Source organism: Actinoplanes sp. NPDC051537 (genome assembly GCF_055586105.1).
The window spans coordinates 185,103-238,939 of sequence record NZ_JBVJIU010000013.1 but is presented as its reverse complement, the minus strand read 5'-3'; the positions used below and the strand labels follow the sequence as shown (position 1 = coordinate 238,939).

The window sequence follows — 53,837 nt, the reverse complement described above, 5'->3', positions numbered from 1 at the left end:
CGGTAAAGCCCGCCCCACCGCGACCAGCCCGCCTGCGCAAGGCCGTCCCCGCGCCCGCTGTATCGGGGCCGCCCGAAACGTTGCCGCCGCTGGACGACCTGGTCGCCGGCATCAACACGGTCGGGTTCGCGCCGGGCGCGGCCGACGCCGGTCAGGCCGACCGGGCTGGGCGACAGGCCGTCGCCTATGCGGATGCCCTGCGCGCGCGGCGCTCGTGGTGGCGGCGGGTGTGGTGGAGTGTGCGTCCGGGTCCGCTGCGCTGGAACCGAGAGGGCTGAGCCGGCGGCGTCCAGGTGGGGCGGGAGGTCGGCGGCGGGGAGGTCAGCGGGGTCGGCGCGCTGTCGGCGGCGCGGATGCGAGCGGGCGGGCGAGCGGGCGAGCGGGCCGCTACTGGTCGGCGAGGGCTCGGGGGAGCTCCCGCCGGGAGACGATTCCGAGCTTGGCGAAGATCTTGCGGAGGTGCCATTCGACGGTTCGGGCGCTGAGGAACAGGTCCTCGCCTATCTCGGCGTTGGTCTGGCCGGTGGCGGCGCGCTGGGCGATGGCCTGCTCCTGTGAGGTCAGCGCGCTGGGGGAGCGGGTGACGGGAATCTGGGTCGGCTCGCCGGCGGCGGCCAGCTCCTGGGCGGCTCGCTCGGCGAAACCCTCGGCGCCGGTGGTGCGGAACGCCTCGTGCGCTACCCGCAGCTCCTGCCGCGCCTCGGCCCGGCGGTTGGCCCGGCGTAACCACTCGCCGAAGAGCAGCCGCGCCCGATAGCCGTCGATCGCCGTCTCCGTCGTCGCCAGCTGGGAAAGAGCTTCCCGGAAGCGGTCCTCCGCCTGCGCGGGCGGGCCGGCCAGCGCATCCGCCAGCGCCTGCGTCCCGAGCGCCCACGGTGTGGCCGCCGCCGATGTGTGCACGGCCAGGCGGGTGCGCGCCGACGCGGCGACCGCGGCCTCCCCGGCGTGCGTTGCGGCGATGACCAGCTCGGCCAGGGACCAGCCGTGCAGCGACAAATCGGCGTGACGACCGGCCTCCAGGGCCGCCTCCATCGCCAGGCGGTGGTTGCCCAAGCCGTTGTGCAGCAGCGCCTTCGTGTGGTGGGCCAAGGTGTACAGGCGGCCGTTCTCGTGGGCCGTCGCCTCGCGCAAGCGGGCCTCGATCAGGTCCAGGGCCGGCTGTTCGTGGCCTCGGTAGGCGGCCAGCGTCAACTGCGTTGCCTGCTGTACCGAGCCGCCGGTGGCCAGGATCAGGGCGTCCACCTCGTCCTGCAGCAGCGCGGCGTCGGCCAGGCGGCCGGCGTAGAGGAGGCTGCCGGCTCGGATGGCCAGCGCCGTCGGGAGCAGGGACAGGGTGCCGGTCTCGCGGGCGTAGCGGGTGGCCTCCTCGCTGGTGCGGCTGAGGAAGTCCATCCGATATTGCTCGTGGGCCACGAAGGCGGCCAGCCACAACAGCTTCGCGTCGGCCGGCGTCCACGCGTCCAGCGCGCGGCTCAGATGCGGCGCGGCCACCGCCGGGCCGTCCAGGGCCCACGCGACCAGGCCGGTCAGCAGCAGGTCGGGGAATGTGGCGCCGACCGGCAGCTCGCGGGCCGCCGTGGCCGCCCGGCGCAGGTCGTCGGGGCCGAAGCGGCCGGCGTAGATGGCGGCGCCGACCGCCGACAGGTACGTGTCGCGGGCCGCGGCCGGGTCCAGGGAACGCAACCGGGTCGCGGCCGCCAGCAGCGGCGGTCCCGCCTCCCGGCCGTACGTCGTCGCGAACGTCACCTGCGCCCGCAACCGCTCGACCCGGGCCCGGTCGAGCATGCTCATCGAGCCGACCTCGGCCGTCGCCAGCAGGTCGGGGACCAGCGCGAACGAGCCGGCGTCGAAGCGGGCCCGGGCCGCCGACACCATCAGGGCGCTGCGCCGGGCGGGATCGCGGGACAGTGTCGCCGCCCGTTCCAGGAACGCCGCCGCCGCCGATCGGCCGCCGCGCGCCAGGGCCCGGTCGGCCGAGCGTTCCAGCTCGTCGGCGACCTCGTCGTCGGGGCCGACGGCGGCGTGCGCCCGGTGCCAGGCGCGGCGGTCGGGGTCGCGGGCCGGATCGGTGGCGGCGGCGAGCGCCGCGTGGACGGCCCGCAGCTCGGCCGCCGAACCGGAGCGCCACGCCGCCGAGCGGACGAGCGGATGGGGAAAGCGCACGACGGCGCCGATCTCGACGAGGCCGTCGATCTCCGCCCGTACGGCCGCATCGGGATCGACGCCCAGATGGCCGAGCGCCCGGCGCAGCAGGAGCGCGTCGCCGACCGGTTCGACGGCGGCGGTCAGCAGCACCGTCCGCGTATCGGCCGGGAGCGCCCCGATCCGCCTTCGGAAGCCCTCCTCGACCCGCCCGGCAACGGGCCGGGAGCCGGTCCCGCCGAAGCCGAACGCCAGCTCGGCGGGAGACAGCCCCCGGGTCAGCTCCAACAACGCCAGGGGATTGCCGCCGGTCTCGGCCACGATCCGGTCCCGTACCCGCGGATCGACCGGGCCGGTCAGCACCGCGTCGAGCAACGCCCGCGCCTCGGCCTCGGGCAGGCCCTCCACCGGCAGCGACGGGAGCCCGGCGAAGCGCTGCGGGTCGCGCGAGCCGAACACCAGCGCCACCGACTCGGCGTCCAGCCGTCGGGCCACGAAGGTCAGGATCAGCGCCGAGAGCCGGTCGAGCCACTGCACGTCGTCGATCACGCAGATCAGCGGCTCGGTCGCGGCCGCCTCGGCCAGCAGCCGCAGCGTGGCCATGCCCATCATCATCAGGTCGGGGGTGTCGCCGGCGGCCAGGCCGAAGACGACCCGCAGCGCCTCCCGCTGCGGCGGCGGCAGCCGGTCGATCTCGCCCAGCAGCGGCGCGCACAGCTGCTGGAGGGCGGAGCAGGCGATCTCCGACTCGGTCTCGACGCCGGCCGCCCGCAGCACCCGGCCGAAGGTCGCGCGGTCGGTGAGGTGGTTCAGCAGCGCGGTCTTCCCGGCGCCGGCCTCGCCGTGCAGCACCAGGACCCGGCTGCGCCCGCCCTTGACGTCGCGCAGCAGCTGATCGAGCACGTCCTGCTCGCGTCGTCGTCCGCGCAGCTCTTCCACGGGTGAAAGTTTCCCTCAGGGCAAGCACCGGGCACCACCCGCATTACCACCCGTGGTTGGTACCGGCCGGAAGCGGTCGAGCCGATCCTTTGGTCATGACTTCGAGCAACGCCACCGAGCTTCTCATCGGCCTCCTCGTCATCGCGTACATCTGCTCCAAGCAGCTCCGCTGGCGCCCGGTCGATCCCGCCCGGATGTGGAAGCTGCCGCTGATCCTCGGCGCCGCAGGCGTTCTCTCGCTGGCCCGGCAGACCGTGGCCATCCACCCGGTCGACGTCGTGATCCTCGGCCTCTCCGCCGTGTTCGCGCTGATCTCCGGCACGCTGATGGGCCGCATCGCCCGGTTCCGGCCCTCGCCCACCGATCCGCGCTTCATGGAGAGCCGCACCGGCTGGCTCGGCATCGCCATCTGGGGCGGCCTCATCGCGGTCCGCATCGCGCTCGACGTGGCCGGCCACCGGATGGGTTCCGATCTCGCCGTCTCGACCGGCTCGATCCTGCTGGTGCTCGCGCTCAACCGGGCCGCCAGCGCGGTGGTCGTCTCGGCGCGCCAGCCCCGCCGAACGCTCGCGATGGCCGGAAGATAGATCCGTGTTCCTCACTCCGACACGTCGCGCCTGGACCGTGGTGCTCAACCTGATCGGCCTCGTCTTCGTGGCGATCGACCTGACGCAGCGGTCCCTGGGCGACGTGCCGGCGCCGATGATGGTGGCGGCCTGGGCGGCCTGGTCACTCTGGGTGGTGGAGATCCTCCTTCCCGAGACGTGGGTACGCCCGAGAGCAGCCCTGGCCCTCGGCATGATCGCCGGGGGCTCGCTCGCCGGGGCGGCGACCCACGCGGTCGCGTTCGTCCCCGCCGTCATCGGCATCCTGATCGTCACCGGCACGCCCGCCATCCCGGTCCGCGTCGTCGTCGCCGCCTGCGCCGGATCGCTGGCCCTGATCGGCCTCGGCCTGCTGATCGACCCCGCCGACCGCGGCGCCGCGCTCAGCGTCGTGTCGCTGCTGCTCATCTGCGCGCTGGGTGGGCTCAGCCGCCGGCAGTACCGGGTCTCCGAGGCCCAGTCGCTGGCCCTGCTCGAGGAACGCGTCGCCGTCGAGCAGGAGCGCGCCCAGGTCGCCGCCCTCACCGAACGGTCCCGCATCGCCCGCGACCTGCACGACGTGCTCGCCCACTCGCTCGGCGGCCTGGTGATCCAGCTCGAGGCGGTCGACGCGCTGCTCGAGTCCGGCCGCGCCGGCGAGGCCCGCGACCGGGTGCAGTCGGCCCGCAAGCTCGCCGTCTCCGGCCTCAACGAGGCCAAGCAGGCGGTCAGCGCCCTGCACGAGCCGGACGAGCCGCTCTCGCGGGTGGTGGCCGCGCTGGCCGAGACGCACCGGTCGATCGGCGGTCAGGTGGCCGTGCGCGGCGACGCCGACCGGGGCACGCTGGCCGCCGCGGGCCGCACCGCCGTCCGCCGGGCCGTGCAGGAACTGCTGACCAACGCCCGCCGGCACGCGCCGGGCGCGCCGACCACGCTCGATCTGGACTGGGACGACGACATGCTGACGATCACCGCCGCCACTCCCGCCGGTTCCCGCCCGGCCGGCGTCTCGCCCGGCGGCGGCCACGGCCTGGCCGGGATGCGCGAGCGGGTGGCCGAGGCGGGCGGCACGATGACGGTGCGGGAGGGACCACCCTTCGAGGTGGTGCTGCGGCTTCCGGGGGAGCTCGCGGCATGATCCGGGTCCTTGTCGCGGACGATCAGGCGACCGTACGCGATGGTCTCGTCACCCTGCTGGAGCTGGCGGACGGGGTCGAGGTCGTCGGGGCGGCGGCCGACGGCGAGGAGGCGGTACGGCTGACGCTCGAGCTGCGTCCGGACGTCGTTCTCATGGACCTGCGCATGCCCCGGCTCGACGGCGCCGGCGCCACCGCCAAGATCGCCGCCTCGGCGCCCGGGACGGCGGTGCTGGTGCTGACCACCTACGCCGACGACGAGTCCCTGGCCGGGGCCCTGCGCGCCGGCGCCCGCGGCTACCTGACCAAGGACGCCGGCCGGGCCGAGCTCGCCGCCGCCGTCCGCTCGGTCGCCTCCGGGCAGGCCACGTTCGCCAAGGAGATCGCCGAGCGGCTCGTGCAAGGCTTCACCGACGCGGCGCCCCGCCCCGGCCTGCGCGAACGGTTCCCGGCGCTGACCGCACGCGAGGCCGACGTGCTCGAGGCCATCACGCTCGGCCACAACAACGCCCGGATCGCCGCCGACCTGTTCCTGAGCGTCGCCACCGTGAAGAGCTACGTCAACTCCATCTTCGCCAAGCTCGGCGCCCGCGACCGGGCCCACGCGGCGGCGATAGCGTCGGGTCGCTCCGCGTGAGGCCGGTCGCCAGCATGCCGGAGAGGCCGCGCATCGCCTCGTACAACCGCTTCCTGGCCTCGGCTTTCTCCATGCCCAGCAGCTCCGCCGCCTCGCCGACCGTCCGGCCGCCGAAGTACGTCGCGACGATGATCTCCCGATGGCGGGCCGGGAGGTTGCGCAGCATCTCCAGGGGCGGGGCGGCGTGTGTGGTCGGCATCCTTGGCACTCTGGTCATCGGCCGGCCCCCACTCCAGTGCGCACCTGCGGGGTAGTCGCGTCATCATCTTGCGTGACGCAGATCAACACACCCGGGCGGCGCCGCCGCAGTACGTTGACGACGTGCCGTTGAAGACTGAGTTGACCAGTGCCGACCTCGCCGAGATCCGGCGCTCCGCCCTGGGCGCGGCCGACCCGCTCGGCGTCGCCGCCGACCTGGCCGACGCCGCCGACGCCGGGCGGCTCGCCGACCCGGATGACGCCGGTTACGCGCTCGCCCTCGCCGCCGAGATCGCCGAGAGCCGGGCCAAGCTCGATGCCGCGCTCCGCTACGCCGACCGGGCCGTCGCCGCCTACGCCGAGCGCGACGACAGCCAGGCCGGGGCCGCCCACGCGCTGCGGGCCCGCATCCTGTTCCGGGCCGGCCGCGGGGACGAGGCGATGGCCGAGCTCGAGCCGCTGCGCCCGGCCCTGACCCGCTACCCGGACGCGGCGGCGTACGTCAGCGCCGCCCTGGCGGCCGGTGGGCGTAACCGGGTCGCCGAGGAGTGGCTGACCGAGGCCGTACGGGAAACGGTCGCCGAACGCGGCGGAACCGATCCGGCCTCCGCCGAGGACGCCGGGTTGCTGTTCTTCCTGCTCCAGCAGCGGCACCGCCTTCGTCACGCGCTCGGCCTGCAGCACGACACCCACGACAACCTGGCCGAGCGCCTCGAGACCCGGCTGGCCGCCCCCGCCGCCGCGCCCGCCGGCGACCTGCTGTTCTGGCCGCGGCCCGAGTTCGATCGCCTGCTCGCCCAGTGGCCCTCGCTGAGCAGCGAGTACGGCGAGAACTGGGACGAGCACCGCGCCCGCCTGGAGACCGAGCTGGTCCGCTCCAGCCGGGCCATGTACCGCGGCTCGGTCGACGGGCTGACCGGCTTCGCCGGCGCCGACGGCGACCCCACCGATCCGAAGACCCGCTCCGGTTACGTGCAGCGCGTGGCCACCGGCGCCGACCGGATCCCGTGGCCGCCGGAGCGCAACGGCTCCTGCTGGTGCGGCTCCGGCCTCAAGTACAAGAAGTGCTGCCTGCCGCGGTCGCGCTGATCTGCGCCTGACCTCAGCCCAGTGTGACGCTGGCGGCCCGCAGCTCGTCCAGGGCCGCCAGCGCACAGGGCGCGAGATCGCCCTCGGTCCACGCCGCGTAACCCCGCTTGAACGCGAGCAGCCCCAGCTCGGCCGCCAGCGCCGCGGTCGCGTCCGGCACGCCCCGCCCGGCCAGCGCGCTCGTCATCGCCGCCGCCATGCCGACGCTCTTGAGCGCGTCCCGCTCCCGCAGCTCGGCGCTGGCCGCCACCGCCGCCTTGAGCCGGGGCCCGAGCTCGCGGTTCACCGGACCCATCGCGCTCGACGCCCGCTCGAGACCGGCCGCCACCGCCTCGAGCGGGGTCGCGCCCGGCGGCGCCTCGGCGATCCCCTCGGCCAGCAGCCGGCTCAGCGTCTCCTGCCCCGCGACCAGCAGCTCGCGCTTGTCGGGGAAGTGCCGGAAGAACGTGCTCTTGGTGACCCCGGCCCGCTCGGCGATCTGCGCGACGGTCGTGGCGTCGTACCCCTGCTCGGTGAACAGCTTGACGGCGGCCACGACCAGCCGTTCGCGCGCGCCGGGTTCCCAGCGGCACCGGCCTGATCGGCTCCGCGGTCGTCGCCGAGCTGCTCAGCCACGGCCACACCGTGCGGGCGCTGGCCCGCTCCGACGCCTCCGCGGCGGCCGCGACGGCGGCCGGCGCCACCCCCGTCCGCGGCGGCCTCGCCGACCTCGACGTCCTGCGCGCCGCCGCGGCCAACGCCGACGGCGTGATCCACCTGGCCTTCGGCAACGACTTCAGCAGCCCCGAGGCCCTCGCCCGGTCGGTCGCCGAGGAGAGCGCCGCCATCGCCGCCCTCGGCGAGACCCTGATCGGCACCGGCCGCCCGTTCGTCACTGTCGCCGGCACGCCGTGGGTGCCCGGCCGCCCCTCGACCGAGGACGACCCCGCCCCCACCGACGGGCCGGTCGGCGGCCGCGGCCGGGCCGTCAACGGCGCCCTGGCGCTCGCCTCCCGCGGCGTCCGCAGCTCGGCCGTCCGCATGCCCCGCACGGTCCACCACCACGGCGACGGCGGCTTCGCCGGCCTGCTGACCCGGATCGCCCGCCGCAGCGGCGTCTCCGGTTACCCCGGCGACGGCACCCAGCGCTGGCCCGCCGTCCACGCCCGGGACGCCGCCGTCCTCTTCCGGCTGGCCCTGGAGCAGGCGCCGGCCGGCACGTCCTGGCACGCGGTGGCCGACGAGGGCGACGCCGTGCGCGACATCGCCGCCGTCATCGGCCGCCGCCTGGGCCTGCCGGTCGAGCCGGTGCCGGCCGAGACGTACGGCCCGCTCGGCCCGATCTTCGCCGCCGACCAGCCCGCGTCGAGCGCCCACACGCGCGACGTCCTCGGCTGGAAGCCGGTGCATCCGAGCCTGCTCGAAGACCTGGAGAACATCCGGCCCTGACCCGTTCCCGGCATTCCGGGGACAGAGGCGCCGCCCGTGAGGAGACTGGCTTTCCTCAGAGTCGCGGCGAGGTCATCGGCGTTGTCGTCATCCGTATCGGTCGATCCGTGCTGGATCGGGCGCACCGAGACCACGAGCGGGCGCGTCGCCGGCTTCCGATCGGATGACGAGACGTTCCCCTGGTTCCGCGCCCGCGCCGCGGCCGAGCCGGCCGAGCGGTTCTCTTGCGCCGCCGGGTTGACGCCGCTGCCCGGCGATTCCGATCTCGCCACCATCGAGCTTGTCTCGGCGAACTGCGAACTGCGAACTGCGAACTGCGAACTGCGACCTCGGCCCGCGCCGCTTCGGCCGGCTCGGCGACTCCGCCGGCGTACCGCGATGCTCGCACGCTCCGGGCTGCCGACCCGAGCCTCGCGAGTGCGCCGCAGCAGTAGGTCAGCCGGCCCGGCCGGGCTCGGTCGCCGGGTAGCGGTCGAGCATCGCGCGCACCTCGGCAGCGTCGGTGTTGGCGCCGAACAGCTCGGTGCCGGGCTGCATGCGCACGCCCTCGGCCAGCGGGCCGGCAACCACCGGGTCGAAGCCCAGCGCGTCGACGAAGGCGGCGACCGCGGCCACGTCGGAGGGGTCGTCGCCGGCGATGGCGATGGCCCGCCGCCCGGCCGCGCCGGCCGGGCGGGCGCCCTCCTCCAGGTCGTGGTAGCCCATGTGGTTGAAGGCCTTCACGACCCGGGAGCCGGGCAGGAACTCCTGCACGATCTCGCTGGAGGTCGTGCGCGGGTCGGTGAGGTCGTCGCGGACGCCGTCGACCTCCCACCAGTAGTTCATGGCGTCGGCCACGAGCTTGCCGCGCAGCGCCTCGACCGGGATGCTGCGGTACTTGCCCAGCGGCAGCGCCAGCACCACGATGTCGGCCTCACCGGCCGCCTCGGCCGCGGTCACGGCGGTGGCGCCGGGCGCGAGGATCTCCACGATCAGGGAGATCTTCGAGGGCGCGCCCGGGCCGGCGACGAGCACGCGGTAGCCCGCCGCCACGGCGAGCCGGGCCAGCACGGTACCGACCTTGCCGGCGCCGAGAATGCCGATCGTGGTGGTCAACTCAACCCTCCAGGATGTCGCGGACCATCGGCGCCACCTTGGCGCCGAACAGCTCGACCGCCCGGGTGCGGGCGCTCACCGGCTGGGCGCCGGCGGTGTAGATGAGGTCGAAGCGGCCGACGCCGAGCGTCTGGACGGCCCCGGCGATCTTACGGGCCACCGTCTCGGGCGAGCCGATGTAGAGGGAGCCGTGCGCCACCTCGGCGTCGAACTCCGCGCGGCGCAGCGGCGGCCAGCCGCGCAGCGCGCCGATCCGGTCCCGGATCACCTTGTACGCCGGGTAGAACAGCTCCCGGGCCTCCTCGTCGGTGTCGGCGACGAAGCCGGGCGAGTGCATGCCGACCGGGTGCGCGACGGTGCCGAGCTGGTCGGCGGCGCGCCGGTACAGGTCGAGGTAGGGGGCGAACCGGTCGGGCGAGCCGCCGATGATCGCGAGCATGAGCGGCAGGCCGTACCGGGCGGTGCGGACCACCGACTGCGGGGAGCCGCCGACGCCGACCCACGTGCTCAGGCCGTTCTCGGTCTTCGGGAACACGTCGGCGTTCTCGAGCGCGGGCCGCATCGTGCCGGTCCAGGTGACCGGCTTCTCGTCGAGCAGCTTCACGAACAGGTCGAGCTTCTCCTCGAACAGCGTGTCGTAGTCGGCCAGGTCGTAGCCGAACAGCGGGAACGACTCGGTGAACGATCCGCGGCCGAGGATGGTCTCGGCGCGGCCGTTCGACAGGGCGTCGACGGTGGCGAAGCGCTGGAAGACGCGTACCGGATCGTCGGAGCTCAGCACCGTCACGCCGGACGCGAGCCGGATGCGCTTGGTGCGGGTGGCGATGCCGGCCAGCACCGTCTCCGGGGTGGAGATCGAGTACTCGGGGCGGTGGTGCTCGCCGAGGGCGATCACGTCGACGCCGAGCTCGTCGGCGAGCACGGCCTCGTCCACGACCTGCCGGATCGCGGCGGCCTGGGAGATCGGGGCCCCGGAGTCGCCGACCGGCACGTCGCCGAAGGTGTCGAGACCGAGCACGAGATCAATCATGACTGTCCTCCTGTAATTGACACGTCAATCATACGATTGCCACGTCAAACAAGGAAGGCCCGGCGTTTATGCCAGGAAGGGCACGCCGGCATACCCGAGGGCCTCGAGGTACGTGTCGTCGCCGCCGGTCTGGTTGTTGAGCTCGAGCGACACCATGCCGTGCGCCACGGCCCACAGGTGCAGGGCGACCCGCTCCTCGTCACCGGAGGCGAAGACGCCGGCGGCCTGACAGCGGGCGACGCCCTCGACCAGGGGCCGGTAGGTCAGGTCGGCGGCGGCCCGGTCCGCGTCGGCCGGCGTGAAGCCGGGGGCGATCCGGCCGAACATCAGCCCGTAAAGGTGGGGGCTGGCCAGCGCGGCCGCCCGGTAGGCCAGGCCGAGCGCGATCACGTCGGCCAGCGGGTCGTCGGTGGCGGGCACGGCGGCCAGGGCGTCGCCGAGGCGGCGGAAGCCGTCGTGGTGCCGCAGCGCAAGATCCCGCAGTGGACCCTGCGCCAGCCGGCCGGGCTGGCGCTGGGTCTCACCGTCTGTCTCCTGGTCGCGGCGGCCGTCGTGGTGGCGGCCTCCGCGAAGGCGCCGGTCAGGAGCTGAGCGCCGCGCCCTCCACGTCCACCGCCGGCACGACCCGGTCCAGGCGGCGCGGCAGCCACCACGCGGCCCGGCCGAAGAGCGAGATCGCCGCCGGCACCAGCACCAGCCGCACCACGAACGCGTCCACCAGCACCCCCGCCGCCAGCGCGAACGCGATCGGCCGGGTCACCGGGTCGCCGCCCGCCACGCCGCCGCCGAAGACGCCGATCATGATGAGCGCGGCCGCGGTGACCACCTTGGCGCCGCGGCCGAAACCGGACACGACCGGATCGAGGGCCCCGCGCCGATGCTCCTCGTGCATGCCCGAGACCAGGAACATCTCGTAGTCCATCGACAGCCCGAAGAGGACACCGATCACGATCGTCGGCAGGAAGCTCAGCAGCGGCCCCGGCGGATCGGCCACGCCCAGCCATCCCCACTGGAACACCGCGACCGTGCAGCCCAGCGCCGCACCCAGGCTGAGCAGGAAGCTGAGCACGGCCTTGAGCGGGATCAGGACCGACCGGAAGACGATCAGCAGCAGCAGGAACGCGAAGCCGGCCACCAGCGCGAGGTAGAGCGGCAGCGCCCCGGCCAGGTGGTCGGAGATGTCGATGGCCACCGCGGTCTGCCCGGTCACCTTCACGCCCGGCTGTTCCCGCAGCCGCGTGACGAGCGTGGCGGTGGCCGCATCCGAGGGCCCGCTCGCCGGGATGACGGTGAACAGCGCGTCGGCGCCGTGGATCTGCGGCGGCAGGACCCGGGCCACGCCGGGCACCGGGTCGAGCGCGGTTCCGGCCGGCGCCAGCACCAGGAGCGGACCGTTCGCTCCCGGACCAAAACCTTGGGCGATCAGGTCGTACGCCCGGCGGTCCGTCGCCGTGGACGGATCGGTCCCGTCGTCGGGCAGTCCCAGCCGCATGCTCAGCACCGGAATCGACAGCGCCCCGAGCAGCAGCACCGACAGCACGACCGCCACCGCCCGGTGCCGCACGATCGCAGCGGCCCAGCGCCTCGAGAACGAGAAGCGCGACAAGAACGCGCGACCGGTCACCCGCCGGCCGGCCAGGCTCAGCAGCGCCGGGGTGAGCGTGAGCGCCATCAGCATCGCGACCAGCACCGCGCCCGCCGCCGCCAGCCCCATCTGGGTGAGGAAGCCGACCCGGGCGACCGCCAGCCCGGCCAGCGCGATGATCACGGTGAGGGCCGCGAAGAACACCGCCGACCCGGCCGTTCCGGTCGCGAGGGCGAGGGACGCGCGTACGTCCAGATCGCTCTCTCGAAGTTGCCGCCGATGCCGGTCGATGAGGAACAACGCGTAGTCGATCCCGACCGCCAGCCCCAGCAGGATGGCCAGGGTGGGCGCGACCGAGTTGACCGGCACCAGCGCCGTCACCGCGTGCAGCGCCTCGAGCGAGACCGCCAGCCCCAGCACCGCGGTCAGCAGCGGCAGCCCCGCCGCGGTCAGCGACCCGAACGTCACCAGCAGCACGACCAGCGCGATGAGCAGGCCGATCCCCGGCGAGCTGCCCCCACCCGGCGGCGGCGCCAGCTCCGACGACTCCTCGACCGTCAGCCCCGCCGCCCGCGCCCGGTCGATCGCCTGCTCCGGCGCCGTGGCGACGCTGACGTAGCCGATCCGGCCGTCCGGCGACAGCGTCGGGTGCTCGCCGAGCGCCGCCACCTGCGCCCGATAGCCGGCGAGCGTCCGCCCGGCCGGCGCGGCGAAGACCACCTTGCCGCCGTCCGCGCCCCCGCCGAACTCCCGGTCCACCTGATCGAGCGTCTCGGTCGACTGCAGCCCCGAGACGGTCAGGTGCGTGTCGAGCGGCTCGGCGAACCGCATCGCCAGCCCGGCGGCGGCCACCAGCACGACCACCCAGGCCCCCACCACGACCCACCGCCGATGGGCGCAGAAGGCCCCGACCCGAGCGAGTATCGCCGCCACGGCGCACTTCCCTTCCCCCGGTCGCGGCCGTTCCGCGACGCCGCCGCCGATACTCGGCGCGTTCCGCCCGGGGCAGTACCAACCATGGGTGGAAGCGAGGGTGGAAACGGCTACGCCGAGACGAGGCCCAGGGAACTGGTCGGCACGCCGGGGAAGACCGACGACGTGCTGGTCAGGCCGCAGCGCACGCGCAGGACCTCGGCGATCACGGCTCGGTAGTCGGTCGTGACGGCGAGGTCGCCGTCGAGCAGCTGCGTGGGGGCGAGGCCGGGCCATCGGCCGTACACCTTGCCGCCCCTGACGTTTCCGCCCAGCAGCAGCATCGCGTTGCCGTAGCCGTGGTCGAGGCCGCCGGAGCCGTTCTGCCCGGCCCGCCGGCCGAACTCGCTGATCGTGACGAGGGTGACCCGGCGCATGCCGTCGGGGCCGAGGTCGGCGGCGAACGCGGCCAGCGCCGTGGCGAGGGCGCTCAGGTTGTCGTAGTAGCGCTTGCCCGTGACCGCCGGGCCGAGGTCCTCGTGCATGTCCCAGTCGCCGCAGTCGAGCGTCGCCGTGCGCAGCCCGACGTTGGCCTTGACCAGCCGGGCCACGTCCTTGAGGGCGTTGCCGAGGTCGGTGGCCGGGTAGGTGGCGGCCGGCGTGTAGCCGGTGGCCTGCAGCTTCTTGGCCGCGCCGAGCGCGCCGAGCATCTGGGTCGTGGTGGTGGCCAGCGCGTCGGGGGCGCCCTGGTACATGGCGGCCATCGTGGCCGCGAGCGGCCGGCCGTCCACGTCGCCGTCGAGCTTGAAGCCGTCGATCGAGCTGACGCCGAGGTGCGGGGCGGCGCCGGCGAGCACCCGGGCGGGCAGCGGGCTGCCGATCGAGACGCCGCCGAAGCCGCCGGGCGAGCCGAAGCCGCCGAGCACGCGGTCGAGCCAGCCGGTGCGGATCGTGGTGCCGGGCGCGGCCCGTTCCAGCTCCTCCATCGCGGCGAAGTGCGACCGGTTGGGGGTGGGCTGGCCGGCGGCGTGCACGGCGGCGAAGGTGCCGGCCTGCCAGTGCGGCAGCAGCGGCGCGAGCGCGGGGTGCAGGCCGAAGAACCCGTCGCCGCCGAACAGCTGCGACTGCGGCACGCCGATGGTGGGGCGCAACGCGTAGTAGTTCGGGTCGGCGGCGGGCACGATCGCCGACAGCCCGTCGAAGCCGCCGCGCAGTGAGAGCAGCACGAAGACGTCGCGGCTGCCGGTCGGGTCGGCGGCGAAGGCGAAGCGGGTGTCGAGCATCGTGGCGGTCAGGCCGGCGGCGGCGCCGGCGAGCAGGGTCCGGCGCTTGCACAGGATGTCGGTCACGGATCGTCCTTATCGGAGAGCGAACGTCGGGGAGTTGAGCAGCATCGTCATCAGGTACGGGAACATCCAGTCGATCGCCGGGTCCTTGGCCTTGACCGGGCTGGCCGGCGTCTTGCCGAAGAACCCGGCGAGCGCTTCCCGCTGCGGTCCCGGCAGGGTGGTCTGAAGCAGCCGGGTGGAGACGGCATCGATCAGGGCGCCGTACGTCGCCGGCGTCGTGCTCCCGGAGAAGGCGGTGACCAGGGAGGCCGGCCGCACCAGCGTGGTCGGCCAGTAGCCGGCGCCGACGTTGAGGTGGGCGTTCCAGCGCACCAGCTGCCCCGACGGCGAGGCCCAGGCCGAGGCGACGTCGGGGTAGCCGTTGGGCGGGGCCCAGGCCAGCGGGGCCTGACCGGCGTTCGAGCAGGTCCAGTAGAGCGACTCGATCGCCTTGGTGCCGGACGGCTCGGGGCCGTAGTCGAGCGTGCGCAGCGTGGCGACGATGTCCTCGTACGGGGTGCGGGTCTTGGCCCCGATCGAGGCGGCGAACTCGGCCGACGTGAACAGGGCGCGCAGCACGGGCGCGATCGCCGACCGGTTGTCCAGGTAGACCTTGACGAGGCTGGTGATCAGGCCGGCCGGCGGGTCGTCGGCGACGAACCGGACGCAGAGCTTGGTGACGATCCGGCGGGCGGTGGCGGGGTGCACGGCGAGGTAGTCGAGCAGGGCGAGCGCGGCCTGTTCGCCGCCGGTCGTGGTCGCGTTGGCGTGGGTGAAGCCGAGGACGGTGACCGGGCCGACGGCGTGCGCGGCCGGGTCGTACCGGTAGGCGCCGGTGGCGTGGTCGACGGTCAGGCCGGTGAGCAGCCGGGCGGCATTCTTCACATCCGGTTCGGCGTACGTGAGGCCGACCGTGTGCAGTTCGAGCAGCTCCCGCCCGTAGTTCTCGTTGGGCGCGGCCTTGGTCGACGACCGGTTGTCGAGGTAGGTCAGCATCGCCGGGTGCCGGGCCGAGGCCTTGAGCAGGTCGGCAAAGCTGCCGAGCGCGTACTTGCGGATCACCGCCGCGTCGTAGTCGGTGCGGCTGTCCCAGAAGTCGCCGGATGGGCAGGTCACGTTGAGGTGGTTCGACCAGAACTCGGTCATCACCTCGAGCAGTTGCCGGCGGCTCCAGATCGCCCGGGCCGGGGTGGCGAAGCTGAGCTGCCACATCGGCGTCCAGTCGTACTGCTTCAGCGTCTTGGCCGCGACCGCGGCCCGGATCGCCGGGATGCTCGCCGCGCACCACGGGAACCGCGCCACCACCCCGTCGGCGACGGTGTCGTCGAGCGACGCGGGGTCGAGCTGCGCGTCCAGCCACGCCGGCACGCCGAGCCGGCGGATCTCGGCGATGGCGGCCGACGTCGGGCCGTAGGTGGCCCGCCGCAGCAGATGCAGCAGGGGGTCCGGGGGCAGGAGGTCGGCGGCTGTCACGCCCCGACCATCGGCGGCGGCGCCCGATCATGCGGGTTTCGCCGCCGCCCGCAACAAACCTGCTCCCGACGCGCGTTCTATTTCTTCGGGAGCCAGACCACCCGCGCCTGGCGCCCGCCGATCGTGATCACGAAGCCGTTCGGGTTGGCGGCCTGGAAGCGGGCCGGCGCGCTGGCCGGCGGGGTGCCCTTCGGGGTGTTCAGCGGCACGTCCTTGTAGCTGCTCGGTTCCCCGTAGCGGATCAGCAGCGCCGTCACCACGCCCTCGTCGGCGCTGTGGTACACCGGCATCGTCGCGCCCGGCTCGCGCTGGGCGAACAGCACGTCGCCGATCGCGATGCGGTCCATGCCGCCGACGCCCTCGCCCACCTCGTAGGCGGGCTGGGTGGCGATGGTCGGCTTGGCCCCCTTCGGGTTCGTGATCCGGTTCGTGCCCGGCTGCTCCATCTCCCGCAGCGCCGCCTCGTAGGCGGGGTCGGCCCGGTTCACTTCCATGCCGGTGCCGCGGGAATGGCCGGGCACCGAGCGGGTCTCGGCGATCGTCACCGCCGACACGCGGTTGCCGGTCGCGGTCATCAGCTGTTCGAGCTCCACCGGGGTGGGCGCGCCGTGCGGGCCGGTGAACGAGACGCCGAACCGGGCGCCGAGCGCGGTCAGCCGGGTCCGGTCGGCCTGTGACAGGCCCGGGGTGCCGGCGGGCGGCACCCAGGGGGCGCCGGCCCGCAGGTCCTGGATCGGGATGAGCAGGTTGGAGTCGAGCACGGTCGCGCCGGAGGCCAGCGGCGCCGTGGTCGCCAGCTCGGGCGCGTTCGTCGCGTCCAGGCGGGAGGCCATGCGCTGCAGGTTGTCCATCCGGTCCTCGGTGCGGATCACCTGGTGGAAGCCCTCGGCCCCGAAGTTGTCGCGCAGCCGTCCCACCTCGGGCGCGGTGAGCGCGCCGGCCACCTTGTCGAGCCGGCCGGCCGGGGCGGCCCGGGTGCCGTTCGACAGCTCCCACACCAGTTGCGGGGAGAGCTTGGCGTCCGCGTGCGCCAGCACGTCCAGCGTCGACGGCTTGAGCGCGAGCAGCTCGCGGCCCTCGGCCGGGATCCCGTGGGCCGAGGCCCAGCGGATGTGGTCCTTCGGCTGGGTGGCGAACGGCCCGGACGCGGCCGGGCTCATGCCGCGGGTGATCCGCTCCAGGCCGGCCACGCCGACGTGCGCGGTCAGCTCGGCCAGCCGGTCCGCGCCGAGCCGGTTCGCCAGGGCCGCCACCCGGGCCTCGCTGTTCGTCGCCGCGAGCAGCGCCTCGAGGTCGGCGCCGCTGCGGGTGAACGCGGCCTCCAGATCGGCGCGCGCGGCCTTGCCCGCCACCGCGTCGAGCCGGCTGCGCCAGGTGCCGCCGAGCGCCGTACGGCCGCCGGCCGCTCCTCCGCCCTCGCCGCTGTAGAGCTTGTCGATGTCCTCCCGCAGCTCGCGATACTGCTGGCTGTTCGGGTCGACCATGACGTCGCGGGAGCTCACCTCGGCCTCGTAGGCGTGCACGTCCGCGTACGTCGAGGTCTTCTTCTCGCCGTTGGGCCGGGTGTACTCGATGACGATGTGGCCGTCGGGGTGCGCCGTGTACGACGTCACCGTGCGCCCGCCGCCGGGCAGGGCGGCCTCGACGAACTCGGTGACCGGCCGCCCCGAGCCGCGGGCCGCCTTGAGCGCGCCCTCGACGTCGGCGGCCGCCGGGTTACGCATGGCCAGGGCGTTGGTCGGCGTGCTGTGGTAGTGCACGACCGCCTGCCACGGGCCGCCGCCGTCGGGCGGATCCACCCGGGTGGCCTTGCCGATCATGACGACGTACTCGCCCTGCGGGTTGCGGAACACGCCGACCTCGGCCTCGCCCGGGCGGCTCAGCGTCTTCTCGTACGCGTGATAGGCCGCCTGCGGGCTGTCGTAGACGCCGACCAGCCCCGGCTCCAGCGGCGGCCCGGACCGCGGACCGGCCGCCCCGCGCATGCCCGCCTGCTTCATCTCGGCGACCCAGGCGTCGTGGGCGGAGTCCAGTTCCGCCCGCGCGGTCGCGCCCGGTTCGCGTACGCCCGCTCCCTGGAAGTCACCCAGCCGCAGCACCCGCCCCCGCGCGATCGTCTCGAGGTCGCTCTTGCCGCTCATCACCAGCATGGTCCCGGACATCAGCAGGTGCGTCACGAGCCGCCGCAGGGCCAGGTCGCTGTTGGTCGAGTCGGCCTCGGCCTTGGCCTTGTCGTACTGGTCGAGGATGTCCTTGGTGGTCACCACGAACGACGCCGCCTGCCCGAACAGGCCCACGCCGACCAGCTGCCGGTAGACGTACCCGTCGAGCTTCTGGGCCAGCGCCGAGGCGGTGCGGGCCTTGGCCGCGGCCGCGACGATGTGGCCGCTGACCGCCGAGCCGGCCTGCGCCAGCCCGGTGATGATGTCGATGACGCCGACCGTCACGTCGACCGAGGTGAGCACCCCGGCGTCGGCCTTGTCGGCCAGATCCATGCCGGTGCCGACGATGTTCGCGGCGGTCGAGGCGACGATCAGCAGGGTGCCCGGGACGCTGGCGCCGCCGCTGGCCACCGCCATCGCGAGGAAGCCGAGCGTCATGCCGGCCGCCTTGACCCAGGCCGACCACGGGATCGGCGCCGTGGTGGTCATCAGCCGGATCGTGCCGTCCGGCATCTCCCAGTAGAGGCGCCGTGCGGGAAGCGCAGGGCGGTGTTGAGCTTCTCGAACAGCAGCCACGGCGGGTTCTTCGCGTCGCCGCCGCCGGCCTCGGTGACCTTGGCCTGCTTCGGGGTGGTCAGGTCGGTCAGGTGCCACGTGCCGTCGGTGTCGCGGTGGACGTAGAACAGCAGGTCGACCCCGACCGCGTCGGCCGGCGCGAGCCCGGCGTCCTGCGCGGTCAGGGTGTCGCGGGGGAAGAATGTGGCCCGGATCTTCTTGCCCTCCGGGTGGTCGACGGCGAGGTTGTCCAGCTCGCGGGCGGCGGCCCCGGCGTACTGGAGCTGGCGGGCCTGCTCGGCGCCGGCCGGCCCGCCGAACGCCCGCAGCCGCATCGCCACGTACTCGTCCATCGCCGCCGCGACGCCGTGGTAGTCGGTGAGCATCGCCCGCCAGTCGGCGATCGAGGTCGCCGCCGTCAGCCGCTTCACGATCTGGTCGTGCCGCTCGGCCGTCATGTACGCGTTCGTGACGTACGTGTAGCCGCCGCCGGTGAAGCGCGGGTTGCCGGTGACCGTCTTCGTCTCGTCGAGGCCCTGCACCTGCGCCCGGGCCCGGGCGAGGAAGGCCCGCACCGGCGGGGCGGCCGCCGCCGCGTCGATCTGCCCCTTCGCCGACAGCCGGTCGCTCACCTCGATCATCGCCCGGTCGGCCGCCTGCCAGGCCTGCAGGAAGTCCGGCGGGAGCAGCGCGCCGGTGGCGGTCGCCCGGATCTTGGTGGCGGCGCCCTCCATCGCGATCAGGTCTTCGCGCCAGTCCTGGTTCTGCCCGCGCACGCTGCCCTGGAACTGCCGGCGGCTGGCCGCGTCCCACATCTGGTGCTCGAAGACCGGCCGGGTGCCCGGGTAGTACCAGAAGTAGTGGCCGGCCTCGTCCTCGAACGGGTGGTGCGAGCCGGCGTCGAGCAGCGCGAAGTCGACCAGGTAGCCGGTGAAGCCGCCGGCGGGGGATCGGACGACCACGCCCGCGCCCAGCCCCGACGAGCTGGCCTTGCCGGTGATCTGGTGCTGCACGAGCCGGGCGCAGCCCTCCTCGGTCGAGTCGTCGGCGATCGCCTGCAGCACCCGGACCGGGGTGGTGCCGCCGTCGCTGCCGTAGAAGCGGCCGATCAGATCGCCGGTGCGGAACTCGGGCCGCTGATCGGTGACGGTGTAGCCGACCGTGCCCTTGAACTCGGCCGACCGCAGCTCGATCGCCTTCTGGATCTGCTCCTTCGCCCCGCCGGCCTCGTCCAGCAGCCACTCCAGCGCGGTCTTCTCGGTCTCGGTCTGGCCGAGCGTGTACCAGTGCGGCTGGCTCAGCGTGCGGTGCTTCAGCGCCCGCAGGTACGCGTCGAAGTAGCTGCCGCCGCCCGCGGTGGTCACGTCGGAGCGCTGCGACCAGCGCAGGGTGAGCTCGGCCAGCGGTCCGCCGGACACCGAGCGCTCGCTGAGCAGGGCGATCGTGCGCTCGACGTCGGTCTTGAGGGCGGTGTCGAGGGCCCAGCGCAGGGACTCCAGCGCGGCGGGGACCAGGCCCGCGGGCGTACGCGGCCGGGCGCCCTGGGCGACGATCCCATCCACGCTCGAGCCCTCCCGGGTCGGCACGAACGTGACGTCCCCGGCCCGGTCGGGCGTGCCGTAGAGCGTGGTCGACAGCTGCTCGCGGGTGGCGGTGCCCGGGAACAGGAACACCTCCGGCTCGGCCGCCTCGATCCGGAAGCTGACCGCCACCGCCTCGCCCGACCGGTACGCCACCGACGGGTCCTGCCGGGTGTGGGCGACCTCGTGGGCGAGCAGCCGCGCGCCGTCCGGGGTGTCGGGCCGGTAGGCGCCAGGCGCGAAGTAGATGTCGCTGCCCCGGGTGACCGCGTCGGCGCCGAGGTGGCTCAGGTCGGCGCCGGTGTGCACCCGGACGCCTCCGAGCAGCGGGGCGAGCGACGCGCCGCTCGCGGCGAACCGGGCGGCCGCCCGCTCGGCCGCGTCGTCCGGACCGCTCACGCCCGTGAGCAGCCTCGAGACCGCGCGGTTGCCGCCCGCCAGCAGCGCCGGCCCCGGCGGACCGTGGGCCGCGCGCGTCGAAGGCGGTGCGCCCTCCGGCGCCACGGCCTCGCGCTCGGGGCCCTCCCGCTCGCCCAGCATCAGCCCAGTGTGGATGCCCCGCGCACCCCCGGGCCGAGCCTGTCCCATGCCCGACTGCTCGGCCGAGTTCCGGCCGGTCGCGACCGGTCTACGCTGAAAGCGTGAGCGCCATTGACCTTGGCGACGTCACGGCCGGCCCAGCGCAGGCGCCCGAGCCGCCGGTCAATACCCGCCGCCTGGCGCGCGTGTCGCTGGCGGTGCTCACGGCCCTCGGCCTCGCGGCCGTCGCCGCCTCGGCCCGGCCCGATCCCGTGCACCTGGTGCGTCCCCTGTGGGGCATCGCCGCCACCGACCTCAGCCAGTTCACGATCAACGGCGACACCGTGCTGGTGCTCAGCAACGGCTGGGACCTGTCCGCGTACGCGCTGGCCGACGGGCGGATGCGCTGGTCGAAGCGGCTCGGCGAGCCCCAGGCCATCACCACCAACGAAGACCTGACGGCGCTGCTGCTGCCGTCCGGCCTCACCCGGATCTACCGGGAGGACGCCGAGGGCCTCGGCAAGCTCGACACCGTCACCGCGTCGACCTATGCGCTGGACCCGGTCACCGGCGCCGAGCGCTGGCGGCTCCCGGGCGGCGTCGGCCACCGGGACGCGGGCACCGCGCTGCTGGTCGAGGCCGATCCGCGGGGCGGTCGGCCGAAGACGTTCCGGCAGGTCCGGATCGCCGACGGCACCCCGCTGTGGACCCACGACGCGGGCCACCCGGCCTACTGGCTCGCGGGCGCCGGGCATCTCGTCACCGTGGGCGCGGACGGCCGCGCCGAGGTTATCGGGCTGGCCGACGGTGCGCGGGCCGCCGCGGGGCGGCTGCCGGTGGATGGCGAGGAGCTCGCGGTGAGCACAGCGATCTCGGTCGAGCTCGACGAGACGGCGCTCTATCTGAAACGGGCCTCCGACCGGCTCACCGTGGCGGCGTTCGACCTGGCAACGCTGCGACCCCGGTGGACCGTCGACGGCGGTGCCGACGGCCGCGAGGCGCACCGGTGCGGCGCCGTGCTCTGCCTCGGCGAGGGCGCCGCCACCAGCGGCTACGACCTGGCGACGGGACGGCGGCGGTGGCGGGCCGCGGGCTGGATCCACGCCGCCGCGGTCACCGGCGGCCGGCTGCTGGTCGAGAACGCCGGCAGCGGCGCCGAGGGCCTGCTCGACGCCGCCGACGGCGCCCTGATCGCGGATCTCGGCGGCGGCTACCCGGTCTGGGACCCGACCGCCGGCACGCCGTCCTTCCTGTTGCGCGACACCGTGCGGCCGCCGGGCCGGACCGCGGTCTTCCCAGGTCGACCCGCGGAACGGCGGCCGCCGCCTCCAAGGCTCGATCGACGGGCTCACCGGCAAGACCTGCACGGCCACCGGCGACCGGCTGATGTGCCAGGCGACCAACGGGCGGCTGTCGGTCGTCGCGGTGGGGTGACGTCTGCTGACAGCAGACGGGACATCTGCTGACAGCAGATCGGCTTGGCGCGCCCGCCCCGAGCGGCCAAAGGTGGAGGTCAAGCCAAGCTTTGGAGGCGTCATGCAACTGACGAACGGGGCGTCCCCGTGGACCGCCGGGTCCATCGACGATCAGGTGGCCGCCCGGCTGCTGCACCAGCGGATCATCGTCCTCGGCACCGAGGTCGACGACGTCATCGCCAACCGGCTCTGCGGCCAGCTCCTGCTGCTGTCGGCCGAGGACCCGCGCGGCTCGATCAGCCTCTACATCAACTCGCCGGGGGGCTCGGTCAGCGCCGGGCTCGCCATCTACGACACGATGCGGCTGATCCCCAACGACGTGAGCACGCTGGCGCTCGGGCTGGCCGGCAGCATGGGCCAGTTCCTGCTCACCGCGGGCACGCCGGGCAAGCGGTTCAGCCTGCCGCACGCGCAGATCCTCATGCACCAGGGCTCGGCCGGCTTCGGCGGGACGGCGGCCGACGTGGAGATCTACGCCGACCAGCTCGAACGGGTGGGGCAGACGCTGCTGCAACTGACCGCCGAGCACACCGGCCAGAACATCGAGACGGTCGAGCGGGACAGCCGGCGGGACCGCTGGTTCACGGCGGCCGAAGCTCTCGCGTACGGGCTGATCGATCATGTCCTGGACAGCGTGAACGACGTGCGCCCCGAGATGACCCGCCAGCCGATGGGGTTGAGCGCATGAGCCAGTACACGATTCCCACCGTGGTCGAGAAGACGCCGAACGGCGAGCGCGCTTTCGACATCTACAGCCGCCTGCTGTCGGACCGGATCATCTTCCTCGGCACCGAGATCGACGACGGCGTCGCCAACGTGGTCATCGCCCAGCTCATCCACCTGGAGTCCTCGGGCGAGCAGGAGATCGGCCTCTACATCAACTCGCCCGGCGGCTCGTTCAGCGCCCTCACGGCGATCTACGACACCATGCATTTCGTACGCTGCGACATAGCCACGATCTGCGTAGGCCAGGCGTCCTCGGCGGCCGCGGCGTTGCTGGCCGCGGGCACCCCCGGCCGGCGCTCGGTGCTGCGGCACGCCAAGGTCACCCTGCACCAGCCGTCCAGCCAGGCCCGGGGCACGCTGCCCGACCTGGCCGTGGAGGCCAAGGAGGTGGCCAAGGTGCGAGCCGAGATGGACCAGATCCTCGCCGACCACACGGGCCACTCCACCGCGAAGATCCGCGCCGACACCGACCGCAGCATGACCCTGACGGCGGCCGAGGCCGTGGCATACGGCCTTGCCGACCAGGTGATCACCCACCGGGAGCAGCGCGCCTACCGCTTGGACGCCGCCGCGTGACTGCCGCACCTCGCCGCGCGGGCGGCATTCCCACGCCTCACCGGGCGGGCGTGCCCCACCGGGCGGGCGTGCGCCGCGCTGGCGTGGCCCGCCGCGCGGGCGTGCTCGTCGCCACGTCGCCGCGCGAGCGTTGTTCCCGCAGCCCGCCGCGCGCGAGCTCGCCGCTGGTGCCTGCGTGTGGTGCCCGCAAGGTCGCGCACACGCGTGTGCGCCGGCGCGGTGGGCGCCTGGGCGTGAGTGTCCGCGCGGTGGGCGCCTGGGCGTGAGTGTCCGCGCGGTGGGCGCCTGGGCGTGAGTGCCCGCGCGGTGGGCGCCTGGGCGTGAGTGCCCGCGCGCTCATCGCCCGCGCTCTCGCAGCCCGCCGCCCGCAGCCCGTCGCCGGCGACCCGCCGTGTTGGTGGCCGCGGCCGCCCGCCGCCCGCCGCGTTATTTCCGCAGCTTGCGGGGTAGGTCAACGCCATGGCTGACACCCACACGGAGTTCGCGGACGCGGTGAACATGACGGCCTCCGACCTGGAGAAGTGGCTGGCGACCGCCGAATCGAAGGAGGTCGGCCGGAAGCCGTCCGGCGGCGGCGAGTCGGTCGGCCACGACTCCGGGCGCCGGATCATCGAGATCCTGCGCAGCAAGAAGGCCGACCTCACCGAAGCCGACGAGGCGCACATGCGAAAGGTGATCGGCTACGTCCACCGGCACCTCGCGCAGCGTCCGAAGGGGGACGTCGAGGAGACCAGCTGGCGGTACTCACTGATGAACTGGGGTCACGACCCACTCCGGAAGTAGCTCGCCGTTGGCCGGCAGACCGCCCGGCAGCGCGAACGGCAGCCCCGCCGCGAACGTGGGCCGCGCATGGTCCATGAGCTGGAAGTGCAGGTGCGGCTCGCTGGAGTTGCCCGAGTTGCCGCACTGGGCGATCGGCTGCCCCGCGGTGACGGTGTCGCCGGCGCGCACCAGCGCCGAGTGGCGTTTCAGGTGCGCATAAAGCGCAAACCGCCCGTCGCCGTGGTCGATCACGATGTGGTTGCCGATCACCCGGCCCGCGCCGAGCAGTTCGCGCAGCATGCCCTCGGCGATCAGGTAGGCCAGCGCCGGCCCCGACGTGCGGCTGCGATGGTCGCGCTGGCCCTGCCGCACGCGCACGACCCGCCCACTCGCCGCGGCGTGCACGGTCTGGCCGAAGCCCGGGAAGTCTCCGGCCGGTCTCATCCCGTGGATGTCGGCATGATCAAAAACCAGATCAACGGCATAGGTCTGCCCGTACGCATGAATGCCGTGACTGGGCACGTGGCTGGCTGGGCTGTTCATCGCCCGCCACGCGCCGCGCACGGGCGCCTCGACGAGCACCGGCGCGGCGCACACCTGCCCGACCCACCCGTAGAGCGCCAGCGCCCCGATGATCAGCGAGGCGGACGCCCACCAGGCGACGTCATAATCGAAGACCCGTTGCCCCAGGACCGCCAGGATCACGACGAAGAGCAGAGGCACCCGAACACGCGCGATCAGCCGAGCCATCATCCGGGCCATGGAGACGTCCTTTCCGCTAGAATTCCGGAATTACGGAGTTCCAACATAGCGGAGGCGGGCTCGTGGACGACACCTTGGTCGAGCGATTGGCACAGATCGAGCGCCGCCTCGACGCCCTCGAGACCGGCGGCGCCGACTTCCCGCCGCCGAGCCCCGAGGACTTCTGGGCGCTGGCCGGCCTGCGCGACCGAGCCACCTCACCCGGCGCCGTGCTCTTCACCGGCCTGATCGACCTGCCGAGCGGCGAGCACTACGAGTGGCAGCAGGGCGTCCCGGTCGAGGGCGTGCTCGACTCCGACTGGACGGCACAGGCGCCGGTCCTGGCCGCGCTGGCCCATCCGGCCCGCCTCCAGATCCTGCGCGAGGTCCTGCGCGGCGCCGCCTCGGCCGCCGAGCTCCAGGCCGTGGAGGGCATCGAGAGCACCGGCCAGCTCTACCACCACGTCCGCCAGCTCGTCGCCGCCGGCTGGCTCCACACCACCGGCCGGGCCCACTACGCGGTGCCGGGCGAGCGCGTCATCCCGCTGCTGGTCGTGATGGCCTGCGCCCGGCGCTGACGTCGGCGCTCAAAGACCCCGGGGGCCCAGCAGCAGCTGGGTCGCCTCCACGGCGGCGTCGATGATGGTCGACACGTCGTGGCCGTCCTCGACGGCGGTGGCGATCAGCTCGCGCAAGCCGCCGAGCAGGATGATCGCGGTCTGCTCCGACGGCGGCCGCACGCCGGCGGCGAGCAGGTGCGGGGTGTCGGTGAGCCGCTGGATCAGCTCGACGAACTCGCGCATCGTCGCCCGCTGAAAAGAGCGGCCCGCGCCCAGCGCCGGCACGTCGCGGATCCAGCTCAGGGTGATCGGCGGGTCGGCCTGGACGGCGGCGATCCACGCCTCGATCGCCTGCCGCGCCTGCGCCTCCCAGCCGGCCGCCGGGTCGACGGCGGCCGAGATGCGGGCGATCGTGCGCTGGTTGCTCTCGTGCATCAGGGCGACCAGGCATTCCTGCCGGTCGGTGAAGTGCGCGTAGAAGGTGCGCCGGGAGGTGCGGGCGGCCCGGACGATGTCGGCCACCGTCGTGTCCGCGTAGCCGTTCGCGCGGATGCACGCCGCCATGCCCTCGGTCAGGCGTTGGCGATAACTGGGCGCGAGCGTCGACGTCACGGGGCAAATCTAGTACTTGTGCGGCCCTGGTACGCGAACGTACCGTGAGGTGGTACGCGGACGTACCACCGGAGGGTTGCGATGACAGCGACATCCCTGGCCGACGCGGTTCTGCCCGCCGGCCCCCGGACGCCCCGCCTCGTGCAGGCCGTCAGCTTCGCCTTCGCCCGCCACGGCACGATGCGCAAGCTGCGGAAACGCTACGGCTCGGCGTTCAGCGTCTCGTCGCTCAGCCTCGGCCGGATGGTGATGCTGGCCGATCCCGCCGAGGTGCGCGAGCTGTTCCAGACCAGCCCCGAGCTGGCCGACACCGCCGATCAGAACCTCGGCTCGGTGCTCGGCAAGGGCTCGTTCTTCGCCATCACCGGCGACGAGCACCGGCGGCAGCGCAAACTCCTCACGCCTCCGTTTCACGGGCGCCGGCTCCGGGCGTACGAGCAGATCATCGAAAGTGAGACGGCGCGCGAGTTGGCGTCGTGGCCGGAAGGCCGGCCGTTTCCGGTCATGCCGTCGACCATGCGGATCACGCTGAACATCATCCTCCGGGCGGTCTTCGGCGCCGAGGGGGCCGAGCTCGACGAGCTGCGCGAGCTCCTGCCCAAGGCGGTCAAGCTCGGCTCGGTGCTGGCGGTCCTGCCGGTGGTGCGGCGCGAGCTGGGCGGATTCGGTCCCGGTGCGCGATTCGACCGATACCGGCGACGGTACGACGAGATCGTCGGCCGGCTGATCGACCAGGCGGCCGACGATCCGCGGCTCGGCGAACGCGACGACATCCTCGCCATGCTCGTGCAGTCCCGGTACGACGACGGCTCGCCGATGGGCCGCGGCGAGATCGCCGACCAGCTGCTCACCCTGCTCGCCGCCGGGCACGAGACGACGGCGACGACGCTGGCCTGGGCGGTCGAGCGGCTGCGGCGGGAACCGGAACTGCTGGCGCGGCTTCACGAAGCGGACGACGCGACGCTGGATGCCACGATCATGGAGGTGCAGCGGGTCCGGCCGGTCGTCGAGATCACCGCCCGGCAGGTACGCGCGGACACGCTCCGGATCGGGCGCTGGACCCTGCCCCGGGGCACCGTCGTCACGGTCTGCATCGCGCTTCTGCACGAGGACCCGGCGCTGTTCCCCGATCCGGCGCGCTTCGATCCGGGGCGGTTCCAGGGCGACACGTACGGCTGGATCCCGTTCGGTGGCGGCGTGCGGCGCTGCATCGGCGCCGCCTTCGCCTCGCTGGAGATGCGGGTGGTCCTGCGCACGATGCTCCGGGAGTTCGTTTTCGAGCCCACCACCGAGCCGCCGGAGCGCGCCCACAACCGGGGAATCGCCGTCGCTCCGGCCCGCGGCGGGATGGCCGTGGTCCGTCGCCGGGTGGCAGGCGCGCCGCATTCGTAGCATCGTCTCCAGTCATGAGACGTTCTCAGTGGTTGCTCGCGGTCCCGGTCGCGGTCTGCGCGCTGCTGGCCGGTTGCGGCGGATCCTCCTCGAAGTCCGGCTCCGGCGACGGGAAAACCGCGCCGTCGGGCGCGGCCTCCGCGGCCCCCTCGGCATCGGCCCCGCCGGCCACTCCCGCGGGCAAACCCGTCCACGTCCGGCTGTTCGAGGCCGACGGCACCACCTGGGGCGTGGGTATGCCGATCATCGCCTACCTCTCGACCAAGATCTCGGACGCGCACGCCTTCGCCGCGGCCACCACCGTCACGGTCAACGGGCAGCCGGCCGGGGGCGCCTGGTTCTTCCAGCGGTCGGCGATCTACGCCGGGTACCCGCTCGAGGCCCACTACCGGACCGAGAAGGTCTGGCCGGCGCACGCGAAGATCCACATGGACCTCGCGACCAAGGGCCAGCCCGCGGGGACCGGCCTGGTCTACGACAACAGCCTCACCCTCGACATGTCGACCGGCGCCGCCAACGTCGCCAAGGTCGACGGCAAGGCCGAGCGCATGGTCGTCACCTCCGACGGCAAGCAGGTGTTCAGCTTCCCGGTCTCGCTCGGCAAGGCCAGCACCCCCACCTTCAGCGGCACCAAGATCGTCATGGAGAAGGACAAGGTCCAGCGCATGACCGGACCCGGCTACGACCTGAAGGTGCCGTGGTCGGTGCGGCTCACCAACTCCGGCGAGTTCTTCCACGCCGCGAGCTGGAACGGCGGCAACATCGGCCAGCGCAGCACGTCGCACGGCTGCACGAACCTCAACGTCAACGACGCCAAGCGCTACTTCGCGTTCGCCCAGGTCGGCGACGTCGCGGTCTTCACCAACACCGGCGGCCCGACCATGCCGAGCTGGGACGGCTACGGCGACTGGAATCTGCCCTGGTCCACCTGGAAGGCCGGGGGACTGTACAAGACCGCCTGAGGCACACTTCTCCGCATGACACACGTGATCGTGCTCGGCGCCGGTGCGGCCGGGCTCGCGGTGGCGGGCCGGCTCAAGGCGCGCGGGGTGGAGTGCGTGGTGCTCGAGCGCGGCCCCGGCGTGGCCACCAGCTGGCGTGGCCGCTACGACCGGCTGCGGCTGCACACCATCCGCCGGCTCTCCGGTTTGCCGGGCTTCCCCATTCCGCGGGAGTACGGCCGGTGGGTGCGCCGGGACGATCTGGTGCGCTATCTCGAGGCGTACGCGGAGAAGTTCGCCCTCGACGTGCGGACCGGCACCACGGTCGAGCGGGTCAAGCCCGCCGCCGACGGCTGGTCGCTGCGTCTCGCCGACGGCTCCGAGGAGTCGGCGCGCACCCTGATCGTCGCCACCGGCTACCTCCACACGCCGGTGGTGCCGTCGTGGCCGGGCCTCGACACCTTCTCCGGCTCGCTGATCCACTCGGCCGACTACCGCAACGCGGCGCCGTTCCGTGGCCAGAACGTCCTGGTCGTCGGCCCCGGCAACAGCGGCGCCGAGATCGCCACCGACCTGGCCGAGGGCGGGGCCGCGTCGGTGAGTCTCGCGATCCGCACCCCGCCGCACATCGTGCGCCGCGAGACGGCGGGCTGGCCGGCGCAGATGAACGGACTGCTGCTGGGCCGCCTGCCGGAGCCGATCTTCAACGGCATGGCCGCCGCGATGGCTCGCCTCGAAATGCCGGACCTGCGGCCGTACGGGATGGAACGCCCCACCGAGGGATTGAAGACCCGCCTGCGTACCCACCGCTATGTGCCGTTGCAGGATGTCGGCATCGTCCGCGATGTCCGGGCCGGCCGGGTGCGCCCGGTCGCCGCCGTGCGGAGCTTCAGCGGCTCGTCGGTGCTGCTGGCCGACGGCAGCCACGTGGAGCCGGACGCGGTGATCGCGGCGACCGGCTACGGAACCGGCCTGCGGTCCCTGTTCGAGGACGCGTCGCTCTTCGATGACACCGGGGTGCCGCTGGTGCACGGTGGCCCGCCGGCCCGGCCCGGCCTGTTCTTCATGGGCTACGACGTGACGCTCGGCGGCATGCTGCGCCAGCTGGCGATCGAGTCGCGCCGGATCGCTACCAGATGCGCGGGATGAGCCGGGCCCGGCTCGCGGCGAAGTCGCGGTAACGGTCGCCGAGCGCCGCGGCCAGGGCGCGCTCCTCGACCCGGATCCGGTAGACCAGCGCGCCCAGCAGGAGGGTGAACGAGGCGGCCGCGCCGACCCAGTTGCCCACCATCAGGCCCACGCCGGCGCCGGCCAGCAGCAGGCCGGTGTAGCTCGGGTGCCGCAGGAACCGGTAGGGGCCGCGGGTCACGACGGGCTGGTCGGCGCTGGTTTGCACCACGACGGTGAAATACCGGCCCAGGCTCCAGAACGACGACCAGCGCAGCAGCAGGCCGAGCCAGGCCAGGACGGCGCCGATGACTACGCCGCCGCCTCCGATCGTCGCGCCCGGGACGAGGGCCCGGCCGAGCGGCAGCATGAGGATGCCGCCGAAGAACAGCAGCCGGAACAGGCCCTCCGCCCGCAGGTCGGCGGGCGTGGCGCCGCGACGCCGGCGGAGAGCCTGGACGAGCTCGCCCGCCGAGAACGCGCCGATCGTGACGGCCGCTATCGCCGGCATCGCCGCAGGATCTCGTCGACGACGTCCGCGAGGGGTGCGGTGGCGTCGACGACGACGCCGTCGTGGGGAATGTCCTCCTTGGTGTGATGCAGTCGCGTGATGAGCGCCCGCTGCTCCGGTTTCGATCCCCAGTCGTCCTCGCCCCGCCGGCCGAGCCGCTCGTGCAGCGTGTCGACGTCGACGTCGAGCACGAAGACGCCGTCGAAGAGGTCGATGAACTTCGGAAAGTTCCGGGATCCGCCGCAGAAGAACGTCATCGGCTCGCTCGTGTCGGCGACCAGGGCACGCACCTTGTCCACGCGCCAGATGTGGTGGAAGTGCGTGGCGCCCTCGGTCGGCGTGCCGGTTTCCGGGTCGCCCTGGTAGGCCAGCTCCCGGTCGCCGTTGACGGCGTGAAGACCGCGCCGCCGAAGCTCTTCCCACACGGCGTTCTTGCCGGTGCCGGAGACGCCCTCGATCAGATAGTTCCGGACCCCCATCGGCGGAGGATAACGCCCGTGGCTTGGTGTGGACAGCACGCGGAAATGTCGTACTGGGGCCGTAAAGTCACCCCACCCAGTTGATCGACCAGCCGATCAGCCGGCGGGAGGCAATGACGATGACGGTGGCCAGATAGAGCCAGCCGCCGGCCACCGGCAGGTAGGTGATGTCACCGCACCAGCGTTGATCCAGGCTGGTGGCGGTGAAATCGCGCCGCAGCAGGTCCGGCACGGCCGAGTCTGTGAAGGTAGTGCGAATCCGGCGGCGCTGATGCGCGCCGACGATTCCGCGCCGGCGCATGATCCGTTCCACGCGTTTGCGGTTGACCGGCACACCCCGCTCGCGCAGCTCGACGGTGACCCGCGGCGACCGTAGGCGCCGCCGGAGCGCTCATGAGCCTGCCGGATCTGCCCCGCGAGGACGTCTTCCGCGGCGGCGCGTGCCTGTCGGGCCGGGCCGGTGTTGACCCACCGGTAGTAGCCGGAGGTCGAGACAGCCAGGATCTGGCACAACCGCTTCACGCCGTGTTCGGCTCGATGGGTGGAGATGAACCGGAAGCGGCTGGTCACCGATCCATCTCCTTGGCGAAATACGCGGCCGCCTTGTCGGCGGCGTTTGTTCACCCAGTTCCGCAGCCGTATTCCGACGGGCAGGTCCGGGCGATGCCGTTGATCTGGTGCTGTCGTCAGCGCGGACGGTCAATGACGTCGCCCGGCGCTTGAACTCCGGTGTGAACTTCGGTGGACGCCCCAACGGGACACCCCTTCCTCTGGACATCAACGCCCAGTCTCACGGTGTCCACACCTCCGGGGGAAGTTCGCCTCAACGCTGATCGCCATCGCGTCCTTGCTTATTGCCGGACGATCAGCCATCGCCTGGATCTGGTCGTGGTCCGCGAGCAAGGGCAACTCAGCCACCTGGCCATGATGCATGCCGCCACCACGTGCACCCCTGGCCGATCGGCGTGAAGCCGCGCGCCCGGTACAGCAGCGCACCCTCGGGCGTCGCGTTCAGCACGGCGTTGCGGGCGCCCGCCTCCCGCGCCGCCGCGCACACGGCTTGCAGCAGCCCACTGCCGTAGCCGCGGCGGCGGAACGGCGGCCACACGTCCATGTCGAAAATGCCGGCCAGGTCGCCGTCGAGGAACGACCATGCCCGGCCGGCGAAGCGCCCCGTGCCGGGCGTATAGGCGGCGGCGTACCAGGCACGCGCCGGCCGGAGCCGGGCGACGGCCAGCAGCGCCGCGTAGCCGGGATCCTCGTGCTCGTAATCGGAGGTCTCGAGCGGCAACGTGACCCGGGGATCGGGATCGGTCACCGGCGCGGACAGGTCGGCGGTCATCCACCACGGCGCCCACCCGGGGGAGAAGCCCGCCTCGGCCAGCGGCCCCGCGTCGACGTCCGCGGCGAGCCAGGCGCCGACGATCGGCAGGCCTCGCATGCGAGCGTGGTCGACGCCACGGCTCACGGCCGCGGTCGTCATGGAGAAGGGGAACATCAGGTTCAGGCCGTCGGGGCCGTCGATCCAGGTCAGGGGGCCGTCCGTCCAGACCGTGCCGCCGCAGGTCTCGGCCCGCAGGCGGAACCAGTCGGTCTGGACGCGCTGGCAGTCGGCAACCGTCACCACGATGCACGAGGGTCTCACAGGCCGCGCTGGCGTGGGAGGAGTATGACTTGGGACGTGACGGTTGACGGTTGGGACGGGCGGGGACTGCCGCCCGTCGCGCGGGACCGGGTCGCGCGGGCCGCGGCCGGTGGGGTGCGCACCTCGCTGCTGTCGGCCGACGGGCTGGCGGGGCTCGAGGTGGCCGGGTTCGACGCGGTCGGCGAGGTGCTCGGCACGACGGTGATGCAGATCGGCTGGACCGGCTACGGCGGGTGCGGCGCCCGGGTGGGCTACCGCAACACGATGGCCGGCCTGCTCGAGGCCGAGGCGGGGCCGCAGACCCGGATGGCGCCGCCGACGCCGTGGTCGGGCTACGAGCCGTACGCGCGGGCGATCCGCCAAGGGCGCGACACGGCGCTCGGGCGGATGCGTCAGGAGGCGGCCGCGCTCGGCGCCGACGGCGTGGTCGGGGTGCGGTTCACCGAGGAGCGGATGGACGGGCAGAAGCGCGAGTTCATGGCGCTCGGCACCGCGGTCCGGTCGCGCGGGCGGCAGCGGCCGGCCCGGCCGTTCACGACCGACCTCGCCGCTCAGGACGTGGCCAAGCTGCTGGGCGCGGGCTGGGTGCCGGTGGGGCTGATCTACGGGCTGGCCATCGTCATCCGGCACGACGATTGGCGTACCAGCACCTCGGTCGGCTATTGGGCCGGTAACCAGGAGGTTTTCGGCTACACCGAGCTGCTCACCCACGTCCGGGCCGAAGCCCGGCGGGATTTCGCCGCCAAGACGGCCGCGCTCGGCGCCGACGCCGCGCTGATGTCCAGCCTGTGGTCGACGATGTGGCGGGTCGAGACCGGCCAGCAGTACCACACCGACCACGCCGCCGAGTGCCTCGTCACCGGCAACGCGATCGCCCGGTTCCGGGTGAACGAAAAGATCGGCAAGCAAACAAGCAGTCTCACCATCCTGCCGCTGCGGAGCTCCCGATGACCGTCAACACGACCGGCGTGCCCGACGACGCCATGCGCCGTCTCGCGCAGATGCGCCCGGGCCAGGCCACCAGCCTGTTCACCTCCGACCTGAGCGTCAACGAGTTCCTGCTCGTGCGCGAGGCCGGCTTCCGCCCGCTCGGCCTGGTGCTCGGCTCGAGCATCTACCACGTGGGCATCCAGTTCGGCCGGTGGAGCCAGAACCGCGAGCTCGACCAGCTCTCCCAGGCCATGTACCACGCCCGCGAGCTGGCGATGACCCGGATGGAGGCGGAGGCGGACGCGCTGGGCGCCGACGGCATCGTGGGCGTACGCCTCGACATCGAGTTCAAGGAGTTCGGCAACGAGCTCGCCGAGTTCATCGCGATCGGCACCGCGGTGAAGGCGGACACGGGTGACAGCTGGCGCAACAACCGCAACCAGCCGTTCACCAGCGACCTCTCGGGTCAGGACTTCTGGACGCTGATCCAGGCCGGCTACGCCCCGCTCGGCATGACCATGGGCACCTGCGTCTACCACATCGCCCACCAGCGGTTCTGGCAGGCGATGGGCAACATCGGGCAGAACGTCGAGATCCCGCAGTACACCGAGGCCCTCTACGACGCCCGCGAGCTGGCGATGAGCCGCATGCAGGCCGAGGCCGAGCAGCTCGGCGCCGAGGGCATCGTCGGCGTGCAGATGCTCTCCAACACCCACCGCTGGGGCGGGCACACCACCGAGTTCTTCGCGATCGGCACGGCGGTGCGCCCCCTGCGCGCCGACCACGTGATCGCCAAGCCGCAGCTCGTGCTGCCCCTGACCGACAAATGAGCGCGGGTCTCGGGCCCATGGGGGACCTTCACCTGATCGCGGCGGCGCTGCGAGCCGACCGGGCCGACGTCGAGTCCTACACCCGGGTCCTGACGACCGTGCTCGGCGACGCGCTGCCGCCGGGCATGGTCGAGGTCGAGCGCAAGCGGTCGATGGCCGACCGGATGAACGGCCGCCCCGGCACGCCGGTCGCGCTGACCGTGTCCACCCCCGACGAGAAGCTCCTGCTCCAGCAGCAGGCGCACGGGGTGCACGCCGAGGTGCACCAGATCGTCCACGGCGTCACCATCAAGCGCGCCACGGTCGGCGTCGACGACTGGCTGGTCGCGCTGGCCGGCCTGCTTTCGAAGCTCGCGGCGAGAGATGCCGCCGCCCGCGACGCATTGAGCAGGCTGCTCGGCTAGAGAACGGGAGTCACCCGGTAGACGGCGCCGGCCAGGTCGTCGCTCACGTAGAGCGCCTTGTCCGGCCCCTGCACGGCCATCACCGGGCGGCCCCACCGCGAGCCGTCCGCGTTCTGGAAACCGGTCAGCAGCGTCTGCTGCGGCCCGAGCGTGCCGTCGCGCCAGGCGAAGAACGAAACCTCCGGCGCGCGCGGCGGCTTCCGGTTCCAGGAGCCGTGGATCCCGACCAGAGCACCTTGCCCGTACGCTCCACCCAGCCCCGGCGTCGTGGCAAAACTGAGCCCGAGCGGCGCCGAGTGCGCGCCCATGCCCTGCTCGACCGGCGGCAGCGTGGCGCAGTCGAGCTTGGCGCCGTCCTTGTTGGTCTGCAGGTCGCGCACGAACGGCCGCTTGGTGTAGCTCAGCGCCGTGTCCTTCTGGCCCGGGGAGGCGTCCGGGTCCGGGTTGCAGTACGGCCAGCCGAGGTCACGGCCCTGGGTCAGCCTTGCCAGCGGCTCCAGGGGATGGTCGTTCACGTACCACGTCTCGACCTTGCCCTGGTCCTTGCCGTCGTACGGGTACTCGACGTTGTCCCGGTTGTTGACGGCGGTCCACACCGCGCCGTCCGGGTCGATCGCGAGGCCGGTGCCGTTGCGGACGCCGCGCGCGAAGACCGTCGGGGTGCCGCCGCCCGCGGGCGCCTTCAGGATCGTGGCCCGCTCCGGGCTCGCCGACCGGTCCACCTCGGAGATGTTGCCGGTCGAGCCGACGGAGACGTAGATGGTGCCGTCCTTGGCGATCGCGACGCTCTTGAGCGCGTGGGCGTAGGCGCCGCCCAGCTCCGGGCTCTTCGCGTCGGGCAGCCCGCCCACGACCACCTTCTTGCCGGTGAGCGCGCCGCCGGCGTACGCGAAGGTGTCGACCTGATCGCTCTCGGCCAGATAGAGCGTGTTCCCGGCGAAGGCCAGGCCGTGCGGCTGGTTGAGGCCGCTCACCACCGTCGACTGGGCCGGGGACGCGTCGCCGGACGCGGCCGGGGTCAGCGCGATGACGTCGCCGAACTTGGGGCGCGAGACCAGCAGCTTGTTGTCCGGGGTCCAGGCCAGCAGGCGGGCGCTCGGGATGCGGGCCCAGACCGTGACCGTCCAGCCGGGCGGGGCCTGCAGCTTCCGGTCCTCGTCGAACGGCGCGGCGCCGGTGCCGGCGAGGGGGCGCACGGTCGTGGCGGAGAGAGCCGTGGTGGCAGGGGACGCCGACGAGGGCGACGGGATCGGCGCCGCCGCCGGGGTCTCGGCCGCCGAGCTGCACCCGGCCAGGGCGACCACCAGTGCCGCACCGAAGAGCTTCCTCATCGCCGTCCCCTCATCAGCCGATCCAGCATCGGCATGTTCTTGCTGATCACCCCGGTGACGCCGATCGCCCTCGCCCGCGCGAGGTCGGCCTCGGTGTCGATCGGCCACGCCAGCACCAGATCGGTGGCGCGGCGCAGCTCCTCCACCAATGACACGGACAGCAACCGTAGCCGGATCGACACGCCGTCGACGTGTTTGCCGTTCAACCGTGCCCGGAGCCGGGCCATCTCCGACCGGTTCCCGGCCGAGAAGACTTTCCGGACCGGCGGATCGAAGGCTTCGAGCATCTCCCACTGCCGGGTGCAGACCGCGACCGGTACGCCGGGAATCCGCTCCCGCAGCCGTTCGGCGACCCGGGCGGCGACCGGCAGCGAGCGGCCCTTCAGGTCGAGCATGAGCCGCGGGTCGCCGCCCGCCGCCGTCAGCACCTCGTCGAGCTCGGGCACCCGCACATCGCACCGCCGGGTGACGGTCGTGCGCTCCCAGTACAGGTGCGGACCGGCCGTCCGGCTGTGCCGCACCTCGAGCACGCCGCGGTAGAGGTGGATGTCGGCCTCGACCAGATCGACTCCGGCCTTCAGGGCCTCCTGCAGGCCGGCGATGGTGTTCCCGGCCCGGTGGGCAACAGCAAGCATTCTCAGGTACGCGCCTCGGTCGCGGTCAATGGTGCGGCGATGTCCTCGAGGCTACGTCGTTCGGCCTTCACGCCGAGCACGGCCTCGACCACGCCCCCGATGATCATCACGATCGCGCCGATGACGAACGCGACGACCGTGTCGCCGACCTCGCCGGTGCCGACCAGGTGGGCGAACAGCAGGGGACCGGTGATGCCGCCGGCCGCGGTGCCGACCGCGTAGAAGAACGCGATGGCCAGGGCGCGGGTCTCCATCGGGAAGATCTCACTAACGGTGAGGTACGCGGAGGAGGCCCCGGCCGAGGCGAAGAACAGCACCACGCACCAGCAGACCGTCATGGTCGTCGCGTTGAGCGCGCCGCGGTCGAACAACCAGGCCGTTCCCAGCAGCAGGACGCCCGAGGTGACGTACGTGCCGGTGATCATGATTTTGCGTCCGACGGTGTCGAACAGGGGCGCCAGCAGCAGCGGGCCGAGCAGGTTGCCGACGGCGATGACCGCGAAGTAGTAGCCGGTGTTGCCCGAGGGCACCTTGAAGAACGTCTGCAGGATCTGCGCGTACCCGAAGGTGATCGCGTTGTAGAGGAACGCCTGCCCGATGAAGAGCGCGAGGCCCAGCGTGGCCCGCTTCGGATAGCGGGTGACCAGGGTCTTGGCGATGGTGCCGAAGCCGATCGTCCGGCGCTGGTGGATCTCGATGGATTTGCTCTCGTCGACCGGCTCGAGCGTGACGTCGTCCTCCCGCTCGACCGTCTCCTCGACGTCGCGCACCAGCTTCTCGGCCTCGTCCTGGCGACCGTGGATGAACAGCCAGCGCGGGCTCTCCGGCACGTGCCGCCGGACCAGCAGGATCACCAGGCCGAGCACCACGCCCATGCCGAACGCGACCCGCCAGCCCCAGCTCACCGGCAGCTGGGTGAGGATCGGCACGGTCAGCAGCGCGCCGAACGCCGCGCCGGCCCAGTAGCTGCCGTTGATCATCAGGTCGATCCGGCCGCGGTGCTTGGCCGGGATCAGCTCGTCGATCGCCGAGTTGATGGCCGCGTACTCGCCGCCGATGCCCGCGCCGGTGATGAACCGGCACAGGAAGAACCACCAGGGCGCGAACGACAGGGCGGTCAGCGCGGTGCCGACCAGATAGACGACGAGCGTGACCATGAAGAGCTTCTTGCGGCCGAACCGGTCCGTGAGCCAGCCGAAGAAGAGGGCTCCACAGCAGGCCCCGAGGACGTAGATGGCGGCGCCCAGGCCGGTCACCTGGCTCTGGGTGATGTCCAGGCCGCTGCCCGGTTCGGAGAGGCGGCCGGAGAGGTTGCCCACGATCGTGACCTCTAGGCCGTCGAGGATCCAGACGGTGCCGAGGCCGATGACGATCATCCAGTGCCAGCGGGCCCAGGGGAGGCGGTCGAGTCTTGCGGGCACGTCGGTGCGGATCGTTCCAAGCGCCATGGGGGTCCGCATACCCGGATGGGCGCTCATCTACGCGTTCCTTCTTGCGCTTCTGCCCGCGCGGCCTTTAAAAGCGCTTCCCGAACACCATCTCGCCCTCGCGCTCTGCCTTTTTCTTCCGCTTTTCATTTGTTTTGGAATGGCATGATTTACCACTAGTGAGTTGGCCGCTATGCGCGATCGCACCAAGGCGCGCCATTACTCGGCCGGCAGTGAGGAATTCCGTCGCACTCATGCGCGGCATCGGGCGTGGGGATTGGTGCGGCGTCAGGCCGAGCGGCTACGCCACGCTCGCGCCCAGCACGGCCTCGTGCAGGGCCTCGGCGGCGTCCAGCAGCTCCCCGAGGTCGCGGGCGGCGGACGGGAGCGTGACGTAGGCGTGCTCGACGCCCGCCGCGGCCAGCTCGGCGATCTGGTCGACCGTCCTCGCCAGGCCGTCGCCGAAGAGGGCCGCCGGGTCCGACACGCCGACCTGCACCACGCAGCCGATCGACGACGGGTCCCGGCCGTGCGACTCCGCCATTTCCCGCAGCCGAGACATGGTCGCGGCGATCTCGGTGGCGGGCATTCCGGTCGGCAGCCAGCCGTCGGCTCGGCGGGCTATGCGGTTCAGGGCGGCGGGGCTGCGGCCGCCCAGCACGATCGGGATGCGGCGGGACGGCTTCGGGTTGATGCGGGACGGGGAGATTCGGTAGCGGCCGTTGTCGAAGGACACCGGGTCGGGGCCCCACACGGACGACGCCACGTCCAGGAACTCGTCCAGCGCCTTGCCGCGTTCGGTCAGCGGTCGTGGCGCCGTGGCCTCGAACTCGTCGATCGACCAACCCGCGCCCAGGCCGGCGATCAGGCGGCCGGCGCTGGCCGCGTCCAGGGCGGCCAGGGTTTTGGCCAGGCGGACCGGCATGTGCAGGGGTGGCACGAGCACGCCGGTGCCGAGCTCGACCCGCGACGTCACCGCGGCGGCCAGGGCCAGCGTGATCAGGGGGTCCGTGGTGTAGCCGTACCGGTCGGGCCACGCGACGTCCGTCATGCCGTACAGGCCGTGGGCGCCGCTCTGGTCGAGCGGCGTGAGCACCCGGTCGTACGCCCACAGGCTGTCGAATCCGATGCGCTCCGCCTCCCGGGCGAAGATCGTCACGTCGCTGGCCAGGTCGTACGCGGTTGTCTGCGGGAGGTTCACGCCGAGCTGCACGGGCCACACCCTACCGATCGGAACGATCGACACCGGGCGGGTGGTCCTCCACTATGGCCTCAACGACGAAGAGGGAGACCATGACGGATCCGACTTACGACGTCATCGTGGTGGGCGCTCGCTGTGCCGGCGCGCCGCTCGCGATGCTGCTCGCCCGCCGCGGCTATCGGACGCTGCTGGTGGACCGGGCGACGTTTCCCAGCGACACCGTGTCCACGCATGTGATCCATCCGCCGGGCGTCGCCGCGCTGCAGCGCTGGGGGCTTGCCGAGCAGGTCACGGCCACGGGGTGCCCGCCGGTGGGGCGTTACTCGTTCGACTTCGGGCCGGTCACCCTCGCGGGCGCGCCGGGCACATCGGAGACGCCGTACGCGTACGCGCCGCGCCGCCTGCTGCTCGACCAGATCCTGCTGAACGCCGCCGCCGCGGCCGGCGCCGAGGTCCGCGAGGGCTTCAGCGTCGAGGAGGTCCTGATCGCCGACGGCGCCGTCACCGGCATCCGCGGCCACGGCGACGTCCTCACCGCCCGGGTCGTGGTCGGCGCCGACGGCCGCAACTCGGTCGTCGCCAAGGCCGTGCGGCCGGTGCGGTACGAGGACGTGCCGGCCCTGACCGTCGGCTACTACTCGTACTGGAGCAACCTGCCGACCGACACCTTCGAGGCGTACAGCCGGCCCGGCCGGGGCTGGGCGGTCTGCCCCACCAACGACGACCTCACCCTGGTCATCGGCGGCTGGCCGCACGCCGAGCTGGCCGAGCACCGTGATGACGTCGAGGCCGAGCTGATGCGTACGTTCGCGATGTCGCCCGCATTCGCCGAGCGCATCGGCGACGCCAAGCGCGAGGAGCGCATCGTCGGCGCCTCGGTGCCCAACTACTTCCGGGTTCCGTCCGGCCCCGGCTGGGCCCTGGTCGGCGACGCCGGCTACAGCCGCGACTTCATCACCGCGCAGGGCATCACCGACGCGTTCCTCGACGCCGAGGGCCTGGCCGCGGCGCTGGACGAGACGCTGAGCGGCGCAACGCCGTACGAGGAAGCCCTGGCCGGATATCGCACCCGCCGTGACACCCGCGCCATGCCGGTCTACCAGATGACCTTGGGGATCGCCTCGCTCCAGCCGCCGGACGAGCAGATGATCGGCCTGGTCACCGCGATCGCCGGCAACCAGCCCGCGATGGACGCCTTCGCCCGCCTCAACTCGGGCGTCACGTCCCCACCGGAGTTCTTCGCCCCCGAAAACATGGGCCGGCTCCTCGGCGGCGCCTGACCGCGGAACCGCCGGGGCCGCCCGGTCGTCGGAACGGTCATGCGGGTCGTGGTGGTGGTTCTGCTTCTGCTGGCCGGATGCGCGGGGTGCGCCGGGTCCGGCTCGGCGCTGCCCGCGATCCGCATGACCAGCGGCGGCGGGTTCGAGGGGACGTCACAGGAGTGGACGATCACGCCCGACGGCGACTGGACCTGGAACCGGGTCGACAAGATCGACGGACTGCGGGCCTGGATCCCGCGGACCGGGCGGCTCACCGACGCCGCGGCCGGCGAGCTGCGGCGGCTGGCCACCGACGGCGATCTGGTGCGGGAGATGCGGCTGCCGCACCAGAAGTGTGACTGGTCGGACGGGTCGCACGAGGTGCTCGACGTCGGCGGCCTGCACTACCTCGCCGGCTGGTGCGGCGAGAAGCGCAGACACATCCGGCACCTGCGGGAACGGATCGTCGCCCTCACCACCGGGTGATCCGTCAGGCGAGGCCGGCGAGAACGTCCTTCATGGTCGCGGTCAGGACCGGGGCCTGCTGCTGGACCTTGTCCAATGTGCGGACGACCTCCATGCCGGGGAGCGCGCTGACGGAAAGGCAGGCGTTACCCGAGCGCGCGCGAAGGTTGACCTTCGGCTCGACGATGTCGGCAAACGCCCCATCGCCGAGGCCGGCCACCTCGACACCGCCCATCCCGATCGCCGCCGCGCTCTCCGACTGGAACCAGGCGGTCGCGTGCGTCGTGCCGGCGTCACCGCGGAAGATCGTGACATTGGTCTCGACCAGCGGCGACGCCTTGCCGGGCGCGGTGTAGACGCACTTCATCTGGTCGAATACGGCGCCGGGAACGACCTTGTCGAGGGACTCCTGCTCCCCGGGAGCCACGTAGCCGGCGACCCGCTTGCCGGTCGCGGCCACGCCATAGGGCGGAGCGGTCAGTGTCGGGCATGCGGCGGGAAGCCCCTGCCAGACCCGGGCCGGCGGCGTGGCGGCCGCCGCATCCGTGTTGTTCGCGGCGACTGGTTCCTCTGCGTACGCTGCGCCGCGGTCGCCGCCGGGCGCGAGGCCTACGAACGGGTGGCGACAGATCCGGCCACGCCGCGGTCCCACTGCAGGAAGGCGAGCCCGTAAGGTGTGGCCCGTGGGGTGGGAAGCGCTCGAGCGGTGGGGTCACGACGTCGCTCGCGTCGAGCCGCTTGCCGGTGGGGTCGCCAACGATGTGTGGAGCGTTCGCGTCGACGGGCGTCTCGCGGTCGGTCGTCTCGGCCGCCGGAGCGACGCCGATCTCGCCTGGGAGACCGGGCTCCTGCAGCACCTCGACCGGGCCGGGCTGACCGTGCCGGTGCCGATCCCGGCCACCGACGGCCGGTTGTTCGCCGGCGGCCTGGTGGTGATGACCTACCTGGAGGGCGGGCCGCCCGAGACCGGCGACGACTGGCGTCGCGTGGCCGGCGCGCTGCGCGAGCTGCACCGGGTGACGCGGAACTGGCCGCAACGGCCGGGCTGGCGATCGTCGACCGACCTGCTGCACGCCGCGACCGGGACGAAGGTCGACCTCGGCGCGATGCCCCCGGAGAGCGTGGCGCGCTGCCGGGCGGCCTGGGCGCGGCTCGCCGGGCACCCTGCCTGCGTCGTGCACGGCAACCCGGCCAACCCCGGCAACGTCCGGGTGACCGCCGATCGGGTCGCGCTGATCGACTGGGACGAGGCGCACGTCGACGTGCCCGACCTCGACCTCGTGCTGCCCGGCAACGCGGCCGGCCTCGACGACGGCGCGCACGACATCGCGGCGCAGGCGTCGGCGGCCTGGGAAGCCGCCGTCTGCTGGGACGACGCGTACGCGGTCCGGCGGCTCGCCGAGGTTCGGGCGGTCCGCGGATGAGCGTGGAGCGGGTCCGGGATGCGTATGCGTCCGTCGCGGAGCTTTACATCGAGCTGTACGGCACCAGGGAGCAGGTCGAGCCCGATGACCTCGCCTTCATCGGCCGACACATATCGGCGAGAACCGGGAAGGTGCTCGACCTCGGCTGCGGGCCGGGACATCTCACGGCCTACCTCCGGTCCCGGGGCGTCGACGCGGCCGGGATCGACGTGGTCCCCGAGTTCATCGCCCACGCGAAGGCGACCCATCCGGACGGCGACTACCGGCTGGGCGAGATCACCAGCCTGGACGCGGAGAGCGGCACGATCGCCGGGATCCTGGCCTGGTTCTCGCTGATCCACCTGCCGCCGCCGGAGCTCGACGGCGTGCTGGCCGAGTTCCGCCGGGTGACGGCCCCGGGCGGCCCGCTGATCGTCGGCTACTTCGAGGCCGAGGAGGCCAAGGAGGGCGAGGAAGGCGAGGAGGGCGACAAGGTCGAGGCCTTCGACCACAAGGTGACGACCGCCTACCGCTGGCCTGCCGACGAGATCGCCCGGCGGCTGGCCCGGGCCGGCTTCCACGAGGTCGATCGCCTCCGCCGGCCGAGCGACGGCACGCACCGCCCGTACGGCGCGATCGCCGCGACCTAGTCGGCCAGCCCCTTCTCCCAGCGCTCTCGCCGTTCGGCGAGGGTCTGCTCCCACCACGGCGTGCCGCGCTCGCCGAGGGCCACCTTCGCCGCCTGCACCCGGGCGCGGGCGGGCGCCGTGTCCTCGCCCGACCGCAGCGCCGCGCCCACGTCACGACGGGCGGCCATCAGCACCCGGCGCAGCCGCGCGGCGACGTCCTCGGGAATCGCCGGATCCGCGGCACGCCAACGCCGCCCCTTGATGACCACGAAACGGTCGCTCATCGGTCGGAGTCCGGCCACACGTACGGCAGATCGTCCGGCACGTCGGGAAACAGCGCGTCGTAGTACGCCGGCTCCTTGCGGCGCAGCGCCGACCGGTGGCTTCGGTGCAGGGCCGGGTCGCCGAGCCACGGCGGGAGCTCGCCGGCCACCTCGAGCTCCTTCTGGGTGCGGGCGGCCGCTATGCCCGTACCCGTGGAAAGGTCTTCGACCAGGGTGACCGCGCAGGTGTCCGCCCGCCCGGCCGCCGTCCAGACCGCGCACATGTCCAGCCCGTACCGGGTCAGCGCCTCCTCGTACCCCCGCCACATCTTCACCGCCGGGTGGTGCTTCCAGCCGTAGGTCTCGCGGGTCAGCGCCCGCAGCACCTGGATGGTCTCCACCCGCTGCTTGCCGAGCCGCCGCGGGTCGAGCACGGCGGCGCCGGCGGCGAAGTCCGGGTAGGGCAGGAAGGTCTGCATGGCGTCACAGCAGCGTGCGGAGCTCCCCGGCGAAGCCCGCCGGGTCGGTCAAGGGCAGGAAGGAGCCGGTCCGGGTGGGTGCCGAGGCGCCGGCCATCGCGGGTTGCGGCAGCCAGCTCCCGTACGCGTGGAGCAGCCCCCGATCGGCGCTGGGATTCGCATAGGGCCGCAACTCCGCGGGCACCTCGTCGGGCACGGCCGGCGACTCGAGGGTGACCACGCAGCGCGTCCGGTAGGCGTCGGCGAACGTCATCGCCAGCCCGGCCGACTCCCCGTGCCCGACCACGACCGGCGCCCGGTGCAGGTTCAGCCCGTTGACCAGCACGGCCAGGTCCCGGGCGAGCCGCTCCGCGCCGTAGTCGTCGCGGGCCGCGCTCTGGCCGTGCCCGGGCAGGTCGGGCGCCACCACCGTGCAGCTGGCCGTCGCGATCAGCTCGGCGGCGGCCGGCCACCACATCGTGCGGTCGAGCAGCAGCCCGTGCAGCAGCAGGACGGGCCGGCCGAACCGGCCCCAGCGGTCGAACACGATCATGCTCCGCGGGCTTCCGGTGACGTGCGTGGTGCGGCGGGGCGGTTGCGGATGCACGGGATCGACCTCCTGGGGCGCTCCGAGGGCCTGTACCCCGTTAACGGCGGTGGATGCCCCCGCGACGCGGGTCTATGCCCGCAAATGGCCGCGCCCCACGCGAGGGGTTAGGGTGGCGCCGTGACGGGCGAGGCGGCGCATGTCTGCTGGTCGTACGACGACCAGCAGGCCTTCGACGCGTACGCGCGGGCCTACCTCGCGGACGGTCTCGCCCGCGGTGAGCAGGTCTGGTACGTGCCGGGGGACCGGTCGAGCGCCGCGATCGCCGGCTGGCTCACCGAGCTCGGCGGGCGCCCCGGCTCGGCCGGCGGCGGGCGCCCCGGCTCGGCCCGCGTCGTGTGGCCCGGCGACGCCTACGCCACCGGCCGGGTCACCGACCCGGAAGCGCAGGTCGAGGCCTATGCGGCGGCCACCGAGCGGGCGCTCGCCGACGGCTTCGCCGGGCTGCGGGTTTGTGCCGATCCGACGCCACTCGTGCGCACCGCGGCCGAGCTCGACGCGTTCGCGCGGTACGAGTACCTGATCGGTGGGTACATGCGAGTCGCGCCGATGCGGGCCGTCTGTGCGTACGACCGCCGTGAGCTGGGCGATCGCGCCGTGGCCGAGCTGGCCGGCGTGCACCAGCACACGAACGCGCGCGTGCCGTTCCGGCTGCACGCGTCGGGCCGCCCGGGTGTCGCGATCCTCGACGGCGAGGTCGACGCGGCCGGGGAGGAACTGTTCGTGAAGACGCTGAGGCGGGCCGGGCTCGGCTCGGGCGGCAAGGACGTGGTCATCGACGCCCGCGGTCTGCGGTTCGTGGACCATCGCGCGCTGCTGCACCTGCAGCGGCTCGCCACGGAGGAATCGGTGACAGTGGTTCTGCGTACGGAAAAGGCGTCGGTCAGCCGGCTGGCCGGCCTGCTCGACCTGTCCCGCGTCGTCGTGCGGAGCGCGGCATGAGAACGGGCGCCGCGGCCGGGCACGTCGGCTATTACCACGAGGCGGTCTGCTACGACTCCGACGAGCACCTGCTCGGGGTCGCGGTCCCGTTCCTGATGGGCGGGGTCGAGGCGGGGGAGCCGACGGTGGTGGCGCTGGGCGAGCGCAACGCCGAGCTGGTGCGCGCCGCGCTGCCGGCCGGCGACGGGGTCACGTTCCTCACCGGCGGCAGCATGTACGCGCGACCGGCGTCGGCCATCCGCACCTATCGCAAGCTGCTGGCCGACCACGTGGGCGCGGGCGCCGGCCAGATCCGCATCATCGGCGAGGTCACCCCGCAGGCGCTGGGCCCGACCTGGGACTGGTGGGCGCGGTACGAGTCGGCGATCAACCACGCGTACGACGAGTTCCCGCTGTGGAGCATGTGCGCGTACGACGTCCGGGTCACCCCCGGCCCGGTGATCGACGACGTGCTGCGCACCCACCCGCGCACCGCCCGGCCCGACGGCAGCCATCCGGTCAACCGGCAGTACATCGACCCCGTCGGCTACCTCAGCGTGCCCCGCGCGCCGTTCCCCGACCCGGTCCAGCTCACCGAGCCGCGGCTCGACCTGGCCGATCCCACGCCCGCCGACGCGCGCCTCGCGGTCTACGCCGCCGACGCCGGCTTCCTGCCGCCCGACGACCTGGACGATCTGGTGGTGGCCGTCAGCGAGACGGTGACCAACGCCCAGCGCCACGGCCTCGGCCCGATCCGGATGCGCCTGTGGGCCACCGCCGACCGGGTCGTGGTCAGCGTCACCGACGCCGGCCCGGGCCCGAAGGACCCGTTCGCGGGCCTGCTGCCGGCCGCCGACGGCAGCGGCGGCGGGCTCGGCATGTGGATCACCCACCAGTCGTGCAACCACGTGAGCTACGAGCGGGGCCCGGAAGGCTTCACCGTCCGGCTGATCGCCGGGACGCCCCTCTAACGCGCGCCGAACGGCACCGCGGCCGGGGTGTGGCGCGGCGGTGCCGGGTGCGCCCACAGGCCGCGGCGGGACAGCTCGGGCAGGACGCCCTCGCCGAAGTGGTACGCCTCCTCCAGGTGCGGGTAGCCGGAGAGCACGAACTCGGTGATGCCGGTGGCCGCGTACTCCTCGATGAGGTCGCCGATCTGGGCGTGCGAGCCGACCATCGCGGTGCCGGCGCCCCCGCGGACCAGGCCGACACCCGCCCACAGGCCCGGGTGGATCTCGAGGCCGTCCTTGGTGCCGGCGTTCAGCGCGAGCATCCGCCGCTGGCCCTCCGACTCGCTGCGGCGCAGCCCGTCCTGGATCCGGCGGATGCGCTCCTCGGAGATCCCGTCGAGCAGCCGGTCCGCGTACGCCCATGCCTCCTCCGCCGTGTCGCGGGCGATCGTGTGCAGGCGGATGCCGAACCGGAGCTCCCGGCCCTCCTTCTCGGCGAGCGCCCGCACGCGCTCGATCTTCGCGGCCACGGCGGCCGGCGGCTCACCCCAGGTCAGGTACACGTCGGCGTGCTCGGCGGCGACCTCCAGCGCGGCCGGCGAGGACCCACCGAAATAAATCTCCGGCACGGGTTCGGGCCGCTGCGCGAGGATCGCCCCGTCGAGCCGGTAGTGCCGTCCCTCGTGCGTGACGGTCTCGCCCCGCCAGAGCGCGCGGACGATCCCGAGGAACTCGCCGCACCGCCGGTACCGGTCGTCCTTGTCGAGGAAGTCGCCGTACATCCGCTGCTCGTGGCTCTCTCCGCCGGTGACCACGTTGAGCAGCAGGCGCCCGCCGGAGAGGTTCTGGAACGTTCCGGCCATCTGCGCCGCGAGGAACGGCGAGACCAGCCCCGGCCGGAACGCGACCAGGAACTTCAGCCGCTCGGACACCCCGGCGAGCATGGCCGTGGTGATCCAGGCGTCCTCGCACCAGGCCCCGGTCGGTGTCAGCGCCGCCTCGAACCCGAGCTGCTCGGCACTGCGCGCGATCTGCCCGAGATAGGGAATCGTCGCGGGCCGCCCGGCCCCCTCGGCCGAGACGCCGTGCCCGCCCCCGACCACGTGCCGCCCGTCGCCCCCGTTGGTGGGCAGGAACCAGTGAAACCGCAGCCCGCTATCCATATCGAAACCATAGGCGAGGTGGTCTATCGGGCCAAGGGGAGGAGGGTGACCTTGCCGGTGGTGCGGCGGGCGAGCAGATCCTCGAACGCCCGGCGGGCGTCGGCCAGCGGGTACGCCGCGCCGGTCAGCGGGCGCAGCGAACCGGCCGTCACCAGCTCGAACATGGCCACAAGCGGCTCGGCGAAGGCGCCGGCGCCGGCGCCGGCCAGTGCCGGCCGCAGCCAGAAACCGGCGACGGCCGCGTTCCGGTCGGCGAGCGCGCCCGGGTCGACGAGCGGCCGGCCCTCGCGCGACGCGTTACCGAACGTGACCAGCCGCCCGAAGTTCGCCAGCACCTCGAGCCCGGCGCTGAAGACCCGGCCGCCGACCGACTCGAGGACGACGTCGACCGGCCGGCCCTCGTTCGCGGCGATGACCCGCTCGGCGTAACCGTCCGGGTCGCCGTCGACGGCCACGTCGGCGCCGAGCGACAGCGCGAGGGCCCGGCGCTCGGCGGTGCCGGCCACCGCGATCACCCGCCCGGCCCCGAAATGCCGCGCCAGCTGCACGGCGAGCGACCCGACGCCGCCGGCCGCCGCGTTGACCACCACGGTCTCGCCCGCCCGCAGGCGGGCGCTGCCGGTCAGCACGTGCCAGGCGGTCAGGCCCTGCACGAGCAGCGCCAGGGCCTCGGCGTCGCCCACCGCCGCCGGCACCTCGACCAGCTCGCGCTCGGCGACGATCGCCCGCTCGGCGAACCCGCCGCCGCCGAACGTGGCGGCCAGCACCCGCCGCCCGTCGCCGGTGCGGCCGACCACCTCGGTGCCCGGCACGAACGGCAGCTCCGGCGTGGGCCGGTAGGTGCCGGCGATCCGGCTGGTGTCGGCGAAGTTGACGCCTGCCGCGGCGACGTCGACGAGCACCTGGCCGTCGCCCGGCGCCGGCTCGGGGACGTCGGCGAGCTCGAGGACCTCGGGCCCGCCGAACCGGAGACACTGAACGGCTCTCATCGCGGCAGCGTATCCCTATCGCACGAGTGGGATATCAGGAGGCCTTCTTCTTCTTCTTGGGTTTGCTCGCACCCCGGCGCTTCTGGGCGTTCTCGACGCTCTGGCGCAGCACCGAGAGCAGGTCGGTGACGTTCGTCGGCTCGGGGGCGGGCTCGGCCGCCGTGACCTCCTTGCCGGCCTTCTTCTTCTTGATGAGGTCGTTGACCCGGTCGGTGTACGTGTCGCGGAAGTCCTTGGGGCGCCACGGGCCGGCCATCGAGGAGATCAGCTGCTGGGCCATCGACAGCTCGCTCTTCTTGGCCGCGCCCTTGCGGGGGAGGCCCTCGATCTCGTCCTTGGGGTTGCGCACCTCGTCGGCGAAGAACATCGTCTGGAGCATCAGCAGCGAGCCCTCGGGGCGGATCGCCGCCAGGTACTCCTTGTTGCGCATCACCAGCGTGCCGATCGCGGCCTTGCCGGCGTCGGCCATGGCGTCGCGCAGCAGGCCGTAGACCTTCGCCGTGTCGCCCTTGCCGGGGCCTAGGTAGTACGTCTTCTGGTAGTAGATCGGGTCAATCTCGTCGAGGTCGACGAAGCGGTCGATCTCCAGGCTCCGCGAGCGGCCGGGCGCCACCGAGTCGAGCTCGTCGGCGTCGAGCATCACGTAGTCGCCGCCGCCGACCTCGGCGCCCTTGACGATGTCGTCGAAGTCGACCTCCTTGCCGGTGCGCTCGTTGACGCGCTTGTACCGGATGCGGTCGGACGTGTCCTTCTCGAACTGGTGGAAGGACACCTCGTGCTCGTGGGTCGCCGAATACATCGCGACCGGCACCGACACCAGCCCGAATGTGATCGCCCCGGTCCAGATCGGCCGTGCCATGAAAGCCCCCTAACCCTGCCTGACCTCGTCGTTGGTGCGGCCGGACAGCACCGAGCGCGGGTGGTCCTCCGGATCCCAGCCGGTCACCGCGAACTCGTCGCGCTTGTGCAGCAGCAACCACTCCTCTTTCCCGCCGGCGCCGATCCGCGAACGCACCAGCACGAAACGGCCGCGAAGCTTCGCGCCGAAGAGGTCGAAGTGCAATTCTCCCGATAAAAGGGATTTCTCCGGCGAAGGCGCGTCGGAAGCCGGCCGCCACGTCCCGTTGTCCCAGACGATCACGTCCCCGGCCCCGTACTGACCGGACGGAAGGACGCCCTCGAACGACGCATGGTCCATGGCGTGGTCCTCGACGTGGAACGCGGCCCGGCGTACGGCCGGATCGAGCGTCGGCCCCTTCGGCACCGCCCAGCTCGCCAGCACCCCGTCGACCTCGAGGCGGAAGTCGTAGTGCAGCCGCCGCGCCCGGTGCCGCTGCACCACGAAGATCCGGTCGGAACTCATACCGCCGGTATACCCCGGGAGCCGGTTGATCCCCACCCCGCCTGACGGGAAGCGATGATCTCGGCGACCCGATGGACGGCCGGGGAGGTCTCGCCGGCCCGGGTCGCCATCGCCAGGTCGACCGTGGCCGGCTCGGCCAGCTCGACGTAGGCGACGCCGCGCAGGGCGAGGCTGCGCACCGGCTCGGGCACCAGCGCGACGCCGAGGCCGGCCGCCACGAAGACGACCAGCGTGACCGTCTCGCCCACCTCCATCGTCGACGGCGGGCGGAACCCGGCGGCGGCGCAGGCGGCCAGCACATGCTCGTGCATCGACGACCGGTGGCCGGAGAAGTGCATGACGAACGGCTCGCCGGCCAGCTCGGCCAGGTCGATCCGGGGGCGCGCGGCCAGCGGATGCCGGTCGGGCAGCACCGCGACCAGCCGCTCGGTGCGCAGCACGCGCAGGTCGACCTCGGGGCGGGCGATGCCGTCGGGGCGCAGGACCACCAGGTCGTACGTGCCGGCCAGCAACCCGTCGAGCAGGGCGGGACTGAGCAGCTCACTGTGCAGATCCAGCCGTACGCCGGGCAGGGCGTCCCGCACCTCCCGAGCGGCCAGCGGGAGCAGGTCGTAGCTCGCCGTGCCGATGAAGCCGACCGAAACCCGCCCGGCCCGCCCCTCGGCGACCAGCGCCATGTCGGTCGTCGCCCGGTCGACCGAACCCAGCACCGCGCGGGCGTGCTCGGCGAAGCGGTGGCCGGCCCCGGTGAGCTCGACCCGGCGCGTGGTCCGGCTGACCAGCTCCACGCCGAGCTCCCGTTCCAGCTGCTTGACCTGCTGGGACAGGGCCGGCTGGGCGATGTGCAGGCGCTCGGCGGCGCGGCCGAAGTGCCGTTCCTCGGCGAGAGCCGCGAAGGATCGCAGGTGGCGCAGTTCCATTCGCGTACGTTATCAATCGCCCTTGATTGTGTATTGGAGTCGATCGGTGGGCTCGTCGTAGGTTGGAGGACGTGAACTCCGCCTACCTCTACGCCGCCGCGCGCACCCCGTTCGGCCGCTTCGGCGGCGCCCTCGCCGAGGTGCGCCCCGACGATCTCGCCGCGATCGCGCTGAAGGGCGTGCTCGCGAAGGCGCCCGCGCTCGACCCGGCCACGATCGGCGACGTCGTCTGGGGCTGCGCCAACCAGGCCGGCGAGGACAACCGCAACGTCGGGCGGATGGCCGTGCTGCTCGCCGGACTGCCGGTGTCGGTGCCCGCGACGACCGTCAACCGGCTCTGCGGCTCGTCGCTCGACGCGGCGATGATCGGCTCGCGCGCGATCGAGTCCGGCGACGCCGACGTGGTGGTGGCCGGCGGCGCCGAGTCGATGACCCGCGCGCCGTGGGTGCTGCCGAAGCCGTCGCGGGCGTTCCCGGCCGGCAACGTGACGGCGGTGTCGACCACGCTCGGCTGGCGGCTGGTCAACGAGAACATGCCGAAGGACTGGACGGTCTCGCTGGGCGAGGCCAACGAGCTGCTGGGGGAGAAGTTCGGCGTTTCCCGGGTACGCCAGGACGAGTTCGCGGCGCGGTCCCACAACCTGGCCGACGCCGCCTGGTCGGCGGGGTTCTACGACGAGCTGGTGGTTCCGGTTCCGGGTGTCTCGCTCGCCCGCGACGAGGGCATCCGGCCCGGTTCGTCGGCGGCTTCGTTGGAGAAGCTGAAACCGTCGTTCCGCCCGGACGGCACCATCACCGCCGGCAACGCCTCCCCGCTCAACGACGGCGCCTCGGCTCTATTGCTGGGGTCCGCGTCGATGGAGAGCCGCATCGGCATCGCACCCATCGCGCGCATCGCCGGGCGTGGCGTCTCGGCTGTCGAACCGCCGATGTTCGGCTACGCGCCGGTCGAGGCGGCCGACCGGGCCCTCGCCCGGGCCGGCATCACCTGGGCCGACGTCGCCGCGGTCGAGCTGAACGAGGCGTTCGCCGTCCAGTCGCTCGCCTGCGTCGACGCCTGGAACATCGACCCGGCGATCGTCAACGCCAAGGGCGGCGCGATCGCGATCGGCCACCCGCTCGGCGCGTCCGGCGGCCGCATCCTCGGCACGCTCGCCGCCCGGCTGCGCGAGACCGGCGACCGCTGGGGCGTGGCCGCGATCTGCATCGGCGTCGGCCAGGCGCTCGCCGTCGTGCTGGAGAACGTGGCATGAGCGCCCGTTTGGTCGATGATGCGGCGGAGGCCGTCGCCGGCATCGCGGACGGCTCGACCGTGCTGATCGGCGGGTTCGGCATGGCCGGCATGCCGGTGCACCTGATCGACGCGCTCATCGAACAGGGCGCCTCCGGACTCACCGTGGTGTCCAACAACGCCGGCAACGGCGACACCGGGCTGGCGGCGCTGCTGGCCAAGGGCCGGGTGCGCAAGGTGATCTGCTCGTTCCCGCGGCAGACCGACTCCTGGGTGTTCGACGGGCTCTACCGGGCCGGGAAGATCGAGCTCGAGGTCGTGCCGCAGGGCAACCTGGCCGAGCGGATGCGGGCCGCCGGCGCCGGCATCGGGGCGTTCTACTCGCCGACCGCCGTCGGCACGCCGCTGGCTTCCGGCAAAGAGACGCGCGAGATCGACGGCCGTACCTATGTCCTCGAGTACCCGATCAAGGGGGACGTGGCGCTGATCGGCGCCTACCGGTCGGACCGGATGGGCAACCTGGTCTACCGCAAGACGGCCCGCAACTTCGGGCCGGTGATGGCGACCGCGGCCACGCTGGTGATCGTCCAGGTGAGCGAGATCGTCGAGACCGGCGCGCTCGACCCCGAAGCCGTGGTTACGCCGAGCATCTACGTGGACCGGGTGGTGGCGGTATGAGCCTCGACAAGCACGCGATGGCGGCGCTGGTGGCCCGGGACATCCCGCCCGGCGCCTACGTGAACCTCGGGATCGGCCAGCCCACGCTGGTCGCCGACCACCTGCCGGACGACTCGGGCGTGGTGCTGCACACCGAGAACGGCATGCTCAACATGGGCCCGGCCGCCACCGGCCCGGCGGTCGACCCTGACCTGATCAACGCGGGCAAGGTGCCGGTCACCGAGCTGCCCGGATCGGCCTACTTCCACCACGCCGACTCGTTCGCCATGATGCGCGGAGGCCACCTCGACGTGTGCGTGCTCGGCGCGTTCCAGGTCGCGGCCGGCGGCGACCTGGCCAACTGGCACACCGGCGAACCGGACGCGATTCCCGCGGTGGGCGGGGCGATGGATCTGGCGATCGGGGCCAAGAGTGTGTACGTGATGATGACGCTGTTCGCCAAGGACGGCTCGCCCAAGCTGGTGCCGAAATGCACGTATCCGCTGACCGGCCTCGGCTGCGTCGACCGCGTCTACACCGACCTGGCCACCTTCCTGATCACACCGGGCGGCGTGGTCGTCCGGGACACCTTCGGCGTCACCATCGACGAACTGCGCGACCGCCTCGACGTGCCGCTGCTGACCGCGACCGGCTGACCGGCTTCGCCGATAGGACGATCAACTGTATATTGGCGGCCATGGCGAGCATGCGGCGACCGACCTTTCTGATCCTGTCGGCGCTGGCTGCGGCGCCGCTGCATGGGTACGCGGTGATCAAGGAAGTGGCGCGGCTGTCGGGTGACCGGACGCGCCTCGCCGCCGGCACGTTGTACGCGGCACTCGACCGGCTCGACGACGAGGGCCTCGTCGAGGTCGACCGTGAGGAGACCGTCGACGGCCGGCTCCGCCGCTACTACCGGCTGACCGATCCGGGCATCGCCGCGCTGGCCGCCGAGGCCGAGCAGATGCGCCGCGACGCCCGGATGGTCACCCAGCGGTTGAGCGGAGCCCGCCCCGCCGGTGCTCCCCGCCCGGCCTGAATCGACCCCCTGAAGGGATCACCATGCCCGACGACATCCGCACCACGCGTCTGGCTCGCAGGTACCGGCGGTGGCTGTCGGCCTACCCCCGAGCGTATCGACACGAGCGTGGTCCGGAGATCCTCGCGACACTGCTCGACGCCGCCGATCCGGGCCGATCCCGGCCGGCCGCCCGCGAGGCCGCGCTGCTGCTGCGGCACGGCCTCGGCCGGCGTCTCGCCGAGTTCGGGCGCCGGGCGTTCGTGATCGCGGCGTTCGCGGCCGTGCTCGGTGGGCTGAGCGGGATCGCGCTCGGCTCGTGGCTGGCCTGGCGGGACGTGGACCCGATGGCGCCGGACAAGACCACCGCGATCGGCCTCGCCCCCACGGTCCTGCCGGTCCCCTTCGACGCGCGGGTCGACCAGTACGGGCGGCACACCTTCTGGAACCCGCTCAGCGAGAACACTCTGCACGGCGGCACCGGCGTACGTGTCGGCCGGACCAGTGTGACCGGCATGATGCCCCCGCAGACCGGCGCGGAGCAGGTCGCCGCCGCCGTCAACCGGCAGATGCGCGCACACGGCTGGCAGGACGTGCGAACCACGGTCCAGCGCAATGGCCCGCGGACCGTGCCCGCCGTGTTCGCCGAGGTGACCGGCACGCGCACCGGCTATCTCGCCGCCGTGCAGATCACCGAGGCCGAATCCAACCCGTCCGCGCTGAATCTCGACCTGATGTGGGCCGAGCCGCCCGGCCACCGGCGCGACACCATCCTCGGCGGCCTGGCCGGCGCTCTGCTCGGCG

General features: G+C 73.0%; 58 protein-coding genes and 1 pseudogene (2 of these 59 cut by a window edge). 29 read left to right on the top strand and 30 right to left on the bottom strand.

From position 1 onward, the window contains the following. Nucleotides 1-278, top strand: the 3' portion of a protein-coding gene (locus tag ACZ6TB_RS30835) for a transglutaminase TgpA family protein (protein ID WP_465559913.1). The gene continues 2,008 nt to the left of window position 1, outside the view; only the last 278 of its 2,286 coding nucleotides appear in the window; its start codon lies off the left edge, out of view; the stop codon is at nt 276-278. Nucleotides 279-387: 109 nt separating this feature from the next. Here the strand turns inward: ACZ6TB_RS30835 and ACZ6TB_RS30830 are convergent, their stop codons facing one another. Beyond that, complete coding sequence (locus ACZ6TB_RS30830) at nt 388-3,081, bottom strand: helix-turn-helix transcriptional regulator (protein WP_465559910.1); 2,694 nt, start codon at nt 3,079-3,081, stop codon at nt 388-390. 95 nt (nt 3,082-3,176) lie between these two features. On the opposite strand from ACZ6TB_RS30830, the gene ACZ6TB_RS30825 reads away from it, so the two are divergent. From ACZ6TB_RS30825 to ACZ6TB_RS30815, 3 genes are read left to right on the top strand one after another with little or no spacing between them, the layout of a single operon-like run. Continuing rightward, nucleotides 3,177-3,668 carry a hypothetical protein gene (locus ACZ6TB_RS30825; RefSeq protein ID WP_465559908.1) on the top strand — a complete coding sequence of 164 codons (492 nt, stop codon included), beginning with the start codon at nt 3,177-3,179 and terminating at the stop codon, nt 3,666-3,668. A gap of 4 nt (nt 3,669-3,672) precedes the next feature. Then, nucleotides 3,673-4,803 carry a sensor histidine kinase gene (locus ACZ6TB_RS30820; RefSeq protein ID WP_465559905.1) on the top strand — a complete coding sequence of 377 codons (1,131 nt, stop codon included), beginning with the start codon at nt 3,673-3,675 and terminating at the stop codon, nt 4,801-4,803. Next, a complete protein-coding gene (locus ACZ6TB_RS30815) occupies nt 4,800-5,438 on the top strand; it encodes a response regulator transcription factor (protein WP_465559902.1) in 639 nt (212 codons plus the stop codon). Before ACZ6TB_RS30820 ends, ACZ6TB_RS30815 begins: the two co-directional genes overlap by 4 nt. On the opposite strand, the gene ACZ6TB_RS30810 is transcribed toward ACZ6TB_RS30815, so the two are convergent. After that, entirely contained in the window at nt 5,362-5,604 is a 243-nt protein-coding gene (locus tag ACZ6TB_RS30810; RefSeq protein WP_465560099.1) for a sigma factor-like helix-turn-helix DNA-binding protein, read from the bottom strand. The genes ACZ6TB_RS30815 and ACZ6TB_RS30810 overlap by 77 nt on opposite strands. 155 nt (nt 5,605-5,759) lie before the next feature. On the opposite strand from ACZ6TB_RS30810, the gene ACZ6TB_RS30805 reads away from it, so the two are divergent. Beyond that, nucleotides 5,760-6,725, top strand: coding sequence for an SEC-C domain-containing protein (locus ACZ6TB_RS30805; RefSeq protein WP_465559900.1), 966 nt, complete (start codon nt 5,760-5,762; stop codon nt 6,723-6,725). A 13-nt stretch (nt 6,726-6,738) separates the two neighbouring features. On the opposite strand, the gene ACZ6TB_RS30800 is transcribed toward ACZ6TB_RS30805, so the two are convergent. Continuing rightward, a complete protein-coding gene (locus ACZ6TB_RS30800) occupies nt 6,739-7,260 on the bottom strand; it encodes a TetR/AcrR family transcriptional regulator (RefSeq protein WP_465559897.1) in 522 nt (173 codons plus the stop codon). Between the two features lie 89 nt (nt 7,261-7,349). Between ACZ6TB_RS30800 and ACZ6TB_RS30795 the strand changes: the two genes are divergently transcribed. Further along, nucleotides 7,350-8,153: a Rossmann-fold NAD(P)-binding domain-containing protein gene (locus ACZ6TB_RS30795; protein ID WP_465559894.1), complete on the top strand. Its 804-nt coding sequence runs from the start codon at nt 7,350-7,352 to the stop codon at nt 8,151-8,153. A 435-nt stretch (nt 8,154-8,588) separates the two neighbouring features. On the opposite strand, the gene ACZ6TB_RS30790 is transcribed toward ACZ6TB_RS30795, so the two are convergent. The 3 genes from ACZ6TB_RS30790 to ACZ6TB_RS30780 all read right to left on the bottom strand — a co-directional run bounded on the left by ACZ6TB_RS30790 (nt 8,589) and on the right by ACZ6TB_RS30780 (nt 10,698). Continuing rightward, on the bottom strand, nt 8,589-9,248 hold the full coding sequence (locus ACZ6TB_RS30790; protein WP_465559891.1) for an NADPH-dependent F420 reductase: 660 nt from the start codon (nt 9,246-9,248) through the stop codon (nt 8,589-8,591). 1 nt (nt 9,249) lies between these two features. Next, a complete protein-coding gene (locus ACZ6TB_RS30785) occupies nt 9,250-10,278 on the bottom strand; it encodes an LLM class flavin-dependent oxidoreductase (RefSeq protein WP_465559888.1) in 1,029 nt (342 codons plus the stop codon). 66 nt (nt 10,279-10,344) lie between these two features. Next, nucleotides 10,345-10,698, bottom strand: a complete 354-nt coding sequence (locus tag ACZ6TB_RS30780; RefSeq protein ID WP_465559885.1) for a TetR-like C-terminal domain-containing protein — start codon at nt 10,696-10,698, stop codon at nt 10,345-10,347. Nucleotides 10,699-10,734: 36 nt separating this feature from the next. Here ACZ6TB_RS30780 and ACZ6TB_RS30775 point away from each other — a divergent pair, with 36 nt between their 5' ends. Beyond that, nucleotides 10,735-10,869 (top strand): hypothetical protein, encoded by a 135-nt coding sequence (locus ACZ6TB_RS30775; protein ID WP_465559883.1) that lies wholly within the window; start codon nt 10,735-10,737, stop codon nt 10,867-10,869. Here ACZ6TB_RS30775 and ACZ6TB_RS30770 read toward each other — a convergent pair. The 5 genes from ACZ6TB_RS30770 to ACZ6TB_RS30750 all read right to left on the bottom strand — a co-directional run bounded on the left by ACZ6TB_RS30770 (nt 10,859) and on the right by ACZ6TB_RS30750 (nt 20,413). Then, nucleotides 10,859-12,796, bottom strand: a complete 1,938-nt coding sequence (locus ACZ6TB_RS30770; RefSeq protein WP_465559880.1) for an MMPL family transporter — start codon at nt 12,794-12,796, stop codon at nt 10,859-10,861. The two genes, ACZ6TB_RS30775 and ACZ6TB_RS30770, sit on opposite strands and share 11 nt — an antisense overlap. A gap of 110 nt (nt 12,797-12,906) precedes the next feature. After that, nucleotides 12,907-14,124, bottom strand: coding sequence for a DUF1501 domain-containing protein (locus ACZ6TB_RS30765; protein WP_465559877.1), 1,218 nt, complete (start codon nt 14,122-14,124; stop codon nt 12,907-12,909). A 9-nt stretch (nt 14,125-14,133) separates the two neighbouring features. Further along, nucleotides 14,134-15,576 (bottom strand): DUF1800 domain-containing protein, encoded by a 1,443-nt coding sequence (locus tag ACZ6TB_RS30760; RefSeq protein WP_465559874.1) that lies wholly within the window; start codon nt 15,574-15,576, stop codon nt 14,134-14,136. Between the two features lie 77 nt (nt 15,577-15,653). Further along, a complete protein-coding gene (locus ACZ6TB_RS30755) occupies nt 15,654-18,227 on the bottom strand; it encodes a hypothetical protein (RefSeq protein ID WP_465559872.1) in 2,574 nt (857 codons plus the stop codon). Further along, on the bottom strand, nt 18,227-20,413 hold the full coding sequence (locus tag ACZ6TB_RS30750) for an eCIS core domain-containing protein (RefSeq protein ID WP_465559869.1): 2,187 nt from the start codon (nt 20,411-20,413) through the stop codon (nt 18,227-18,229). Before ACZ6TB_RS30750 ends, ACZ6TB_RS30755 begins: the two co-directional genes overlap by 1 nt. A gap of 101 nt (nt 20,414-20,514) precedes the next feature. Here ACZ6TB_RS30750 and ACZ6TB_RS30745 point away from each other — a divergent pair, with 101 nt between their 5' ends. The 4 genes from ACZ6TB_RS30745 (at nt 20,515) to ACZ6TB_RS30730 (ending at nt 23,952) form a co-directional block, all read left to right on the top strand. Then, entirely contained in the window at nt 20,515-21,858 is a 1,344-nt protein-coding gene (locus ACZ6TB_RS30745) for a PQQ-binding-like beta-propeller repeat protein (protein WP_465559866.1), read from the top strand. A gap of 70 nt (nt 21,859-21,928) precedes the next feature. Further along, nucleotides 21,929-22,555 (top strand): ClpP family protease, encoded by a 627-nt coding sequence (locus tag ACZ6TB_RS30740; protein ID WP_465559863.1) that lies wholly within the window; start codon nt 21,929-21,931, stop codon nt 22,553-22,555. Then, nucleotides 22,552-23,169 carry a ClpP family protease gene (locus ACZ6TB_RS30735; protein WP_465559860.1) on the top strand — a complete coding sequence of 206 codons (618 nt, stop codon included), beginning with the start codon at nt 22,552-22,554 and terminating at the stop codon, nt 23,167-23,169. Before ACZ6TB_RS30740 ends, ACZ6TB_RS30735 begins: the two co-directional genes overlap by 4 nt. A gap of 459 nt (nt 23,170-23,628) precedes the next feature. Next, entirely contained in the window at nt 23,629-23,952 is a 324-nt protein-coding gene (locus ACZ6TB_RS30730) for a DUF3140 domain-containing protein (protein ID WP_465559858.1), read from the top strand. On the opposite strand, the gene ACZ6TB_RS30725 is transcribed toward ACZ6TB_RS30730, so the two are convergent. Next, nucleotides 23,914-24,693: a murein hydrolase activator EnvC family protein gene (locus ACZ6TB_RS30725; protein ID WP_465559855.1), complete on the bottom strand. Its 780-nt coding sequence runs from the start codon at nt 24,691-24,693 to the stop codon at nt 23,914-23,916. The two genes, ACZ6TB_RS30730 and ACZ6TB_RS30725, sit on opposite strands and share 39 nt — an antisense overlap. Nucleotides 24,694-24,755: 62 nt before the next feature. Between ACZ6TB_RS30725 and ACZ6TB_RS30720 the strand changes: the two genes are divergently transcribed. Continuing rightward, nucleotides 24,756-25,250, top strand: coding sequence for a helix-turn-helix domain-containing protein (locus ACZ6TB_RS30720; RefSeq protein WP_465559852.1), 495 nt, complete (start codon nt 24,756-24,758; stop codon nt 25,248-25,250). A 9-nt stretch (nt 25,251-25,259) separates the two neighbouring features. On the opposite strand, the gene ACZ6TB_RS30715 is transcribed toward ACZ6TB_RS30720, so the two are convergent. Continuing rightward, entirely contained in the window at nt 25,260-25,844 is a 585-nt protein-coding gene (locus tag ACZ6TB_RS30715; RefSeq protein ID WP_465559850.1) for a TetR/AcrR family transcriptional regulator, read from the bottom strand. Nucleotides 25,845-25,925: 81 nt separating this feature from the next. Here ACZ6TB_RS30715 and ACZ6TB_RS30710 point away from each other — a divergent pair, with 81 nt between their 5' ends. The 3 genes from ACZ6TB_RS30710 to ACZ6TB_RS30700 are packed head-to-tail and all read left to right on the top strand — an operon-like array spanning nt 25,926 to nt 29,326. After that, complete coding sequence (locus tag ACZ6TB_RS30710) at nt 25,926-27,236, top strand: cytochrome P450 (protein ID WP_465559847.1); 1,311 nt, start codon at nt 25,926-25,928, stop codon at nt 27,234-27,236. Between the two features lie 14 nt (nt 27,237-27,250). Further along, nucleotides 27,251-28,198: a L,D-transpeptidase gene (locus tag ACZ6TB_RS30705; RefSeq protein ID WP_465559844.1), complete on the top strand. Its 948-nt coding sequence runs from the start codon at nt 27,251-27,253 to the stop codon at nt 28,196-28,198. Between the two features lie 15 nt (nt 28,199-28,213). After that, nucleotides 28,214-29,326: a flavin-containing monooxygenase gene (locus tag ACZ6TB_RS30700; protein ID WP_465559841.1), complete on the top strand. Its 1,113-nt coding sequence runs from the start codon at nt 28,214-28,216 to the stop codon at nt 29,324-29,326. Here ACZ6TB_RS30700 and ACZ6TB_RS30695 read toward each other — a convergent pair. The 4 genes and pseudogenes from ACZ6TB_RS30695 to ACZ6TB_RS30680 all read right to left on the bottom strand — a co-directional run bounded on the left by ACZ6TB_RS30695 (nt 29,307) and on the right by ACZ6TB_RS30680 (nt 31,961). Continuing rightward, nucleotides 29,307-29,855, bottom strand: coding sequence for a methyltransferase family protein (locus ACZ6TB_RS30695; protein WP_465559839.1), 549 nt, complete (start codon nt 29,853-29,855; stop codon nt 29,307-29,309). The two genes, ACZ6TB_RS30700 and ACZ6TB_RS30695, sit on opposite strands and share 20 nt — an antisense overlap. Further along, nucleotides 29,843-30,334, bottom strand: coding sequence for a nucleoside/nucleotide kinase family protein (locus ACZ6TB_RS30690; protein ID WP_465559836.1), 492 nt, complete (start codon nt 30,332-30,334; stop codon nt 29,843-29,845). Before ACZ6TB_RS30690 ends, ACZ6TB_RS30695 begins: the two co-directional genes overlap by 13 nt. 67 nt (nt 30,335-30,401) lie before the next feature. Continuing rightward, a pseudogene (locus tag ACZ6TB_RS30685) lies at nt 30,402-30,692 on the bottom strand (IS3 family transposase); the annotation flags it as partial. A 552-nt stretch (nt 30,693-31,244) separates the two neighbouring features. Continuing rightward, nucleotides 31,245-31,961: a GNAT family N-acetyltransferase gene (locus ACZ6TB_RS30680; RefSeq protein WP_465559833.1), complete on the bottom strand. Its 717-nt coding sequence runs from the start codon at nt 31,959-31,961 to the stop codon at nt 31,245-31,247. Nucleotides 31,962-32,015: 54 nt separating this feature from the next. Between ACZ6TB_RS30680 and ACZ6TB_RS30675 the strand changes: the two genes are divergently transcribed. From ACZ6TB_RS30675 to ACZ6TB_RS30665, 3 genes are read left to right on the top strand one after another with little or no spacing between them, the layout of a single operon-like run. Further along, complete coding sequence (locus ACZ6TB_RS30675) at nt 32,016-32,930, top strand: heavy metal-binding domain-containing protein (protein ID WP_465559830.1); 915 nt, start codon at nt 32,016-32,018, stop codon at nt 32,928-32,930. Next, nucleotides 32,927-33,739, top strand: a complete 813-nt coding sequence (locus ACZ6TB_RS30670) for a heavy metal-binding domain-containing protein (RefSeq protein ID WP_465559827.1) — start codon at nt 32,927-32,929, stop codon at nt 33,737-33,739. Before ACZ6TB_RS30675 ends, ACZ6TB_RS30670 begins: the two co-directional genes overlap by 4 nt. Before the next feature lie 17 nt (nt 33,740-33,756). Further along, nucleotides 33,757-34,143, top strand: coding sequence for a hypothetical protein (locus ACZ6TB_RS30665; protein ID WP_465559824.1), 387 nt, complete (start codon nt 33,757-33,759; stop codon nt 34,141-34,143). Here the strand turns inward: ACZ6TB_RS30665 and ACZ6TB_RS30660 are convergent. The 4 genes from ACZ6TB_RS30660 to ACZ6TB_RS30645 form a co-directional block, all read right to left on the bottom strand. After that, complete coding sequence (locus tag ACZ6TB_RS30660) at nt 34,140-35,474, bottom strand: PQQ-dependent sugar dehydrogenase (protein WP_465559821.1); 1,335 nt, start codon at nt 35,472-35,474, stop codon at nt 34,140-34,142. The two genes, ACZ6TB_RS30665 and ACZ6TB_RS30660, sit on opposite strands and share 4 nt — an antisense overlap. Continuing rightward, a complete protein-coding gene (locus ACZ6TB_RS30655; RefSeq protein ID WP_465559818.1) occupies nt 35,471-36,109 on the bottom strand; it encodes a glycerophosphodiester phosphodiesterase in 639 nt (212 codons plus the stop codon). The genes ACZ6TB_RS30660 and ACZ6TB_RS30655 overlap by 4 nt, the downstream gene beginning before the upstream one ends. 2 nt (nt 36,110-36,111) lie before the next feature. Further along, the gene (locus ACZ6TB_RS30650; protein WP_465559815.1) at nt 36,112-37,557 is read right to left on the bottom strand and encodes an MFS transporter; all 1,446 of its coding nucleotides are present in this window, start codon (nt 37,555-37,557) and stop codon (nt 36,112-36,114) included. Nucleotides 37,558-37,837: 280 nt separating this feature from the next. Further along, nucleotides 37,838-38,749, bottom strand: a complete 912-nt coding sequence (locus tag ACZ6TB_RS30645) for a TIGR03619 family F420-dependent LLM class oxidoreductase (protein WP_465559813.1) — start codon at nt 38,747-38,749, stop codon at nt 37,838-37,840. 80 nt (nt 38,750-38,829) lie between these two features. Here ACZ6TB_RS30645 and ACZ6TB_RS30640 point away from each other — a divergent pair, with 80 nt between their 5' ends. Together ACZ6TB_RS30640 and ACZ6TB_RS30635 are read left to right on the top strand one after the other, a co-directional pair. Next, on the top strand, nt 38,830-40,017 hold the full coding sequence (locus ACZ6TB_RS30640) for an NAD(P)/FAD-dependent oxidoreductase (RefSeq protein WP_465559810.1): 1,188 nt from the start codon (nt 38,830-38,832) through the stop codon (nt 40,015-40,017). A 39-nt stretch (nt 40,018-40,056) separates the two neighbouring features. Then, nucleotides 40,057-40,482: a hypothetical protein gene (locus ACZ6TB_RS30635; RefSeq protein WP_465559808.1), complete on the top strand. Its 426-nt coding sequence runs from the start codon at nt 40,057-40,059 to the stop codon at nt 40,480-40,482. A 4-nt stretch (nt 40,483-40,486) separates the two neighbouring features. Here ACZ6TB_RS30635 and ACZ6TB_RS30630 read toward each other — a convergent pair whose 3' ends face one another. Continuing rightward, the gene (locus ACZ6TB_RS30630; RefSeq protein WP_465559805.1) at nt 40,487-40,921 is read right to left on the bottom strand and encodes a hypothetical protein; all 435 of its coding nucleotides are present in this window, start codon (nt 40,919-40,921) and stop codon (nt 40,487-40,489) included. A 223-nt stretch (nt 40,922-41,144) separates the two neighbouring features. On the opposite strand from ACZ6TB_RS30630, the gene ACZ6TB_RS30625 reads away from it, so the two are divergent. Both ACZ6TB_RS30625 and ACZ6TB_RS30620 read left to right on the top strand, forming a co-directional pair. Beyond that, entirely contained in the window at nt 41,145-41,885 is a 741-nt protein-coding gene (locus ACZ6TB_RS30625; RefSeq protein ID WP_465559803.1) for a phosphotransferase enzyme family protein, read from the top strand. Continuing rightward, a complete protein-coding gene (locus ACZ6TB_RS30620) occupies nt 41,882-42,514 on the top strand; it encodes a class I SAM-dependent DNA methyltransferase (RefSeq protein ID WP_465559800.1) in 633 nt (210 codons plus the stop codon). Before ACZ6TB_RS30625 ends, ACZ6TB_RS30620 begins: the two co-directional genes overlap by 4 nt. Here ACZ6TB_RS30620 and ACZ6TB_RS30615 read toward each other — a convergent pair. Genes ACZ6TB_RS30615 through ACZ6TB_RS30605 form a run of 3 tightly spaced genes read right to left on the bottom strand, consistent with a single transcriptional unit; the run spans nt 42,511 to nt 43,821 of the window. Next, nucleotides 42,511-42,777, bottom strand: coding sequence for a hypothetical protein (locus ACZ6TB_RS30615; protein WP_465559797.1), 267 nt, complete (start codon nt 42,775-42,777; stop codon nt 42,511-42,513). The genes ACZ6TB_RS30620 and ACZ6TB_RS30615 overlap by 4 nt on opposite strands. Then, a complete protein-coding gene (locus ACZ6TB_RS30610) occupies nt 42,774-43,235 on the bottom strand; it encodes an MSMEG_6728 family protein (protein WP_465559794.1) in 462 nt (153 codons plus the stop codon). The genes ACZ6TB_RS30615 and ACZ6TB_RS30610 overlap by 4 nt, the downstream gene beginning before the upstream one ends. Before the next feature lie 4 nt (nt 43,236-43,239). Beyond that, a complete protein-coding gene (locus ACZ6TB_RS30605; protein WP_465559791.1) occupies nt 43,240-43,821 on the bottom strand; it encodes an alpha/beta fold hydrolase in 582 nt (193 codons plus the stop codon). 120 nt (nt 43,822-43,941) lie between these two features. On the opposite strand from ACZ6TB_RS30605, the gene ACZ6TB_RS30600 reads away from it, so the two are divergent. Together ACZ6TB_RS30600 and ACZ6TB_RS30595 are read left to right on the top strand one after the other, a co-directional pair. Beyond that, nucleotides 43,942-44,763, top strand: a complete 822-nt coding sequence (locus ACZ6TB_RS30600) for an MEDS domain-containing protein (RefSeq protein ID WP_465559788.1) — start codon at nt 43,942-43,944, stop codon at nt 44,761-44,763. Continuing rightward, nucleotides 44,760-45,713: an anti-sigma factor RsbA family regulatory protein gene (locus tag ACZ6TB_RS30595; RefSeq protein ID WP_465559785.1), complete on the top strand. Its 954-nt coding sequence runs from the start codon at nt 44,760-44,762 to the stop codon at nt 45,711-45,713. Before ACZ6TB_RS30600 ends, ACZ6TB_RS30595 begins: the two co-directional genes overlap by 4 nt. Here ACZ6TB_RS30595 and ACZ6TB_RS30590 read toward each other — a convergent pair. From ACZ6TB_RS30590 to ACZ6TB_RS30570, 5 genes are read right to left on the bottom strand one after another with little or no spacing between them, the layout of a single operon-like run. Then, nucleotides 45,710-46,855, bottom strand: a complete 1,146-nt coding sequence (locus ACZ6TB_RS30590; protein ID WP_465559783.1) for an LLM class flavin-dependent oxidoreductase — start codon at nt 46,853-46,855, stop codon at nt 45,710-45,712. The two genes, ACZ6TB_RS30595 and ACZ6TB_RS30590, sit on opposite strands and share 4 nt — an antisense overlap. A gap of 23 nt (nt 46,856-46,878) precedes the next feature. Beyond that, entirely contained in the window at nt 46,879-47,844 is a 966-nt protein-coding gene (locus ACZ6TB_RS30585) for a quinone oxidoreductase family protein (protein ID WP_465559780.1), read from the bottom strand. A gap of 34 nt (nt 47,845-47,878) precedes the next feature. Then, nucleotides 47,879-48,703 (bottom strand): non-homologous end joining protein Ku, encoded by an 825-nt coding sequence (ku, locus tag ACZ6TB_RS30580; protein ID WP_465559777.1) that lies wholly within the window; start codon nt 48,701-48,703, stop codon nt 47,879-47,881. Nucleotides 48,704-48,712: 9 nt separating this feature from the next. After that, on the bottom strand, nt 48,713-49,207 hold the full coding sequence (locus ACZ6TB_RS30575) for a DNA polymerase ligase N-terminal domain-containing protein (protein WP_465559774.1): 495 nt from the start codon (nt 49,205-49,207) through the stop codon (nt 48,713-48,715). Continuing rightward, the gene (locus ACZ6TB_RS30570; RefSeq protein ID WP_465559771.1) at nt 49,204-50,127 is read right to left on the bottom strand and encodes a LysR substrate-binding domain-containing protein; all 924 of its coding nucleotides are present in this window, start codon (nt 50,125-50,127) and stop codon (nt 49,204-49,206) included. The genes ACZ6TB_RS30575 and ACZ6TB_RS30570 overlap by 4 nt, the downstream gene beginning before the upstream one ends. Before the next feature lie 71 nt (nt 50,128-50,198). Between ACZ6TB_RS30570 and ACZ6TB_RS30565 the strand changes: the two genes are divergently transcribed. The 5 genes in view from ACZ6TB_RS30565 to ACZ6TB_RS30545 are tightly spaced (at most 41 nt apart) and all read left to right on the top strand, a layout consistent with a single transcriptional unit that may run on beyond the window. After that, nucleotides 50,199-51,380, top strand: a complete 1,182-nt coding sequence (locus ACZ6TB_RS30565; protein ID WP_465559768.1) for a thiolase family protein — start codon at nt 50,199-50,201, stop codon at nt 51,378-51,380. Continuing rightward, nucleotides 51,377-52,036 carry a 3-oxoacid CoA-transferase subunit A gene (locus tag ACZ6TB_RS30560; protein WP_465559765.1) on the top strand — a complete coding sequence of 220 codons (660 nt, stop codon included), beginning with the start codon at nt 51,377-51,379 and terminating at the stop codon, nt 52,034-52,036. The genes ACZ6TB_RS30565 and ACZ6TB_RS30560 overlap by 4 nt, the downstream gene beginning before the upstream one ends. Beyond that, nucleotides 52,033-52,671, top strand: a complete 639-nt coding sequence (locus tag ACZ6TB_RS30555) for a 3-oxoacid CoA-transferase subunit B (RefSeq protein ID WP_465559762.1) — start codon at nt 52,033-52,035, stop codon at nt 52,669-52,671. The genes ACZ6TB_RS30560 and ACZ6TB_RS30555 overlap by 4 nt, the downstream gene beginning before the upstream one ends. Nucleotides 52,672-52,712: 41 nt before the next feature. Continuing rightward, a complete protein-coding gene (locus ACZ6TB_RS30550; RefSeq protein ID WP_465559759.1) occupies nt 52,713-53,054 on the top strand; it encodes a PadR family transcriptional regulator in 342 nt (113 codons plus the stop codon). A gap of 23 nt (nt 53,055-53,077) precedes the next feature. Further along, a protein-coding gene (locus ACZ6TB_RS30545; RefSeq protein ID WP_465559756.1) for a hypothetical protein crosses the window boundary here: on the top strand, nt 53,078-53,837 show its 5' portion. 311 nt of this gene lie beyond the right edge of the window; the window shows 760 of its 1,071 coding nt (coding positions 1-760); it begins with the start codon at nt 53,078-53,080; its stop codon lies off the right edge, out of view.

What these genes read in the sequence shown, in the direction of transcription:
- ACZ6TB_RS30655 (WP_465559818.1), bottom strand. Translation starts at nt 36,109, where the DNA reads ATGCTTGCTGTTGCCCACCGGGCCGGGAACACCATCGCCGGCCTGCAG.
- ACZ6TB_RS30810 (WP_465560099.1), bottom strand. Translation starts at nt 5,604, where the DNA reads ATGCTGCGCAACCTCCCGGCCCGCCATCGGGAGATCATCGTCGCGACG.
- ACZ6TB_RS30640 (WP_465559810.1), top strand. Translation starts at nt 38,830, where the DNA reads ATGACGGATCCGACTTACGACGTCATCGTGGTGGGCGCTCGCTGTGCC.
- ACZ6TB_RS30650 (WP_465559815.1), bottom strand. Translation starts at nt 37,557, where the DNA reads ATGGCGCTTGGAACGATCCGCACCGACGTGCCCGCAAGACTCGACCGC.
- ACZ6TB_RS30560 (WP_465559765.1), top strand. Translation starts at nt 51,377, where the DNA reads ATGAGCGCCCGTTTGGTCGATGATGCGGCGGAGGCCGTCGCCGGCATC.
- ACZ6TB_RS30620 (WP_465559800.1), top strand. Translation starts at nt 41,882, where the DNA reads ATGAGCGTGGAGCGGGTCCGGGATGCGTATGCGTCCGTCGCGGAGCTT.
- ACZ6TB_RS30595 (WP_465559785.1), top strand. Translation starts at nt 44,760, where the DNA reads ATGAGAACGGGCGCCGCGGCCGGGCACGTCGGCTATTACCACGAGGCG.
- ACZ6TB_RS30690 (WP_465559836.1), bottom strand. Translation starts at nt 30,334, where the DNA reads ATGGGGGTCCGGAACTATCTGATCGAGGGCGTCTCCGGCACCGGCAAG.
- ACZ6TB_RS30815 (WP_465559902.1), top strand. Translation starts at nt 4,800, where the DNA reads ATGATCCGGGTCCTTGTCGCGGACGATCAGGCGACCGTACGCGATGGT.
- ACZ6TB_RS30735 (WP_465559860.1), top strand. Translation starts at nt 22,552, where the DNA reads ATGAGCCAGTACACGATTCCCACCGTGGTCGAGAAGACGCCGAACGGC.
- ACZ6TB_RS30710 (WP_465559847.1), top strand. Translation starts at nt 25,926, where the DNA reads ATGACAGCGACATCCCTGGCCGACGCGGTTCTGCCCGCCGGCCCCCGG.
- ACZ6TB_RS30755 (WP_465559872.1), bottom strand. Translation starts at nt 18,227, where the DNA reads ATGACCACCACGGCGCCGATCCCGTGGTCGGCCTGGGTCAAGGCGGCC.
- ACZ6TB_RS30725 (WP_465559855.1), bottom strand. Translation starts at nt 24,693, where the DNA reads ATGGCCCGGATGATGGCTCGGCTGATCGCGCGTGTTCGGGTGCCTCTG.
- ACZ6TB_RS30615 (WP_465559797.1), bottom strand. Translation starts at nt 42,777, where the DNA reads ATGAGCGACCGTTTCGTGGTCATCAAGGGGCGGCGTTGGCGTGCCGCG.
- ACZ6TB_RS30705 (WP_465559844.1), top strand. Translation starts at nt 27,251, where the DNA reads ATGAGACGTTCTCAGTGGTTGCTCGCGGTCCCGGTCGCGGTCTGCGCG.
- ACZ6TB_RS30785 (WP_465559888.1), bottom strand. Translation starts at nt 10,278, where the DNA reads ATGATTGATCTCGTGCTCGGTCTCGACACCTTCGGCGACGTGCCGGTC.
- ACZ6TB_RS30660 (WP_465559821.1), bottom strand. Translation starts at nt 35,474, where the DNA reads ATGAGGAAGCTCTTCGGTGCGGCACTGGTGGTCGCCCTGGCCGGGTGC.
- ACZ6TB_RS30575 (WP_465559774.1), bottom strand. Translation starts at nt 49,207, where the DNA reads ATGAGTTCCGACCGGATCTTCGTGGTGCAGCGGCACCGGGCGCGGCGG.
- ACZ6TB_RS30585 (WP_465559780.1), bottom strand. Translation starts at nt 47,844, where the DNA reads ATGAGAGCCGTTCAGTGTCTCCGGTTCGGCGGGCCCGAGGTCCTCGAG.
- ACZ6TB_RS30730 (WP_465559858.1), top strand. Translation starts at nt 23,629, where the DNA reads ATGGCTGACACCCACACGGAGTTCGCGGACGCGGTGAACATGACGGCC.
- ACZ6TB_RS30610 (WP_465559794.1), bottom strand. Translation starts at nt 43,235, where the DNA reads ATGCAGACCTTCCTGCCCTACCCGGACTTCGCCGCCGGCGCCGCCGTG.
- ACZ6TB_RS30695 (WP_465559839.1), bottom strand. Translation starts at nt 29,855, where the DNA reads ATGCCGGCGATAGCGGCCGTCACGATCGGCGCGTTCTCGGCGGGCGAG.
- ACZ6TB_RS30670 (WP_465559827.1), top strand. Translation starts at nt 32,927, where the DNA reads ATGACCGTCAACACGACCGGCGTGCCCGACGACGCCATGCGCCGTCTC.
- ACZ6TB_RS30570 (WP_465559771.1), bottom strand. Translation starts at nt 50,127, where the DNA reads ATGGAACTGCGCCACCTGCGATCCTTCGCGGCTCTCGCCGAGGAACGG.
- ku (WP_465559777.1), bottom strand. Translation starts at nt 48,703, where the DNA reads ATGGCACGGCCGATCTGGACCGGGGCGATCACATTCGGGCTGGTGTCG.
- ACZ6TB_RS30550 (WP_465559759.1), top strand. Translation starts at nt 52,713, where the DNA reads ATGGCGAGCATGCGGCGACCGACCTTTCTGATCCTGTCGGCGCTGGCT.
- ACZ6TB_RS30555 (WP_465559762.1), top strand. Translation starts at nt 52,033, where the DNA reads ATGAGCCTCGACAAGCACGCGATGGCGGCGCTGGTGGCCCGGGACATC.
- ACZ6TB_RS30700 (WP_465559841.1), top strand. Translation starts at nt 28,214, where the DNA reads ATGACACACGTGATCGTGCTCGGCGCCGGTGCGGCCGGGCTCGCGGTG.
- ACZ6TB_RS30590 (WP_465559783.1), bottom strand. Translation starts at nt 46,855, where the DNA reads ATGGATAGCGGGCTGCGGTTTCACTGGTTCCTGCCCACCAACGGGGGC.
- ACZ6TB_RS30665 (WP_465559824.1), top strand. Translation starts at nt 33,757, where the DNA reads ATGGGGGACCTTCACCTGATCGCGGCGGCGCTGCGAGCCGACCGGGCC.
- ACZ6TB_RS30750 (WP_465559869.1), bottom strand. Translation starts at nt 20,413, where the DNA reads ATGCTGGGCGAGCGGGAGGGCCCCGAGCGCGAGGCCGTGGCGCCGGAG.
- ACZ6TB_RS30825 (WP_465559908.1), top strand. Translation starts at nt 3,177, where the DNA reads ATGACTTCGAGCAACGCCACCGAGCTTCTCATCGGCCTCCTCGTCATC.
- ACZ6TB_RS30740 (WP_465559863.1), top strand. Translation starts at nt 21,929, where the DNA reads ATGCAACTGACGAACGGGGCGTCCCCGTGGACCGCCGGGTCCATCGAC.
- ACZ6TB_RS30635 (WP_465559808.1), top strand. Translation starts at nt 40,057, where the DNA reads ATGCGGGTCGTGGTGGTGGTTCTGCTTCTGCTGGCCGGATGCGCGGGG.